The sequence below is a fragment of the Cerasicoccus frondis genome (genome assembly GCA_031296915.1).
Taxonomy (GTDB): domain Bacteria; phylum Verrucomicrobiota; class Verrucomicrobiia; order Opitutales; family Cerasicoccaceae; genus Cerasicoccus; species Cerasicoccus frondis.
Genome location: JAVDPC010000031.1, coordinates 1 through 57,671, shown reverse-complemented (window position 1 = coordinate 57,671; position 57,671 = coordinate 1). Strand labels below are relative to the sequence as shown.

The 57,671-nt window shown below is 55.8% G+C and carries 36 protein-coding genes and 1 pseudogene (1 of these 37 running past the window's edge); 18 read left to right on the top strand and 19 right to left on the bottom strand.

What is annotated here, in order from left to right; all coding sequences use genetic code 11:
* On the bottom strand, positions 1-1,001 hold the beginning of the coding sequence (locus tag RBB63_RS19400) for a Tex family protein (protein WP_309386766.1). The gene continues 1,336 nt to the left of window position 1, outside the view; the window shows 1,001 of its 2,337 coding nt (coding positions 1-1,001); its start codon is at positions 999-1,001; its stop codon lies off the left edge, out of view.
* A 152-nt stretch (positions 1,002-1,153) separates the two neighbouring features.
* Positions 1,154-1,921 carry a putative 4-mercaptohistidine N1-methyltransferase gene (locus RBB63_RS19395; RefSeq protein ID WP_309386765.1) on the bottom strand — a complete coding sequence of 256 codons (768 nt, stop codon included), beginning with the start codon at positions 1,919-1,921 and terminating at the stop codon, positions 1,154-1,156.
* Between the two features lie 131 nt (positions 1,922-2,052).
* Between RBB63_RS19395 and RBB63_RS19390 the strand changes: the two genes are divergently transcribed.
* Entirely contained in the window at positions 2,053-2,904 is an 852-nt protein-coding gene (locus RBB63_RS19390) for a PfkB family carbohydrate kinase (RefSeq protein ID WP_309386762.1), read from the top strand.
* Between the two features lie 70 nt (positions 2,905-2,974).
* Positions 2,975-4,858 (top strand): S1 family peptidase, encoded by a 1,884-nt coding sequence (locus tag RBB63_RS19385; protein ID WP_309386760.1) that lies wholly within the window; start codon positions 2,975-2,977, stop codon positions 4,856-4,858.
* A 9-nt stretch (positions 4,859-4,867) separates the two neighbouring features.
* On the opposite strand, the gene RBB63_RS19380 is transcribed toward RBB63_RS19385, so the two are convergent.
* Entirely contained in the window at positions 4,868-5,068 is a 201-nt protein-coding gene (locus tag RBB63_RS19380; RefSeq protein ID WP_309386759.1) for a SlyX family protein, read from the bottom strand.
* A gap of 166 nt (positions 5,069-5,234) precedes the next feature.
* Between RBB63_RS19380 and RBB63_RS19375 the strand changes: the two genes are divergently transcribed.
* Together RBB63_RS19375 and RBB63_RS19370 are read left to right on the top strand one after the other, a co-directional pair.
* Positions 5,235-5,477 carry a hypothetical protein gene (locus RBB63_RS19375; RefSeq protein ID WP_309386757.1) on the top strand — a complete coding sequence of 81 codons (243 nt, stop codon included), beginning with the start codon at positions 5,235-5,237 and terminating at the stop codon, positions 5,475-5,477.
* 4 nt (positions 5,478-5,481) lie between these two features.
* Positions 5,482-7,542, top strand: coding sequence for an alginate lyase family protein (locus tag RBB63_RS19370; protein WP_309386756.1), 2,061 nt, complete (start codon positions 5,482-5,484; stop codon positions 7,540-7,542).
* A 12-nt stretch (positions 7,543-7,554) separates the two neighbouring features.
* On the opposite strand, the gene RBB63_RS19365 is transcribed toward RBB63_RS19370, so the two are convergent.
* A complete protein-coding gene (locus RBB63_RS19365) occupies positions 7,555-9,156 on the bottom strand; it encodes a S1 family peptidase (RefSeq protein WP_309386754.1) in 1,602 nt (533 codons plus the stop codon).
* A gap of 44 nt (positions 9,157-9,200) precedes the next feature.
* Here RBB63_RS19365 and hrpB point away from each other — a divergent pair, with 44 nt between their 5' ends.
* Positions 9,201-11,774, top strand: coding sequence for an ATP-dependent helicase HrpB (gene hrpB / locus RBB63_RS19360; protein WP_309386752.1), 2,574 nt, complete (start codon positions 9,201-9,203; stop codon positions 11,772-11,774).
* Positions 11,775-11,798: 24 nt separating this feature from the next.
* Here hrpB and RBB63_RS19355 read toward each other — a convergent pair whose 3' ends face one another.
* On the bottom strand, positions 11,799-12,746 hold the full coding sequence (locus RBB63_RS19355) for a GDP-L-fucose synthase family protein (protein WP_309386751.1): 948 nt from the start codon (positions 12,744-12,746) through the stop codon (positions 11,799-11,801).
* A gap of 76 nt (positions 12,747-12,822) precedes the next feature.
* A complete protein-coding gene (gmd, locus tag RBB63_RS19350; RefSeq protein WP_309386750.1) occupies positions 12,823-13,854 on the bottom strand; it encodes a GDP-mannose 4,6-dehydratase in 1,032 nt (343 codons plus the stop codon).
* A 205-nt stretch (positions 13,855-14,059) separates the two neighbouring features.
* Here gmd and polX point away from each other — a divergent pair, with 205 nt between their 5' ends.
* Positions 14,060-15,802: a DNA polymerase/3'-5' exonuclease PolX gene (gene polX, locus RBB63_RS19345; RefSeq protein WP_309386749.1), complete on the top strand. Its 1,743-nt coding sequence runs from the start codon at positions 14,060-14,062 to the stop codon at positions 15,800-15,802.
* A gap of 7 nt (positions 15,803-15,809) precedes the next feature.
* On the opposite strand, the gene RBB63_RS19340 is transcribed toward polX, so the two are convergent.
* Positions 15,810-16,586: an AsmA family protein gene (locus tag RBB63_RS19340; RefSeq protein ID WP_309386748.1), complete on the bottom strand. Its 777-nt coding sequence runs from the start codon at positions 16,584-16,586 to the stop codon at positions 15,810-15,812.
* Between the two features lie 142 nt (positions 16,587-16,728).
* Positions 16,729-17,682 carry a type I phosphomannose isomerase catalytic subunit gene (locus tag RBB63_RS19335; RefSeq protein ID WP_309386747.1) on the bottom strand — a complete coding sequence of 318 codons (954 nt, stop codon included), beginning with the start codon at positions 17,680-17,682 and terminating at the stop codon, positions 16,729-16,731.
* Positions 17,683-17,956: 274 nt separating this feature from the next.
* On the opposite strand from RBB63_RS19335, the gene RBB63_RS19330 reads away from it, so the two are divergent.
* The 3 genes from RBB63_RS19330 to RBB63_RS19320 all read left to right on the top strand — a co-directional run bounded on the left by RBB63_RS19330 (position 17,957) and on the right by RBB63_RS19320 (position 22,560).
* Positions 17,957-20,707, top strand: a complete 2,751-nt coding sequence (locus RBB63_RS19330) for an FtsK/SpoIIIE family DNA translocase (RefSeq protein WP_309386746.1) — start codon at positions 17,957-17,959, stop codon at positions 20,705-20,707.
* A gap of 166 nt (positions 20,708-20,873) precedes the next feature.
* Positions 20,874-21,329: a transposase gene (locus RBB63_RS19325; RefSeq protein WP_309386745.1), complete on the top strand. Its 456-nt coding sequence runs from the start codon at positions 20,874-20,876 to the stop codon at positions 21,327-21,329.
* Between the two features lie 364 nt (positions 21,330-21,693).
* Entirely contained in the window at positions 21,694-22,560 is an 867-nt protein-coding gene (locus RBB63_RS19320) for a helix-turn-helix domain-containing protein (protein ID WP_309386744.1), read from the top strand.
* Positions 22,561-22,582: 22 nt separating this feature from the next.
* On the opposite strand, the gene RBB63_RS19315 is transcribed toward RBB63_RS19320, so the two are convergent.
* Complete coding sequence (locus RBB63_RS19315) at positions 22,583-23,158, bottom strand: hypothetical protein (RefSeq protein ID WP_309386743.1); 576 nt, start codon at positions 23,156-23,158, stop codon at positions 22,583-22,585.
* Between the two features lie 180 nt (positions 23,159-23,338).
* On the opposite strand from RBB63_RS19315, the gene RBB63_RS19310 reads away from it, so the two are divergent.
* The 3 genes from RBB63_RS19310 to RBB63_RS19300 all read left to right on the top strand — a co-directional run bounded on the left by RBB63_RS19310 (position 23,339) and on the right by RBB63_RS19300 (position 28,725).
* A complete protein-coding gene (locus RBB63_RS19310) occupies positions 23,339-23,791 on the top strand; it encodes an SRPBCC family protein (protein WP_343219138.1) in 453 nt (150 codons plus the stop codon).
* Between the two features lie 54 nt (positions 23,792-23,845).
* Positions 23,846-24,121: a hypothetical protein gene (locus RBB63_RS19305; protein WP_309386741.1), complete on the top strand. Its 276-nt coding sequence runs from the start codon at positions 23,846-23,848 to the stop codon at positions 24,119-24,121.
* Positions 24,122-24,366: 245 nt separating this feature from the next.
* Entirely contained in the window at positions 24,367-28,725 is a 4,359-nt protein-coding gene (locus RBB63_RS19300) for an AAA domain-containing protein (RefSeq protein ID WP_309386740.1), read from the top strand.
* Between the two features lie 98 nt (positions 28,726-28,823).
* Here the strand turns inward: RBB63_RS19300 and RBB63_RS19295 are convergent, their stop codons facing one another.
* The 10 genes and pseudogenes from RBB63_RS19295 to RBB63_RS19250 all read right to left on the bottom strand — a co-directional run bounded on the left by RBB63_RS19295 (position 28,824) and on the right by RBB63_RS19250 (position 41,575).
* Positions 28,824-29,465 carry a hypothetical protein gene (locus RBB63_RS19295; protein ID WP_309386738.1) on the bottom strand — a complete coding sequence of 214 codons (642 nt, stop codon included), beginning with the start codon at positions 29,463-29,465 and terminating at the stop codon, positions 28,824-28,826.
* 56 nt (positions 29,466-29,521) lie between these two features.
* On the bottom strand, positions 29,522-30,160 hold the full coding sequence (locus RBB63_RS19290; RefSeq protein WP_309386737.1) for a hypothetical protein: 639 nt from the start codon (positions 30,158-30,160) through the stop codon (positions 29,522-29,524).
* Positions 30,161-30,330: 170 nt separating this feature from the next.
* Positions 30,331-31,092, bottom strand: a complete 762-nt coding sequence (locus tag RBB63_RS19285; RefSeq protein ID WP_309386736.1) for an HNH endonuclease — start codon at positions 31,090-31,092, stop codon at positions 30,331-30,333.
* A 15-nt stretch (positions 31,093-31,107) separates the two neighbouring features.
* Complete coding sequence (locus RBB63_RS19280) at positions 31,108-35,592, bottom strand: NACHT domain-containing protein (RefSeq protein WP_309386734.1); 4,485 nt, start codon at positions 35,590-35,592, stop codon at positions 31,108-31,110.
* 743 nt (positions 35,593-36,335) lie between these two features.
* Positions 36,336-36,731, bottom strand: a complete 396-nt coding sequence (locus tag RBB63_RS19275) for a DUF4469 domain-containing protein (protein WP_309386785.1) — start codon at positions 36,729-36,731, stop codon at positions 36,336-36,338.
* Positions 36,705-37,019, bottom strand: a pseudogene (locus tag RBB63_RS19270) (DNA-binding domain-containing protein); the annotation flags it as partial. The gene RBB63_RS19275 and the pseudogene RBB63_RS19270, both read right to left, overlap by 27 nt.
* 758 nt (positions 37,020-37,777) lie before the next feature.
* The gene (locus RBB63_RS19265) at positions 37,778-38,482 is read right to left on the bottom strand and encodes a lipid-binding SYLF domain-containing protein (RefSeq protein ID WP_309386732.1); all 705 of its coding nucleotides are present in this window, start codon (positions 38,480-38,482) and stop codon (positions 37,778-37,780) included.
* 100 nt (positions 38,483-38,582) lie between these two features.
* Positions 38,583-39,257, bottom strand: coding sequence for a SanA/YdcF family protein (locus RBB63_RS19260; RefSeq protein WP_309386730.1), 675 nt, complete (start codon positions 39,255-39,257; stop codon positions 38,583-38,585).
* Positions 39,254-39,943, bottom strand: coding sequence for a lipid-binding SYLF domain-containing protein (locus tag RBB63_RS19255; RefSeq protein ID WP_309386728.1), 690 nt, complete (start codon positions 39,941-39,943; stop codon positions 39,254-39,256). Before RBB63_RS19255 ends, RBB63_RS19260 begins: the two co-directional genes overlap by 4 nt.
* Positions 39,944-40,030: 87 nt before the next feature.
* Positions 40,031-41,575, bottom strand: coding sequence for an NAD(P)H-binding protein (locus RBB63_RS19250; RefSeq protein ID WP_309386727.1), 1,545 nt, complete (start codon positions 41,573-41,575; stop codon positions 40,031-40,033).
* A gap of 707 nt (positions 41,576-42,282) precedes the next feature.
* On the opposite strand from RBB63_RS19250, the gene RBB63_RS19245 reads away from it, so the two are divergent.
* From RBB63_RS19245 to RBB63_RS19220, 6 genes are all read left to right on the top strand, one after another.
* A complete protein-coding gene (locus RBB63_RS19245; RefSeq protein WP_309386726.1) occupies positions 42,283-43,002 on the top strand; it encodes a PEP-CTERM sorting domain-containing protein in 720 nt (239 codons plus the stop codon).
* Positions 43,003-43,244: 242 nt separating this feature from the next.
* Positions 43,245-49,736, top strand: a complete 6,492-nt coding sequence (locus RBB63_RS19240; protein WP_309386724.1) for a GH92 family glycosyl hydrolase — start codon at positions 43,245-43,247, stop codon at positions 49,734-49,736.
* Positions 49,737-49,924: 188 nt separating this feature from the next.
* Positions 49,925-53,065 carry a hypothetical protein gene (locus RBB63_RS19235; protein ID WP_309386722.1) on the top strand — a complete coding sequence of 1,047 codons (3,141 nt, stop codon included), beginning with the start codon at positions 49,925-49,927 and terminating at the stop codon, positions 53,063-53,065.
* Positions 53,062-54,696, top strand: a complete 1,635-nt coding sequence (locus RBB63_RS19230) for an SWIM zinc finger family protein (protein ID WP_309386720.1) — start codon at positions 53,062-53,064, stop codon at positions 54,694-54,696. The genes RBB63_RS19235 and RBB63_RS19230 overlap by 4 nt, the downstream gene beginning before the upstream one ends.
* A gap of 255 nt (positions 54,697-54,951) precedes the next feature.
* Positions 54,952-56,544: a reverse transcriptase domain-containing protein gene (locus tag RBB63_RS19225; protein WP_309386718.1), complete on the top strand. Its 1,593-nt coding sequence runs from the start codon at positions 54,952-54,954 to the stop codon at positions 56,542-56,544.
* A gap of 683 nt (positions 56,545-57,227) precedes the next feature.
* Complete coding sequence (locus RBB63_RS19220; RefSeq protein ID WP_309386717.1) at positions 57,228-57,560, top strand: hypothetical protein; 333 nt, start codon at positions 57,228-57,230, stop codon at positions 57,558-57,560.
* Positions 57,561-57,671: the final 111 nt, after the last annotated feature.

Genomic DNA, 57,671 nt, shown 5'->3' with positions numbered 1-57,671 from the left:
TTGCAGCCGGTGCGGAAACCGGGGTCGACCGCCATGACGCGCTTTTGGCCGAGTGGGGAAGCAAGCAGCAGCTCGCGCAAGTTTTCGGCAAAGACCTTCGTGGCCTGCTCCTCGGCGCGTTTCTTGGAAGACAGGCGGGAGTCGGTCTCCATCGACGGCCCGAGCAGACGCTTGAAGGAGTCTTCAATGGCGAGCTCGACTTGTTTGGCGGCCTCGCCGTTGCCCGTCAGGAAGCGGCGCTTCATGAGGCCGGTTGCCTGCTCTTCGTCCACGACGATGCGGAAAAACAGGAAGCCTTCGTTCGCGCCGCGACGGATGGCCAGCATGCGGTGCGAAGGCACGGTTTTGAGCGATTCGCTGAAGTCAAAATAGTCCTGGTATTTCGCGCCTTCCTCCTCTTTGCCAAACATTACCTTGGATTCGAGGATAGCGTCGTTCTCATAAACTTTGCGCATCTCGACGCGCATCTCGGTGTCGTCGCTGAAGCGCTCGGCGAGGATGTCGCGCGCGCCCTTGAGCGCCTCTTCGGCGTCGGGCACGGATTTGTCTTCTTCCTCACTCTCGACGACGAACTTCGCAGCTTCGGCGTGGACGGCGGCACCCTGGTTTTCGAAGAGGAAATCCGCCAGCGGGGCGAGGCCCTTTTCTTGCGCGATCATGGCGCGGGTGCGGCGCTTGGGGCGGTAGGGCTGGTAAACGTCCTCCAGGCGGGCGACGGACTCGGCGGCGTCGATCTTGGCCTTGAGGTCGTCGGTCATCAGGTTGCGCTCTTCGAGGGACTTCACGATGGATGCGCGGCGGTCGTCGAGGGCCTTCATTTCGCCCAAGCGGTCGCGGATCGCGGTGATCTGCACTTCGTCCAGTTGCCCCGTGGCTTCCTTACGGTAGCGGGCGATAAAGGGCACGGTGGCGCCTTCGTCGAGCAGTTTGGCCGTCGCCGCCACTTGCATGACGGGGACGCTAATTTCCTGGGCAATGGAGATCACATGGGTTTCGTTCATAGCGCGAGAAAAAGTGGAGAACTGAAAAGATCGCGTTCGGTTTTGGCAAAGGAAATTAGCCGTAAAGAATGCTTTTTACAGATCGCTGGCAAAGGTGGGGCCCCGTCTCCAGATAAGGCGCCGTTGGAGTGGCATTTGCGCATTGCGCAAATCTATCGGTCCAGCGGGACGCTGGCTTTGCGCCGCCAACGTGTGCCTTGAACGACGGTCCACTGATACTTGCGAGCATGTTCCTTGATCAGCATGGGCATGTCCTGGGTGAGTTCGTGCTTGAAGTCCGCGCTAAGGGCGCTGCGCAGGCCGAGGAAGGAGTCGGATTTATCGGGGAGGCCGCCGAGCCAGTTTTCCCTGGGCGTGTAGTCTTCGAGCCAGCTGAAAGGCGTGGTGATGACCAACTGGCCACCGGGCTTGACGAGCTGCTTTGCGCGGTCGAGGAACTTCATCGGGTCGGGGAGGCGGCAGATCAAATTACACGCCATGAGGACATCGAATTGGCCTAGATCGGCAGGTAAGTTCATGGCGTCGCCCACGCGAAAGTCGATGCGGTGGCGGTCCACGCGGTCGGGGGCCACGGCGGTGGTGCGCAGGGTGATGTCGCCCTCGTGCGGGCGTTCGTAATCGAGCTGAGCTTTGTCCCGCAAAGTAAGCGCGGCGTTGACAAAGCTTTCCGAGAAATCGACGCCGATGACTTCCTCGCACACGCGGGCGAGCTCGAAGCTGGCGCGGCCAACCGAGCAGCCGACATCGAGTGCGCGGGCGCCGGGCGGCACATCAATGCGCGCCACGAGGTCTTCCACGCAGCGGCGGGGGAACTCCAATGCGCTTTGGGGGCCAAAGGCGTAGGGCAATACTTCGTTGGCGTCGCCATAGTGAAGCAGCAAATATTGGGCAAGCAGGGGCTCGGTCTCGTAGACACTCATACGCGCAACAGTAGGGAAATTTTTGCATCCGCCAAGAACGGAAGCGACAGTTTCTTTTGCCTTTTCGGACTGCCCGACTATAGTGGTAAAATCTACTGAAACCCGACTTAAACAACGACTGAATCTTTACTGTGTCTCAACCAAGTATTATTTGTTTTGGCGAAATTTTGTGGGACTGCCTGCCTCGTGGCTTGTTCCTGGGAGGCGCTCCGTTTAACGTAGCTTGCCATTTAGCGCAGCTTGGCGCGGATGCGCGCCTGGTGTCTACCGTCGGGCGCGATTTTCTGGCGGAAGAAGCCTTGCGCCGAGCCCAAGCGCGGGGTGTGAAGCTGGACTTTGTGCGACGCGATGACGAGCTGCCGACGGGCACGGTGATCGCCTCTCTGAGCGAGGCGGGCAACGCGAGCTATGAATTTCCCACGCCCGTGGCCTGGGATGCGCTTTGCGTGGGCCACGATGTCCTTTCCGCTGCGGCGCAGGCCAGCGCGGTGGTTTATGGAACGCTCGCCCTGCGGCTGAACCCCAACCGCGAACAGCTGGCGGCCTTGCTCAGTGTGGAGGGGCCGATGCGTTGTCTGGATGTTAATTTGCGCGAGCCTTACGATGACCTTGACCTGGCGCTCAAGCTCGCCGCTCAGTCTGACCTCGTGAAGCTGAACGAAATCGAGTTGGGCCGCCTGACGGATTCGCCCGCCGCTGAGACGGTGGAAGGCGTGGTCGAACAATGCGCGAAGCTCAAGGTGATCGCCGGCGCATCCAGAATTTGTGTGACCCGCGGCGCCGAAGGCGGCGTCTTCTGGGATGATGGTGAAGTTGTCACGGCCAAGTCGCCCCCGGTCGAAGTGAAGGACACCGTGGGCGCGGGCGATGCGTTTATGGCGGCGCTCGTCTACGGGCTGACCACGGGTAAATCGATCACGGATTCACTGAGCGCCGCCTGCGAACGCGGTGCGCAGATTGCCAGCCAGGACGGTGCGGTGTAGCGCTCTTTTGAATCTGATTGTTTTGTGTTGATCGAGACTCATATCTTCATGTAGTCGAGCACAAGGGTATATGAAGTTTTTATTTTGCGTGATTGTTTATCTTGCGGTATCGCTTGGGCTGAACGCTCAGGCGCCGGATGAAATTTTCACCGCTAGTGGAGAGCGCGTTGAAGGCGTCGCCACGCGGATGGAGAATGATTTGGTTTTCGTGACCAATAGCGAAGGGGTTGTCCGTAAGATCCCCTTTGCTGATTTAAGTGAGCACACGAGGATAAAGGTGTTACAGTGGGCAATGCCCCTTATTCTTGGTAATGAGTCGATGTTTGAAGTGTCGATGCGCGAGTCATCAATGACTAGCAGACTTGGCTACAGTCGCCCCGCCCTAGGTGTTACCTTGTTCAATCGCTCACCGGTTTCGCTCCCGGAGGGTCTGGAAGTTGCCTACAATTTGCATGTGATTGAATTTGACCCTGAGCGGATGAAAAACAACCCCGAGCTTTATCGTTATGTCGCCAAATTTAGGGCAACCGAGCGTTTTAAGGTGAAGTTTACTGGCATTGGCGCTGGCAACATCTTCGAATTCACCGCTGAAGGACAATCATTTACGAGAAACCCTCAACCCGACGTTCCCTGGAGCGACCTAGACGGGCGAACCTTTCGGCATGAGGGCAGCACGAATAGCTATCCTTCCTCAGTCTATCGTCAAGTGATGGAAATCCGCTTCAGTTATGCTTCCGAGCTTATCTACAGCTACATTACTCCTGCGGAGGGGGCTCCCTACGTAAAGGATGAATGGCGTGAGCCACGCCTCTTTATTCCAGAATATAAGCCGCGTGAAGAAATGATGTCGAATATGGCGGGGAGAAATTCCAATGACGGCGAATCAGCAAACGAGGAAGCAAAACCGGAAGAGCCGGAAGAAGAGCCCTTGTCGGCCGCAGCGCAGGAACTGGTGAATAACATTCCTTACCAGTCGATTGCGATTATTGACGTTGATGGAGGAACCGGCACGGGCTTTATCATGGAGGCAAAAGGCAAACGCTTCCTGGCCACGAACATACACGTGATTGCCGGCGCTAAAAACGTGCAGTGTACCAATCTGAGGGGGGAGGTCATTCGGCTTCCTTCGCAGTTTTTCATCGCCAAGGACCGTGACCTGGCGCTGCTTCAGATCGATTACGACAAAAGTGGCCTGAAGCCCTTGGACAACTTTATGGAGGCCGTGCGCATTGGGGACGGCGTGACCGTCATCGGCAATGAGTCCGGTGCTTCAGTGGCGACTGTATTGCACGGCAAGGTAAATGGAGTTGGTCCGAGCCGAGTGGAAATTGACGCGAAATTTGTGGAAGGTAATAGCGGCAGTCCCATCTTGCATCATGACACTGGAAGTGTGATTGGGCTGGCCACGTATTACATCGAGTATGAAGTTCCCGAGGCGGACAAGCCTGAAGAAAAGAAGCCTGAAAGGGATTACCGCACACCTCCTTCCTATCGTGAAAAGGAGGAGCCCGAGAAAGAGCCCGAGGTCAAGAAGCGTCGTCGTTTCGCCGAGCGGATCGATAACGTAACGGAGTGGGAGAGCGCGAGCTTTGAGTCTTTGAGGGAAGAGCAGGACAGCCTGGCCGAATACGAAATGTTTTTGCAAGGTGTGTTGGATGTCGCGATGGGAGTCATCCTTGAAAACCGCGTGATCGAGCCTCATGAAACAAACCGAGAAATACGGGACCTGCTGATCGATTTTCACGATAGCTATAATGGTCAGCGCGGCAGCGGATCGCTTACCAATGAGCGCGCAACGAAAGACTTCAAGCGTCGTGTGGTCCAGCGGCTAGACAGCGTTAGCGAGCGAGTGGAGCGTGAAATGCGCTCTGCATACTATCAGAGGGAATTTGCGCGCCTGAAAAAATTCGATGAAAAACTGCGCGAGTTCATGCGCACAATTTCCACCAACTGAGTTGCGCAATCAATAGTGCGGTGGGCGTTCGTTGGGGATGTCCTTGCTGTCGGCCATGTCTTGCATGCGCTCGCGGAGCTTCTTCGACTCCTGCACCAGTCGGTTGATGATCTCGCCTTGCCGGTAGATTTCCCGGTCCTGTTCTTCCACATGGCGTTGCAGGTGGGCGAGCTGGGATTCGAGTCGGACTATCGCGTCTTGGTCATCCATATGCGATCACACTAGGCTGGGGATGGGGCAGGAAAAAGGAAAAAGATTAAAGGAAAAAGGTGGGTGCTGTTATCAGTGTGCGGCTTTTTCATGCATCCTTTTGCTGACCCAAAAACTTTAATCTTTAATCTTTTTCCTTTAATCTCCGCCCACTATGGTGGCGGCTATGAACTCCACCACCGCCCACGCAATTCTCGGCGTCCGGTTATGCGCGCTGTTTTTGGGCGTGCTGGGTTTGTGGTTACTGGTTGCCAATCTCATCGAGGGCGCCAGTGATTTTAACCCGACTTATCTTGGCTATTTTGTGCTGACCCAGGTGGCGCGTCCGTTGAGCGCAATTGTGCTGGCGGCGTTGCTCTGGGCGCTGAGTAAACCGATTGGCCGTCTGCTGGGGCGCGGGCTTTCTTAGGGCAATGCGCGGGTTGATGCGCACAGGGTGGTTGGTTTGCGCGCTGGCGTTGTGTGGGTATGCGGCGCCGGTGGATGACCCCGCTACGCCGGAAGATGAAAGCGTCGCGCCTATTGTTGAGCAAGTGAAGGCCGCTGCGCAGAATTGGCGTCCAGCGGAGAAGGTTGATTGGGCGGACGTGAAGCTAGCGCCGGATGAACCTTTGCGCGAACCGGGCGTCCAGTTGGAGATAAGCGAGGTGCGGTTGCGTCGTTTGTTGCAGCAACTGAATCTCGACTACCCTGGTTTGGAAGCGGTCAAGGTGCTTTCTGAGCAGGGTGATTGGGATGCCGCGGGCTTGGCGCTGGTGGAGTATTACCGTCAGCGTGACTGGGCGGACATCCTGGCGGAAGATGTGTCCGGCATTGGCGCCAATTACGTGATGGCCGAGCTGGTCATGCAGGATGTTTACGAGCAGCATGGCAACTTTGGGCGACAGCCGCGTCGGGAAGACGGCCTGCTGGATTGGTATTACCGCGGCCCGCGTGACGACCCGGAGTGGGCGTGGTGGATCAACCGCATGGGCTACCTGATCCCGGTCACTGCGATGTGGGAGCAGACTGGCGACCGGCGTTATGCGGAGTTTGTCAGTAAAAACCTCGCGGACTGGGTGCGCGCCAATCCCTACCCGGGCAAGCGTTCTTTCTCCTCGGCCTGGCGTCCATTGGAGGTCGCGCGCCGCATCGACCGGTCGTGGTTGTATGCGTTTACCCGATTGCAGGACTCGCCGGATTTTTCACCCGAAGCGCGCCTGCTGCTGTTGTCGAGCGTGCCGGATCATGCGGACGCGCTGCTGAATTATCCCTCGCTGTGGGGCAATCATCTGCTGACGGAAAAGGTCATGCTCGGGCTTTTGGCGATTGCGTTTCCGGAGTTCAAAGACGCCGACGCCTGGCTGAGTGATTCGGTCGAAACGGTGTCCGGGCTGATGGAAAAGCAAGTTTACCCGGATGGCGCTTACGAGGAGCTGACGAATCATTATCAGTTCACGGCGCTGCTCAGTTTTCAGCGTTATTTGGAGATGCTGGAGGCTTCGGGCAAGCCGCACTACATCCAGCGTGTGAAGCCTGGCGTTGAGCAGATGTGGGACTACTTTGCCTACGTGATGCGTCCTAAAGGAAAAGGCCCGCTCAATAATGATTCGGACTTGATCCATAACCGTGTCGAGCTGCGCCGCGCCCTCAAATGGTTTGATCGGCCGGACTGGGAATACCTTGCTTCGTCGGGCCGCCGAGGCGTTGAGCCCGAGGGGGCGCTAACACGCTTTTTTCCTTGGGCGGGGCATGCGGTTATGCGCGATGGTTGGTTGGGCGATGCGCAATGGGCGTTCTTTGACATCGGCCCGTACGGGAGTGATCATCACCACAATGATCGCTTGCATTTGTCCGTGTCGTTTGGCGGCAAAGATTTCCTGGTCGACAGCGGGCGCTTCAACTACTCACCCGGCGCTGCGCGCGATTATTTTATCGGGCCCACTGGCCACAATACCGTGATGCTCGATGGGCAGGCGGCAATGCCAGGCCCAGCCAAAGTGGGCGCGCCCATGGAGGTGCTGGCGGAGATGGGGAGTGACCGTGATGTCTTTGGCGCCAGTGTTCAATACCCCGCCGATGCTTTGCGTGGCAAAGGTCCACGCACGCACCGCCGCGAGGTGACGTATCATCATGGCTTGGGTTGGGTCGTGCGCGATGAGGTGTTGGCTTTTGGCCCGACGAAGGTGGAATTTCGCTGGCTTTTCCACCCGGAGCGGGAGGTTAATTATGGCAAGGGCGTGCTGTTTACAGCGGACCCCGAAGGGGCGAATCTGCGAATGGAGCTGATTGCGGAAAAGGCATGCAGCGCCCTTCTGTTGCGGGGCCAAACTGAGCCCTTTGAGGCGGGCTGGTATAGCCCATCCTTCAATGTGCGTAAACCAGCGACACAGGCTATTTATGAAACGATGATTGCGGGTCCCTCGGAATTCGTCTGGCTAATCGCGCCTGCAGATGCCGATTGGGATACGCTGCGCGCCAAGGCTGAGCGCTGATCCGGGCGGAGTTTACCGCCTGGGCGCCATGGCGTTCAGGCGCTGCACGATGGTGTCGTTGATTTGATTCAGTGCCTGCATTTCGGCCAGCATGCGTTGGTTTTGCTCGCTCTGAAATTCTGTTCCCGGATAGTAGCGCATGGCGCGTATTTGCGCCTCCCGTGTTTTGCACAGGCGGGTAAAGCGCTCCAACTGGTCTTTGTAGAGGAGTAATAAATCGTTGGCGAATGCCTCGACGCCTTCCCGGGTTTGCTCGTATTGCAGGGCGCTGCGCTGGGATGTTTCGAGGCTGCGATTGTAGTAGCTGATCCAGCGCTTCAAGCCGACGTCGCTAATGTCGATGTCCATGAGCTGCGTGTAGGGATCTGCGGCGATGCGCAGCAAAATAACCAGACTTTGGTCGACGAATTGCCGGTGCTCTTGCTGTCGTCGGTTGGCGGAGTGCAGGCGCTTGAGCTCGGCAGGTATCCACTGAATGCGGTCGTCCAAGGCCTCGCTAACGCGGCGTGGCTTGGCAAACTGCGTGTCGCGCACGGTTAAGTCCGTTGGCTCGGCAATGTTTTCGATATAGCTGGCGAGTCCAATGGCGTAGCCGTCTTTTTCGGCGACCAGGGCGCTGCCGCTGTTGCCAGAGGTGAACTCCGCGTTGGTCTCGATCTCGTTGTTGCCGATGCCGGTTACCTTGCCCTTCAATTGGGTCACGCGGAAGCGCCCCTGCGAGTTGCCGTAAACGGTCAGCTTCTCGCCGATGTCGGCCTCACGAAAACCGGGCAACGCCTTGGGCTCATTGGCAATTAGCATGCGGGCCATGTCGCGATAGTTGGCGACCTCAAGCGTGAGCGGCGTGAGTTCATCGCCGTTCATTTTATAAATCTTCATGTTCTTCGCGCCATCGACGACATGAAACGCCGTGTAGCAATACACATTGTCGCCATCGCGGAGCAGGAAGCCAGTGCCGGAACCCGCATCACCGGCGATCAGGCAGACGTAATCTTCGGGCTTGGTGGCGGCGGTAATGTTTTCTTGCGCATGGAGTTTGCGCAACTCGTCCCAGCGCTCAGTCAGCGCCTCGCTGGATTCCTGGCCGGTGGGCGTGTCGTCGGCTTCATCCGTGATGGTCGCCGTGAGTTGAAAATACTTTTTCGGGAAGGAGCAACTGGCTACGGGGCTTTCCTCCGGGAGCTGCAGGGAGATTTTATCGTCGTTCTTTTCGAGCACCGGATAGGTCTGCTCCTTGCGCATGATGACATACTGCTGGCTGGCGTCGATGGTCAGCGGCTTGGCTGCGTTGAATACGTCGTCTTTCGCCTGGCCGCTGGGTTGCCCGTCGATTTCCTTGGGCGCCAGCACGTTGCGGCGTTCGCCATTGAGGATGATCGCGAGGTACCATTCACCTTCCTTTTCCCACACGATGGGGTAGTTCACGCCGGGCTGGAGGGTGACTTGAGTCGTGCCGACGGGGAAGCCGATTTTGAATGACTGCTTGGGTTGAGCTTGCCAGGAGATGTCTGCGTCGCAACAAAGCATGCTCAGCAGGAGTGCGCCAAAAATGATCCAGGCATTTAGGCTTCTCCCGGGGTAGCTTTGCGTTACATGCTGTTGTGCCTGTTTCATCCAGATTTCGTGATGCTGGTGTTTTTATTATGTTGTCCGATAACTTGCCCATACATTCCATTTCCGTCGAGTTGAAAAATGCCCTCAGCGGGCCTTTGCCGCGCGCCATTTTGCAGGCGCCAACCGGATCGGGCAAGTCGACCCAGGCGCCTCAGATTCTGCTGGATTCGGGCTTAGTGCCTGATCATCAAGAGATTGTCGTATTGCAACCTCGGCGTTTGGCCGCCCGTTTACTCGCCAAGCGCATTGCCTACGAGCGGGGTGGACGACTGGGGGACGAAGTGGGCTACCACATCCGCTTTGATCGCCAGTTTGGGCCGGATACGCGTATAAAATTGGTCACTGAAGGGATCTTGTTGCGGCAGATGTTGACGGCCCCCCAACTGCCCAAGGTGGGCGCTGTCGTTTTCGACGAATTTCACGAACGGCATCTCTACAGCGACCTCGGCATTGCGATGGTCAAGCAACTGCAGGAAACGTCGCGGCCGGACCTGAAGATCATCGTCATGTCGGCGACGCTGGACACGGAATCGCTGGCGGAATACCTGGCGCCCGCTGAAGTTCTCACCGTTGAGACGCGGACTTATCCGTTGACCATTGAATACTCTGCCGCCGCACAAAAAGTTGCGGGGGCCCCGGTGTGGGATCAGGCGGCGCATCACTTTGATCGCCTGGCGGGGGAGCACGAGGGCGATTGTCTGATTTTCATGCCCGGCGCATACGAGATTAAACGCACAGTCGAGGCGATCCAATGCACGAAAGCTGGCCGGGAGACGCTTGTGTTTCCGCTTTATGGCGAGCTGCGACCAGAAGAGCAGGACGCCGCCGTGGCGCAATACGATAAGCGCAAGGTGGTCGTCGCAACGAATGTCGCCGAGACATCGATCACCATCGATGGCGTGAGGCTGGTCATCGACAGTGGGCTCGTGCGTGTGGCGCGCTACGATCCGCATCGCGGCGTGAACACCTTGCTCATTGAGAAAACTAGCCGCGCCTCGGCGGACCAACGAGCGGGGCGCGCCGGTCGCACCGCGCCAGGCCATGCCTTGCGCCTGTGGAGCGAAAAGGAACATGAGCACCGGGACGAGCGTGAGCTGGCTGAGATCAAGCGCATTGATTTGAGTGAAACGCTGCTCTCACTGGGCAAGGCCGGCGTGACAGATTTTGCTGCATTTCCCTGGTTCGAGCGGCCCGAGGAGGCTTCGCTAAAGCGCGGCATCGAACTGCTGATGGATCTCGGAGCTTTGCGTCGCAAAGTTGATTTGCCACGCAAAGTGAAGGGCGAGCAATACGAGCTGACGGAGGTCGGACGCAAGCTCGCGGACTTCCCCTTGCACCCGCGCTGGGCCCGTTTGTTGCTGGCGGCGCATGATGAAGGATGCGTGTGGCATGCGGCGTTGCTGGCCGCATTTGCGCAAGGGCGGGACTTGCTCCTGCCGATCAATGATCGGCGTAAGCGCGAGGAGCGTGAAGCGATTCTGGGGGATTCGCCTTCGGACTTTTTTCAATGGCTTTCTGCGTGGGGCATGGCGCGCAAGCAGAACTACAACCATGGCTTTTGTCGGCAGTGGGGCATTCACGCCAATGCCAGTCGTGATGCGGATCGCGCGGCGGAGCAGTTTCGCCGCATTGCCGAATCACAGGGTCTGAATGCAGGCCCCGGACCACTGGACGAGGAGGCGCTGAGGCGCTGTCTGTTGCTCGCGTTTTCAGATCATTTGGCCAAGCGCGATGGGCGGGGGACGCTGCGCTGTTCCATCGTGCATGGGCGTCGTGGCGAGCTGAAGCGCGACAGTGCGGCGCGTGATGCAGAGCTGTTTGTCGCCGCTGAAATTGACGAGATCGAAACGCGCGGTGACGTGAATACAATTCTCTCGCTGGCCACCGAAATAGAAGAGGAGTGGTTGGAGGAATTTTTCCCGGATGACTTTGCAGTGCAAAGTGAAGTGGTTTACGATAAGGATATGCGGCGCGTGGTCCTGCGTGAAGAGCGCAAGTTCCGCGACCTGGTATTGTCTTCGACTGACCGAGGGGAGCCTACTAGCGATGCTGCGGCCGCTTTGCTGGCGGAAGAGATCATGGCTGGGAAGCTTGAGTTGAAGAAGTGGACCGGGCAGCGGGATGAGTGGATTAATCGCGTTAACTTTGCAGCGCAAAGCTTCCCGGAGTTGGAGATTGAAGTCATTGACACTGATGCGCGTAAAATGATCCTGGAGCAGTTCTGCTATGGCTGTGTGGGCTATAAGGAAATTCGCGACAAAGATCCCTGGCCTTTTCTTAAGGATTGGCTGACGGATGAGCAACTGGCCGCTCTGGACTATATGGCTCCGCTGGACTTCAATTTGCCTACCCGCCGCAAGCCTGCGCAAATTCGCTATGAGCCCGACGCCTCGGGCGGTCCGCGCGCCGTTATTTCAAGTAAATTGCAGGACTTCTACGACGTCGATCCGAAGCAGTTGATGATTGGTAATGGCCGCATTCCGCTGGTTGTCGAAATGCTAGCGCCCAATGGCCGCCCATGCCAAATAACCGAAGATCTCGCGAATTTTTGGAAGACTTCCTACGAAGGTGTGAAGAAGGAGCTCAAGGGGCGCTATCCCAAGCATGAATGGCGCTAGCGGTTTGCCAATTGTCGGGACGCTTTAGGCGCGGAGGGAGCCGTCGGCCATTTCGTCGAGGAAGCTCTGGTAGGTCAGCTTAACGCCGGTGCGAAGATCGATCTTGGGCTCCCAGCCGAGGCTGCGCATGATGGAGGAGTCCATCAGCTTGCGCGGGGTGCCGTCGGGGCGGTTCGTGTCCCAAACCATCTCGCCTTCGAAGCCCACGGTTTCGCAGACGATCTCTGAAAGTTCTTTGATGGTGACATCGCTGCCGTAGCCGACGTTGACGAGGTCGGGCGGCTCTTCGAGCTCCAGCAGGTAAACCAAGGCGGATGAAAGGTCGTCCACGTGGAGGAACTCGCGCATCGGCGAGCCGGTGCCCCAGAGGGTGATGCTCTCAGCGCCGGACTGCTTGGCTTCGTGGAAGCGGCGGAGCAGGGCGGGCAGCACGTGGGAGTTTTCGCCATGGTAATTATCACGCTGGCCGTAAAGATTAGTCGGCATGGCGGAATGATAAGTCACTCCGTATTGACGTCGGTAAAATTCGCAAAGCTTGAGGCCGGCAATCTTGGCGATGGCATAAGCTTCGTTGGTGGGCTCAAGCGGGCCGGTGAGCAGGGCGTCTTCACGCATGGGCTGCTCGGCGAGCTTCGGGTAAATGCAGGAGCTGCCCAGGAAGAGCACGCGTCCGACGCCGTGTTGATAGGCGCCATGGATCAGGTTTTGCTCAAGCGCGAGGTTATCGTAAATGAACTCAGCCGGGTAGGTGTTGTTGGCGTGGATGCCGCCCACCTTGGCTGCGGCGATCACGATCACGTCCGGTTTTTCGGTGGCGAAGAACTCATTGACGGCTGCTTGGTTCGTCAGGTCCAGCTCGCTGCGGGTGCGGGTGATGATGTTTTGGTAGCCCTTGGCCTGGAGCGCGCGAACCACGCCAGCGCCCACCATGCCGCGATGACCGGCCACGTAAATTTTCGAATCGGAGTTCATGGGATGCTAAACGTTTACGATAAAAAAGAAGCGGATTCCGGTCATTCCGCAATCCGCATTCTGAAATCCGCAATGGCTAGAAGCTCTTGGTTACGCCGGTTGCTTCCTTGTAGGCATGCTCTTGCTTGGCCAGTTCGAGGTCGGCTTCGGTCATGATTTTAACGAGCTCCTTGAACTTCACCTTGGGCTCCCAGCCGATTTGCTTCTTGAGCTTGGCGGGGTCGCCGATCAGCAGGTCGACTTCGGACGGGCGCTCATAGCGCTTGTCGTAGTCGACGTATTTTTCCCAATCGAGGTCGAGTAGGTTGAACGTTTCGATGACGAAGTCGCGGACGCTGTGGGTCTCGTTAGTTGCGCAAACGTAGTCGTCGGCCTTGTCCTGTTGGAGCATCAGCCACATGACTTCCACGTATTCCTTGGCGTAGCCCCAGTCGCGTTGGGCGTCGAGGTTGCCGAGGTAAAGTTTGTCCTGCAGGCCCATCTTGATGCGGGTTGCGGCGCGGGTGATCTTGCGGGTCACGAAGGTCTCGCCACGGCGCGGGGACTCGTGATTAAAGAGAATGCCGTTGCTGGCGTGCAAGTTGTAGGCTTCGCGGTAGTTGACCGTGAGCCAGAAGGCGAAGACCTTGGCGCAGCCGTAAGGCGAGCGTGGCCAGAAGGGCGTTTCCTCGGTCTGCGGCACGTGCTGCACCTTGCCAAACATTTCGGAAGAGCTGGCTTGGTAGTAGCGCACGTCCTGCGTCAGGCCGGCTTCGCGAATCGCTTCGAGCAGGCGGACGGTGGAGAGGCCGGTGACGTCGCCGGTGTATTCCGGGCTGTCGAAGGAGACGCGCACATGGCTCTGGGCGCCGAGGTTGTAAATTTCGTCGGGCCGCAGTTCGTAGAGCAGTTTGGTGATGCGGCTGCCGTCAGCGAGGTCGCCGTAGTGCAGGTGTAGCTTGGTGCCATTCACGTGCGGATCACGGTAAAGGTGATCGATGCGGTCGGTGTTGAAGGTGGATGCGCGGCGGATGATGCCATGCACTTCGTAACCTTTTTCCAGGAGCAATTCGGCAAGGTAGGAACCGTCCTGACCGGTGATTCCTGTGATAAGGGCTTTCTTAGGCATGTTGTTGGGTATAGTAATTAGGCGCGCTTTGGCTAGCTCAATTTATTCAATTTTCTTTGAACAATGGCTGAGGGTTTTGTTCCAGATAATGATTTTCCGAATTCGGTAGCCTAATTACTATACGGGGGTGGAATCAAAATAAAAGTGTCCCTTCGCTTTGCTGCTTTGATTTGCACTATGGACATTGCGCGTTCACGTTATGTGGATGGTCAAGAGTGATATTGTTGCTGTGCTGGAGGAAATCGCTGAACTGCTGGAGCTGAAGGGCGAAAATCCGTTCAAAGTCCGTGCTTACCAAAGCGGCGCCCGCGCGTTGGAATCCCTCGAAGAAGACCTCGGCGCGGTCATTGAAGACAAGCGCCTCGGCAAGATCAAGGGCATCGGCAAGGCGCTCGTGGAGAAAATTACTACCCTGCACGAAACGGGCGAGCTGGAGTATTACGACAAGCTGAAAGCGTCCGTTCCTGAAAGCATGATCGAGCTGCTGACCATTCCCAACCTGGGCCCGAAGAAAATCAAAAAACTTCACGACGAACTGGGCATCGACAGCATCGACTCGTTGAAGGCGGCTTGCGAGGCTGGCAAGGTGGCCGAGATTTCTGGCTTTGGCGCGAAAACCGAGGAAAAGCTCCTCTCGGGCATTGCGAATCGCGAGGCATACCAGGCGCGGCATCATTGGTGGGAGGCTGCTGCGGTCGCCGAGCCGATTGTGGAAGGGTTGCGCGAGTTGCCCGAAGTCGAGCGGGCGGAGTCTGCTGGCAGCCTGCGCCGCATGCGCGAAACCGTGGGCGATCTGGACTTCATCGTGGCTTCGACTGAGCCCAAGCCCGTGATGGATTGGTTTGTGGGGCTGGAGGAGGTTTTGGAAGTCACCGCTCATGGACACACAAAGTCCAGTGTGCGCTTTCAGGGGGGCTTACAGGCGGATTTGCGCGTGGTGCCACCGGAGCAATTTGCTTTTGCGCTGCTCCACTTTACAGGGAGCAAGGATCACAACGTGCGCATGCGTCAGCGGGCGCTGGAGCGTGGCTGGTCACTATCGGAATGGGGCTTGTTTGACAAGGATTCGAAGGCCGATGACCCGGACCGCAAGTCTGTTATTATCGCTGAAAACGAGCAGGAAATTTACGCGAAACTCGACATGAAATGGGTCCCGCCCGAACTGCGTGAAGACCGTGGGGAGATCGAGATCGGTGCGAAGGGTGATTTTCCGGAACTCGTTGAAATTGAGGATATAAGAGGCGTTTTTCATAACCACACCACTGCGAGTGATGGTCATAACACTTTGGAGGAAATGACCGCCGCCGCCGAGGCGCTTGGCTTTGAATACCTGGGCATCGCCGACCACTCCAAGGCGAGCTTTCAGGCGAGTGGATTAGACGAGGAGCGTCTTGCGGCGCAAGTGGAGAAAATCCATGCGCTCAATGCCAGCGGGAAGTTCAAGTGCCACGTGTTCGCAGGCAGTGAAGTGGACATTTTGAAAGATGGGTCACTGGACTTTGACAACGATGTCTTGGCGACGCTGGATTACGTGGTCGCTTCGGTTCATAATTCGTTGACTTTGACCGAGGACGAGATGACCAAGCGCATTATCAGAGCGATTGAGAATGAGCACGTCACTATGCTGGGACATTTGACCGGGCGCTTATTGTTGCGCCGTGAGCCTTACGCGGTGAATGTGGGCAAGGTGATCGATGCAGCTATTGCGAATAACACGATCATTGAGCTCAACGCGAACCCCTGGCGATTGGATATGGACTGGCGTCACTGGAAAAATGCGGCGGACAAAGGGCTGCTGTGCTCGATCAACCCCGATGCGCATGACACCGATGGGCTCGCTTTATTTGGGGCCGGGGTGAACGTGGCGCGCAAGGGTTGGCTGGAGCCCAAGCACATCCTGAATACTCGTCCGCTGGCCGAGGTGAAGCAGTATTTTGGTGTAGAGTAGGCGGAATTTACTCGGCAGTTTTCTGATACTGCTCGTCGAGGTGGTCTTGTAACAACTTGAGCGTCATGTTGTTATCCATGTCCTCTGTTGCCTCTTGCAGTGACTCGGCGACCTGCGGCAGGCCGCTGTTTTGCAAATCCTGGGCGATGGACTCAATGATGGGGCGCAGGGAATCGACATTTTCGAACGTTCTATCGTAGTTCAGGTCGATGGCGCGGTAGAGCGTTTCGTCGCCCACGGTGCTGGAAAGCTTAACACGACGGAGGCCGAAAACGAGCTCACCAATCACGATTTTCTCCGGAACGGATTGGCTCTTCTCAGCGGCGGTGGCGTGGATTTGCTGCACGAGGAGGTCCCAGTTTTCGTCGGCTACTTCGATAAACGCGTCGAGGTTGGACATATCGAAATTGCCTTGGCTGAAGGTGAGCTCATCGATGATCAGCTTGATCTGGCTCAGCGCCACTTGATTCTCATTCCAACTGCTGCGGTCCAGACCGACGGTTAATTCGGCAATGCGGAGAAAATCGCGGTCCGAAAAGTCCTCAGGGTTGTCGATGATGATGTCCGTGAGGGTGATGGACTGTTTGCGGAAGCTGATTGAGCCGTCCTGTATGCTGGTCGGAAAGCCCGTGGCTTCGGTGATGGCGGACTCGGCGATCTGCGGCGCCATTTCATCCGCCGCCCAAGCCAAGCCGATGACGAGGATGACGGCAAACACGACCAGCGCGCCAATGAGCGACAGAATGCAGCCAATCGGCTTGGTGACGATTTTAAACAGACCCATGCAGTGCTTGATTTGTGTGTATGGCGTGCTCGCAGGCCAGCTTATTCGTATCTAGATGAAAAGTGCTCTAGGTGTGCGCGGCCTGACTTCCGATTCAGTGTGGCTGGTGATTGCCTCGACCAACCACACTGAGTTGGAAAGATTAGCTGTCGGCAAAGGCGTCCGTGATGAGGACGATGCTGTCCTGAGCGGCGACGAACGTGAAGTCGGTATCGAAAGGCAGCAAGACATTGGCTCCGGTGGGAACCTTGGCTCCGTCTTTAAGGTCGCGAACGCTGCCCTGGACCACACTGAGCAGGCGTGGCTGTTCGTTGGCCGCGAATTCCAGGCGCTCCCCTGACTTGAGTTCATGCTTGGTCAGGTTAAAGATTTCGCTTTCCACCAGGGTTTGCGTTCCAGGCTGCGGCTTGATCGTCTCTGGTTCGAAGTCGTTGAAATTGATGCACTTCAGGGATTCGTCGATGTGTAGCTGGCGTGGTTTGCCATCCAGCCCGACCCGGCCCCAGTCGTAGACGCGGTAGGTGGTGTCGGAGTTTTGCTGAATTTCGAGGATGAGGTTGCCGCCGTCGATCGCGTGCATGCGGCCGCTGCGGACAAACATCGACTCGCCCGGGGTCACCGGCATGCGGTGGACGCATTCCTCCAGCGTGCCATTGTTCAGGCGCTCTTCGAATTCTTCGCGGGTCACGCCATTTTTCAGGCCGACGATCATGCCGGCGTCGCCATTGGTTTCGGCGACATACCAGTTTTCCGTTTTGGGTTCGCCGCCGAGGCTGGGGGCGATGTCGGCGGGGGGGTGAACCTGTAGGCTGAGGCGCTCCTGGCAATCCAGCCACTTGACGAGGATCGGAAACGGTGTGGAGGCGTCCCAACCTGGCCCCATGATCTGAGCGCCGCTCTTTTCCAGAGCCTGGCGGATGGTCAGGCCGTCAAGCTCGGCGCCGCGCAAGACGCTTTGGGCTTCGGGGCGGTCAACGACTTCCCAGGATTCGCCGTAGGGCTCGGCATCGGGTAGGGTGCGTCCGAGTTTGGCTTCGAGGCCGCGGCCGCCCCAAACGCGTTGTTGGTAAATGGGCTTAAAGGAGATGAATCGCATTGATTGGAACATTACTCGGCAGAATCCTGGGGTCAATAAGGCGTTTGGTTCGATCTTTGCTTGGAAGCGGGACTGATTTCCGCGATACGGGGTGTTTGCGATGTTTAATCAGGCGAGTCGGGTGGCTTAACTAGGCAGATTGGCTCAGGTGGTGGTGAAAAGTTGTGTTTTCTCTTTCGCAATTGCCTGACAATGAGTCCATAGTCTCATCCGCTCACTCCTTATAGCTTGTTTTCGCATCGGCTCTTCTTATTTTCATTTTCTCAACGTACTTATGGCCGCAACTGGCAAAAAAAAGAAATCCGCTCCGCAAAAGAAGTCCTTCGCGCCTCGAGAAAAGTCGCGCCCCTTGGTGGGCGTGGTCACCCTGCTGATAGGGCTCTTTCTTCTGGTGGCGATGATTGATTTCGAGCCGCTTCAGTCCGACCAGTTTGTGGTCGGCGACGTCGGCGCAGATACGAAAAACCTGGCTGGCGAAATTGGCGTCAAGACCAGCGCCATCATGCTGCGTATGTTTGGCGTGGTCTCCTGGCTGGCCCCAATTGCGTTTTTGTGGGTTTCGTTCCTGTTGATTTTCAAGCGCGCGCACCGCGTTCGCCTGCGCTTGTATTTGTCGATGACGGTCTTTTTCCTGTCATTGACCGGGATCGCCACGCTCTTCGACCAGTGGGGCGAACAGCCGCAGCTCACCGAAGGCGTGCAGATCGAAAAGGTTGTCGAGGCGCCAGAATCCAGCTCTTTCCCGCAGACATTGGGTGGCCTGATTGGGCAGGTGCTCTGCAATGACTACACGGTGCATTATCTGGGAGGCTTCGGCAATGCGCTGCTGCTCGCGGCGACCACTTTTTTTAGCGCCCTTTTCCTCTTTACGGATAATATCTCCGCCTACCTGCGTAATCGTCAGGAAAATGCGGCAGTGCGCGCGGAAGCGAAGGCCAAGCAGCAAGTTGCCATGGAAAAGCAAAAGGCCCGCGACGAATTAGAAGCCAAGCGAGTGGCCGAGCAGGAGGAAAAGCGCAGGGACCTGAAAAAACCGCCCTCAACGAAAAAGGCGATCCTGGCGGACGATGGGCCGAAAAATCCCCGCAAGCTTTTGCCGTCGGGGGAGTCGATTTTGGGTGATCCCGAGCCGGCGGTGGACGACTTCATCCCCGAGGCGGAGGAATTCAGCATCGAGACCGAGCAATATGAGGAGGAGATCGAGGAGGAAGCGCCAATGCCTCCCCCCCCTAAGCCGCCCAAGGCGCCCGACAAATCCAAGGAAACGCGCACGCCCTTTACGTTGCCGCCGCGAGGCAGCGCCACCACGCCGCCCTTTAAGCAAAAGGATGGCAGCACGACCGGCGCCCCCTTTGGCAAAAAGACCACGCCGCCATTCCGCAAAGTCTCGGATGCGGATGACGAGGGCAAGGTCGTCCGTCGAGTCGCAGGGATCACCATTGTTGAAAGCGAGAAGACGGAAAAAGCTGACAGCAATCGCCCCGACCGGCGCGGTGATTATATTTTCCCGCCGCTGAATCTGCTGGCCGATCCGCCATCCGATGCGCACGAAGATCCGCAGAATTACGAAGAAATGGCCAACCAGCTCGTCCAGACGCTGGAGGAGTTCAACGTGAAGGTGGCTCCAGCTGAGGTGCTGACCGGCCCGGTGATCACCCGTTACGAAGTGACGCCTGCGCCTGGCGTTCGTGTGGAAAAAATTCTCAACCTCGACAAAAACATTGCGCTCGGCCTCAAGGCTGACGCCGTCCGCATCATTGCGCCGGTGCCCGGCAAGGGCACGGTGGGGGTGGAGGTGCCAAACCGCTTCCCGAAGCCGGTTTGCATGAAGGAAATCGTCGAGTCCAAGTCCTGGGCCGATTCCAAGGCGGAGATCCCCGTCGTCCTCGGTAAGGACGTAACGGGTAAGGCGATCGTTGAAGACCTCACCAAGATGCCGCACATGCTCATCGCGGGTTCCACGGGCTCGGGTAAGACGGTTTGTATCAATGCGGTCATCGCCTCGCTCCTGTATCATGCGGGCCCCGAGGACCTGCGTTTCATCATGGTCGACCCGAAGGTGGTCGAAATGCAGGTTTACAACGATCTGCCGCACATGTTGATTCCGGTCGTGACGGACCCAAAGAAGGTCCCCGGCGCGCTGAAATACCTGATCAACGAGATGGAGCGCCGCTACCAGATTTTTGCCAAGGTGGGCGTCCGCAACATTGCTGGCTTTAATAAGAAGCTCGCCAAGGACAAGGAAGAACAGGCCAAGCTGGAGCAGCTCGAGCGCGAACAGGGCGGCGACATGACCCCCGAGGAACGCGCCGCGCAGGCCACGCTGGAAGTGCCGCGCGACGACGGCGTCTTCGAGATACCGGAAAAGAAACTCCCTTACATTGTCTGCATTATCGACGAGTTGGCCGACCTGATGATGGTTGCTCCGCAGGACATCGAAACCGGCGTCGCCCGCCTGGCGCAGCTTGCGCGCGCGGCTGGCATCCACTTGATCCTGGCGACGCAGCGTCCGTCGGTGAACGTCATTACCGGCGTGATCAAGGCGAACTTGCCCACGCGTATTTCGTTCAAAGTGGCGTCTAAAGTCGACAGCCGGACGATTCTCGACCAGCAGGGAGCGGATTCGCTGATCGGCAAGGGCGACATGCTCTTCATCCCTCCGGGCACCAGCAACCTCGTTCGCGCGCAGGGCGCCTTTGTATCCGACGACGAGATCAACAACATCGTGGACTACCTGAAGGAGCAAAACGGCGAGCCGGAGTATGCCGAGGAGGTCCAGCAGCAGATCGAGTCAGGCGACGGCGATGGCGGAGGCGGCCCCGATGGTGATTACGACGACGAACTCGTCCCTGAGGCCATCAATATTATCAAGACGCACCAGCGCGCTTCGACCAGTTTTCTGCAGCGCAAGCTCAAGATCGGCTATAACCGCGCCGCTCGCATCATGGAAATTCTCGAAGACGAAGGCATCGTGGGACCGGATAATGGCTCCAGTCCCCGCGAAATCCTGCAAGACGTTGATTAGGGATTTGGAGACTGATAAATCCTTTTTAATTACGTGCTTTTTGTCCCAAAGGGACTACGTAAACTAGCCCTGGGTTGAGCCGATCTCGTAACGCGAGAGAGGGGCTACCCGGGGTGTTTGATATAATTTACTTGGCTAACCCAACGGGTTTGCGCAAAACGTGGTCATGCCGCAATCGTTTGCCGCCAACTACGTCCATGTGGTCTTTTCGACGAAGCATCGTTATGCCTATATGGCTGATGAAACGTTACGAAAATGCATGTGGGCTGGGTTGGCGGAAATCTCAGGCAGGCTCGAATGCCCTGCGGAAATCGTCGGAGGTCATGCTGATCATGTGCATATTCTTGCGCGAGTGCATCGCACTGTAGCGCTTTCAGACTGGATTAAAGAATTGAAGAGAGTCTCCAGTGTATGGGCGAAGCAGTTGCAGGCTATGGAACGTTCGTTTGCCTGGCAAAATGGTTATGCTGCGTTCTCGGTTAGCGTGTCTAATTTAGTGGCAGTGCGCCAATACATTTTAAACCAAGAAGAGCATCATCAAAAAATATCCTTTCAGGATGAGTATAGGGCGATTTTGCAAAAGCATGGTGTTGATTGGGACGAGCGATATGTGTGGGATTGATCACCTTTTACGCAAACCCTTTGGGTTTGTCGCCCTAGTGTCGGGTTCCCCGGGTAGGACCTCTCTCGCGTTGCGAGTTCGGCTCAACCCGGGGCTAGATTACGTAGTCCCTTTGGGACAATATGAGGACGGCTCATGCGTCATTCGTGGCAACGCAAAGCATCAGTAGTTGCTTCGGATGCTGCCCAATTTTGTGTTTCGGTATCCTGTAAAACCGCCTATTTCCGTAATCTTAGAGACACAGTCAGGGCTTGAGAAATTGAGTATATTTTGACAATAAACGCCTTATGGAGCTACGATATTCATGAGTCTGATTAATTCCGTCTTGCGCCCTCGCAATATTTCCCAACAACTCTAGGGGTTAATGCCGAACATCGGGGACAGATTGGAGGAAGCGCGCAAGCGACAGGGGATATCGATCCGGGAGGCCTCAGAGGCCACCAAGATTCGTGGGGATCTCCTGTTGAGCTTGGAGAACAACAATTTCGACTTCGATTTGCCCGAGGTCTATAAGCGTGGCTTCCTCAAGCTTTACGCTCGCTTCCTCAAGCTCGACATCGAGAAGGTGATGACCGATTACGAGGCGCTCATGCTGGGCCGGAGCAAGGTCAAGCGTAGTGACTCCCGTGAATTTTTTGGCCGTATGGACTTGCCGGAGCGCACGACGCCGCTGGGCAGCAGCGAGTCCACGCCCCCCTTTGGCGAGCACGAGGAAAACCGCCCGGCCCGAGGCGAGGGCAAACCCGCCGAGCCGATGGAGCAGCAGTCGGACACGTCTTTATACTGGAAGGTCGGTGCGATCTTCGTGGCGGTGTTCATTATTTTTAGCCTGCTGACCTTGCTGGTGCAGTCGATTTTCTCCAGTGATCCGGATACGTTGGATGACGGTTCTGGCAACACGCCCAGCCAAATCGCAGATGGCGGCAGTGACGCGGGCGCCGACTCCACGACTAACGTCGCTCCCGCAACGCGCCTCAACGTAGTGCTCATTGGCCTGGGCGACACCAGCGTGGTGGTCAACACCGTGGCCAACAACGAGCGTATTCGTGAAGCGTCGGGCTCCCTGGAGTCTGGTGAGCAAGTGTCCTTTCAGGCGTCGGGTCCGATTATGATCGTGGCCTCGAACATCCAGAACATTGCAGTGCGCATCAATGGCCAGGAATACCGGGCCAACGGCATGAGTGGGCTGGGCCGCTGGTATTTCAACGAAGACGGCCCGTATAATCCGTAGTCAGTCTCTTTACGAGGCTGCTCTATTCGCCGATTTTAACGGGAGCGGATCCGCTGCCGCTGCTGGATTCCGGCTGGGGGGCAGGGGCGCTCTTTTTCCGATTGAGCTGAATCCCGGCTTCGACTTTTTCGATCTTCTCAGTGAGTGATTGCAGCTTCACGTCGCCGTTCTCCAGGGAAATGCTCAGTATCAACGCCTTGCTGGCCTTGATGGGCAGCCCCTGAACGCGGGCGTCTTCCTCGACATCCACAAATACTTTAGCGGACTGGGCGTCGTCGGCGATTTGCGCTTTCACGCCCTTGAACGTGTAAGCGTAGTATTCGGTGTTGGCGAAAGATTCCTTCAGGAACGGCACGTACTGGGGGAGGCGCATGGAGCGCGTGCCGCCGGGGCCTTCGACCACGGAGGAGATCAGCGTCACCGAGATGTCAGGCGCGGCTTGCTGGATGAGCACTGCCGGATCGCCAGACAGGTATGCGCTGCGGCGTGCATTCAGGAAGTCCACCACGACTTGCTTATCGATGGCGTCCACCGCCTGCGCTGTCAGGGCGGCGAGCATGACTGCGCCAAGGGCCAGAACTCGAAAAAGGGATTTCATGGCGTGAGCATCGAGGATGCGGCGCGAAATGACAAGGTTTTGCCGTCCGGATAGGGGGGGATGACGGAATACAGGCAACTTGGAGGTAACTTGAAAGTTGCCATGCAAAAGTTTGTCGCCTGCATTGCCAATGTTCAGGTATTGCTTGCTCGGCAAATGGCGGCTGTTAATTTATCCTGCATGGATTCCCAGTCTGTTTCGCTACACCGTGTTTACCGCGCGTCGCCGGAAAAGGTTTACCGCGCTTTCATTGATCCGGATGCCTTGACGCGCTGGATGGCGCCCTACGGCTTCCTCGCCAAGGTGCATCACCTGGACGCCACAGTCGGCGGCACGTTCCACATGTCATTTACGAATTTCTCCACTGGTGGCAGTCACAGCTTTGGCGGCGAATACCTGGAGCTCATACCCGGCGAAAAACTGCGCTACACCGACAAGTTCGATGACCCGAATCTACCGGACGAAATGATGGTCACCGTTCAATTTTCGCCGGTAATCTGCGGAACGGACGTGAAGATCGAACAAACCGGAATACCGGCAGTCATCCCGGCGGCAATGTGTTACCTGGGCTGGGAGGAATCGCTCGCACAACTCAAGCTCCTGGTGGAGACGGACATTCCGGATGAAGGTTGAGCTAGTGGGAATTAATTGTTGATGGTGGCGAATGCTTGGCCAGCATTCGTTGCCATGCGCCCACGCCAAAGAAGGAACAAGAGTAAGGAAAAGCTAATCGTTGGGCTGGCCTGTGGTCTACCAATCTTGATCTTATTTCCGTTCGTGGTGCTGATGGTTGGTCTTGGCTTTATACCTTCGATGTTCATCAGCATGGCGCCAGTGGTGGTGATTGCAGAACGCCTTCAGAAAAAGTACAAGCTAACCGCGCAAGAGCTCGCAGGCGCCGTGTCCTTAACGGTCGTGCTGGTCATCTTTGCAGCAATCCTATTTTTTATGCTGCTGCGTTAGCCAAGGAAAACTCGCTGCTCAAGGCGCCTGCTGGTATGTAGCTGCGCCATTAATCTAAAGGGCAGGTTGGAGTTAAATGAGTGAACTCGGTGAACACTCATAATCTAATGCTCATGTAGTATAACGAAATTTAGTGTGTGTGCGCTGGAATTGACAATTGGCATCATCTAAGACATGGTCCCAAGTTCGGCTAGCTAGTTTGGAATGACTCGTTCAGCTGTGGCTAATCAGACACCTTATTTCCTATGATTCTCAATGCCATGCTCCAACGGCTCTATGCGAGTCTGCAACGCGGGCCCTGTTTGAATGCCCGGCCTCATAACTCCCGCCAGCGCGTTGACGTTACGCAACTGAAGCAGCTCCAAGGCATTAGTGTGGATACGATTTTGCCGACGTTGCTGGGAGGGGCAAGGAAGGTGTCGATGCCAGCGCAGGTTTCGGCGTTCCGTAAGCCAGAATACCCGGAGAGCGAGTGGTCGGATGAGCAAAAACGGCACGCCAAGGATTACGAGCAGCAAACGCGCTTGCTCAAGAAACTGCACGATATAGCCAATGACGCGCAGGAGTATTTCAACGATCATGGGGAAAGCGCGCTCTTTGTCGGCTTCCCTATCGTTTCGCTGCCGCCTAAGTCGGGCGACGACACGTTTCGAAGTTCGCGGGTGCTGGCGCCGCTGGCGTTTGTGCCGGTCAATTTAGCGGTGCGCAAAGGCGCGAACGCCGGTGCAACACTGACTGTGGTGGGAGAGGGCGCTGACTTATTGATTCCGAATCCCGCGCTCTTGGCGTGGATTGAAAAAGAGACCGGACATGAGGTTCCGGATTTGTTCGATGACGAGACCGGTGATGTGCCGGAAAAAGAGTTTGCCGAGATCCTGGAGTTTGCGCGAAGGGCATTAGCGTTGGATGGCGCTGATTTTGAGTTCGCGACAGCGTTGCAATCGATTCCCAAGGTGGATGGTTTGCCGGAGAAGTCGGCTTTGGTCCCGGCGGCAATCCTTGGTTTGTTCCCTTTGGCCAATCCCGGTCTGATGCGCGATACAAAGTGGATGATGGCCAACGAGGCGATGCTTAGCGGTCCAATCACGCGCTACCTGCGACAAGACATTCTGGTGCAGACTCCCGAGGTGAATGATGCGGCAACGCCACCACCGTTGCCGGAGCAACATGCTGGAGAGCAAGGCAAGGCGTTCGACCAGGAATTCTTCATTGCGCCGATCGATCCGAGTCAGGCCGCCACGGCGGATGCTGCGCGCACCGCGAAGGCGCTGGTGATTCATGGTCCTCCCGGGACAGGTAAGAGCCAGACGATTACCAATATCATCGGCGACCATTTAGCGCGAGGCCAGCGCGTGCTCTTTGTCTGCGATAAGCGAACGGCGCTGGATGTGGTGATGCATCGCCTGAACCATTATGGGCTGGGTCATCTTTGTGGGATAATTCATGACCCATCACGCGACCGGCGTAATCTATACATGGGCTTGCGGGAGCGAATGGAAGCGCTCGTTGACAATGCGCCGCTGACCAATCCCGAGCGCCAATTACGCAAGACCAACCAGCGGCTGACCGAACTCAATGCCGAGCTGGCTCGGTACTTCGAGCTGTTGCATCATTACGATGAGGAACAGGAGCACAGCTTTCATGGTTTGGTCGGCGAATGGTTTGCTTACTCGCGTCGCGCGGCTGGCGATATCCCGGCCGAAATGGGAGGAGATGTTTCGCTGGAAGCCGTAGAAACGCATGTGACGGACGTGGGCGAGGTGATGCTGCGCGCCGTGGAGGCACACCTGTCTTCAAATCCATTTTTTGAGCATACGGTCTTAACGCTTGAGGGCTATTTCCAACTTGGGCATGGCGCGATTCTGGAAAAGATTACACCGCTCAAGCAGCTCGCAGATCGTGTCGATCATCAACATCAGGATGAACTGCCGACGTTGGATGAGCAATCTGCATTGCTTGATCAGGCGTCCCTTCGTGAGTCGATTCACGCTGCGCTCAATGCCATTGTGGTGGACGGGGACGTGGCTTTGGCCGCTACGTTGGGTGGGCTTTCCGCTGGGGTGATTCAAGCCACCGCTGATGAGTGGCAAACGCTGCAAGCGCTGGTCGAATGCGTGCACGATGACCTCAATCGAGAGTGGGTGTTGCTGCTATCTAATTCGATTCCGTCATTGGGCGATGCGATGCAGCGTCTTGCCGTGTTGGAGGAATATGCGGAGACGAAGGGCAGCTTTTTCCGCTTCCTCCAGTTCAAGAAAAAATCGGCTGCGGACGAAGTCCTCAAGCAATTGGGGGCGTCGATGAGTGACGACCATGTAGATGAAGCCATTGCCTTTTATCAAGGCGTGCGTGCGCGTTGGCGCCTAGTCGATCTGTATGGGCGCATCACCGAGAGCACGCTCTCCGCAAACGATGACAAGAGTCTGCGCCGAGCGCTCACGACTTTGGAGCAAACCTTCGCCATCTTTAAAGCCTGCGGCGGTTATGAAAACAGCGGCTTGTGGGCGCGCATCAGCGAGGGATTGCATGATGCCGAGGCAACTTCGAAGATGGCGGAGCTCTTTATCGTTTCCGCGAGACGCGCACGCGAGTTGGATGTATTCATCGAATCGATGAACGGTGTGGCGCTGTTTAAGGACGCCTACATTCAAGCGACCGACTGCGCAATGCGGCGCAATGAATCCGCTGGTCCAATCGTTGAGAATTGGGCTGAGCATGTTGATTTACTGGAAGAAGTTGTTCGCTTGGAGGACGCTCTTGGTCGGATGCCTAACTCGCTCAAGCCAGTGCTCCGTGAGCTCGCGCTACGGGAACTCGATACCGAGCAGGCGACGATCGAATTAAAGCAGTTGGCCTTCCAAAACGAGGTGAGGCGCTATGTGGAGCGCGATCCTGAGCTGCTGCGCATCGACTCAGCGCGCATCAATGCGGCCTTCGACGAGTATGGTCGCCGCATGGCCGAGAAGCAGGATTTGGTTCGCCAATTCATTGTGTATAGTTGGGACAAGCGTCAGCGTCAGCAACTGCTGGCTTCGACTGGTTCGCGCCTTAACTCCAATGGCGCCGCGTTGCGTAACCGCCTTTACGTGCGTGGCAAAAAGGCGTTGAAGCTGCGGCAGATGATTGCGACCGGTGAAGGGATCGAGGATGGTGATCCACTCTTTGACCTTTGCCCGGTGTGGATGGCTGGGCCGTCGACGGTTGCGCAGATTTTCCCGCGCCGTGAGCTGTTCGATGTGGTGGTGTTCGATGAAGCCAGCCAATGCCGACTGGAAGAAGCGATGCCGGTGTTGTTGCGAGGGGCGCGTGTGGTGGTCGCGGGTGACCCGAAGCAATTGCCGCCGACTCGCTTCTTTGAAAGCAATGTCGCGGAGTCGGATGACACTGATGCGGAGACGATTGAAGAGTTAGCCGAACAGCAAATGAGCGAGACTGAGGATTTGTTGTCGGCCTCGTTGAATCTCGACGTGGAAGAAGCGTTTCTCGACGTGCATTACCGTTCGCGGAACGAGGCGTTGATCGGTTTTTCCAATGAGGCGTTCTACGGTCGCCGGTTGCAGCCGATACCCGGGCACCCGCGTAATAAGGCGCTACAGGCGCCGCTGAAGTTGACTTCCGTCGATGGCGTTTACCAGGAGCGGACGAATCCTGCGGAAGCTATTGCCGCCGTTGATTTACTTGCCAAACTTTTAGACGACGATGCGCCGCCCAGCATTGGCATTGTCAGCTTCAACATCAACCAGCGCGACTTGATCATTGAAGTATTGGAAGAACGCGCTGAACAGGATAAACTTTTTGCCGAGCGGTTGGCTGCCGCTCAGGTGCGTCGGGGGCGGGATTCCTTTGAAGGCTTGTTTGTGCGGAACCTCGAAAGCGTCCAGGGTGATGAGCGCGACCACATCATTATCTCCACGACGTTTGGTCCCGATTCCGAAGGGAAGTTTCGCCGAAACTTTGGAGCCTTGTCGCGAGTCGGAGGTGATCGGCGTCTCAACGTGCTGGTCACACGCGCGCGATCAGCGATCCATGTGTTGACTTCGATTCCCCGCAGTGAATACCGCTCTGCGATTATGCCGGAACCGGGCCAGATTACTGGGCGCCATCAGCTTTATGCCTACTTGCGTTATGCGGAGTATGTTGAGGAACAGTTTGAAAACTACCAGGATTACCTCGAAACCATGAAGCACGATGCTCAGTCGGTGTGTAACGTCATTGAATCCGACTCACCTAGCAAACTGGCCATTGAAACGGGCTTGGCCTTGCGCGATGATTGCCGAATTGGCAGCACGGTGCACTGGGGCAATGACGGGTTTTGCGTCGATGTCGCCTTAACACACCCGGATCTGCCGGAGGATGTCACCTTAGGCTTGCTGATCGATTTCAACCGCTTCCGCAAGACGCCGGACCCCATTGCCTGGGAGTACTTCCGGACGGAAATTTTACGCGGCCAAGGCTGGAATCTTAAGCGCATCTGGAGTCCAATCCTCGCCCGCGAACCTGCGCATGCCTTGCAGCAGATCGCTGATGCGCACACTGACGCGACCACGAAAGACATGCTGGAAAAGGTGAGTGAGGAGCTTGAGCTCGAAGACGAAACGGAGTGACGTAACTTACTCTTGCTTGGCAAAATCACTGTGGCCTGATCGGTCAAGTTAGATGAAAAGTGGTCTAAATTTAAGTCATATCCATCAGTTGGAAAATGCTAATGCGCATTTGGAGGATTGTCTTTCAGCTTCCATGCCGCAAACTGCTCTAAGTTGCCTTCCGAGGTGAAGACCTCCAAATAGCTTTCAATTACGCCGCGGTCACTTTTCCTCGAGCTGGTCATTTCGCCGTACAGAACAACGCCTAAGTCAACAGACAGATACTTGGTGGAAGCATTCGTTTTAATAACATCACACCTCAGTCCGTTATAGAAATACTGTATGTCCTCAGCATGACTATCTATATGAGGCGTGATCAGCGAAAGAAAGGCTTCCTCAATGTTTTTAAAGTTCAGAGAAGACTTGAGCCTTTCAATCTGAGAAACTTCGCCATCGGAACCAAGCGACACTTTCAAGACGCTTACTCGATCACCCTCTGGTTGTTGGACATTATCCATATAGCTCTGCGCAAAACGAAAAGAGAGCAACATCTCGGAATCCTGTGCATGACTGACTTCCACTGAAAAATACTCATCACGTTTTTCGATGTTCCTTGCGATGAGCTTTGCTTCAGATGTTTTTACGTCATACTCATGGGTGGTTGAGTATGCACAGTTGTAAACGACAGACTGCCCCAGGGCGCTCTCGGAAAGCAAAGCAATCAATACTGATGACAGTATAAAATAGGTTATGTTTTTCATGCTGGTTAGCCTTGATTGAATCATTCAGTTGAGTCCAGCGCTGAACTGATGGCGTATTACGGACTGGATACTCGTTCGGACTGCTTTTTTTGCGACTTGCGGTATACTGCACTGATCCCCAGCAGCAAGACGATGCCGGCGGCCAACAGCAGATCTCGCCCATGCTCCTGAATGCTGCTACTCAAGTCACCTTCCTGCTCAATATCTTGCGTTGGCGCATCAATAATTCCTCGGGTTATCAGCACCCTATTTGCTGCAGCGGAGATCTCTTCGTCATCAGAGGATTCAAGTCTCTGCGCCAATTGAACGACTTGCGGATTATCAATATGGGCTACTGTGTGTGCGAGAAAAGATGACTTCATCAGCCTTGGATCTTTTTCGATCCGGGAAGTAATGACTGCAACCATCGCATCAACCTCGTCCTCGCTTAATTCCCCTCGGAACTGCTCAAGCTTTCTTGAGAGAATGTAGATAGCCTGCTTTGAGCGATAAAAATCATCCTGTCTTATTTGATCCAGGATATATGGGAGAGATTCGATACTTAAGGAATCGATCTCCGCATCAAAGTTTGGAGCTCCGGACTGCCCCGCGAGTCTATATACGACCATTTTCTCATCCTCAGCCCCAAACAAAGCTACACTAAGAGAAAAAAGCAAAATTACATTACAGAGGTTTTTTAAGCAGATCTGACTCATGGTATCGTTTCTCCTGTTCCAGGTTCAATCTCTTTGTAGAGCTTACGGTATTACTAGTGCTCGTGCCGTAGCCATACATCAAGTTGTGCAAATCAACGTAATCGTGATCAACTTCGCTAGACGACGCGCGCGACCCGTCCGATATCCGACAATGCCTGCGCAACAACGCTTCACGCCGCAAAGACCTGCTCCCGGTGATAGGCTAGAAACTGCGGATCAGGCGCGAAGCGCTGAGGGAGTCGGATGGTCTGCCCTTCGTAACGCTTAAAGTTATCCAGTATCGTTTGGACGGAAAAGTGGTCGGACAGGGTTTGGCTCAACACGATACGGTAATCTTCATCGAGGGTGATCAGGCCTTGGTCGAAGGCGGCGTCCTGCGTCTTGGCGAGGCACAAGCCGTTGCGCGGGTTCAGGCGATGCTCTTCAGCCGCCGCCCAAGGCCGAATGTGTGAGGCATTGAGCAAAGAACGAATCGGGTTACCTGTGATGCAGCATTGCGTGTCGTAAGCTGTCAACACGGCCCGCCGGAAGAACTGCTGACCGATGCGACGCTGAATCTCGCTCGTGACGGTTGTGCCGGTGAAATCCCTGTCCTCCTCACTCACCGCGTCGTCTGGACTATCGGCGTTCAACGCCGCAAAGGCTTCCTCAGACAGCAGGGCCATGGTCGTCCAATCCTGTTCAAACCGGGCCCACATCTCCCGGTCGCCCCGGCTGACATTGCCCAACCCACTGACGCCCCGCGCCTGATGCGCCGGATCGAGCGAGGCCAAATTGCACAGCTTCATAGCCAGCGCCCCCGGACTCCTCCCAATCAACGCTGCTACACGGATGATCTCCGGCTGTCTGTCGTGAAACAGCCCAAAGGGCAGTCGCGTATAGAGATTCATCGCGACTAGGAGTTGGGGCTCTGTCCAGATGTTGGTTGGCATGGGAAAATTTGTTGGCTATCGTTCTATTTCAGCCAAGTGCCCTTTCACACTGGAAAGCCCCTCTAGGCACATAGCGTCGATAATATCAAGAGCTCTCGTACGTTCAGGTTGACCATTTAACTGTGAGTATGCTTTAAATAGTATTTTACCGACTCTAGATTCATCCACTGCAATGGAAGTGCTTATGTCCCTTGCTTGCTCAGCGCATTGCAATACAAAGGCCTCGCATACGTCTAAAGAACAGATGGGCATTGTTTGTTGCGTTTCTTCTAGTGCATGAAGCAGAAATGAGGGATCAGTTGCTAATGCAGGACTTTGAATGAATCGCTGAATTAGTTGCTCAAATTTTCGAAGATCCAATTCCGGGTTTTTCCAGAGCTCACGAAAGCAGGCAGCTGCTTGTTGCCTGACTGTAGCAGCTTTATCGTGAAAAAGAGTAGATAATGTTGTTTCACACCAATTACGGCAATCCTGAGAGGTTACGTTGCTTGCTGCCACTTGAGCAGCGCCAAATCTGCAATGCTCATTACCGTTTATTGCTACTTGGGCTAGAGTGTCCATATCATCATGATGCAAGCGCGCCAGGCAGGCGAGTCTACCAGCAGCTTGGTTTACATCATCATTTGTTGTGGCAAGCATGCGCCTTATTATTGGTGAGAACGCTGATATGTGTTCGTCTAGTCCATATCTGATGAAGGTTTCAATCCGATGCCCCTTAAAGATTCTCTCATCCGTATTCAATAAATGTATGAATGAGTTAACGGCCCAGCTTTGGTCAGTTAGGGCTATTGCAAATAAGGTATCTAACGCCGCAATCCTCACGGCTAAATGTGAGTCATTTACACTGCTCGTAATCGTGGTTTCGAAATTTTGAAAGTGTGAATGATTGTTCCTGATTAAATATCCGATTGCTGAAAGTGCATGGCCACGGACGGAGTTGAGTGCCACGCTAGTTAAATTCTCCATACGGCTTTCGTCTGGATCGGAATGCTCTAGAGCCATGCCTGAAATAAATTCCTCTACATCATCTGGGAGGGGATATGTATTTAGTGTTCCTAAAAGGTCAAGTGCCGCCATGATACACGATGTTGATGAAAGCCCGAACACCAATCTGGCTACATCCATTTTCAATCCGTCCTCCACTTCAACCTCACGTAATGCATAAAGAATATCGCGATAATAGCACTGAGGCGTATTTTCCGAAAACCTCAAAGCAATTTGAGCAAAGCGTTGCGGCTCTTTCTTCGCGAATTCACGCATCTGGCCGGAAAAATCATATGCATCTACTTCATTTGAGTCATTCGTGAAGTATGGAACAGTCTCTTTGTTGTTTTTTGTTATGGATGCTAGCCATTCTTCGTCTGAGTATTGGCTTAGCAATTCATTCGTATAGGGAGATTTACGACTATGGACAGTTATAATTTCTGGTGGCTTTACTATGTGGCCGAACTTTTCCTTTAAGCCCTCAATTGCATTTCTGCCTCCTTCAGAGCAACGAGTTAAGTCTAAGGCTGTGCTGAGAGTGTGGGAAGCTCGACCTTTATAGCTTTCGGCATTGGCTTCACGCTCGTAATCTGGGAGATACTCCAAGAGTAGGGTTTCTAGCATTCGAAACTTATCTTCATCACAGTATGGAGAGCACCTTTCGATAACTGTTCGAGCGATCCAGTAAGGTGAGTTTCTATATCCACAGAAGAGTCTACGCGAATCATCAATGAGTGCTTGAACCGCCTCATCAGCAAAGTATTTAGGCAAGGCAGCATATGCAGTTAGAAGGAATCTATTAGCGACCTGGATTGGATGCTGTGCTAAATATTTGACTGCTTCCTTTAGCCTGCAGGGATTCTTTTCAGCGAGTGCCTGGATCGCATTTTCGCAACCAATGACCAAAGCGTCTCCAATCCTAGGGTGATCGAGCGGCCAGCGAACTGACCAAACCGTATCGCCATCCAAGCCATTGTCTGATGTTCGCCGTAAGGCTAATGACACTCTGATAATAGCGGGCACCAAGTGGTCGATTGCTGCTTCTGGGCAAAGACGGGCGGAATCTATTACGTCTTTTGCTCCATTCGCCCTATTCACATTAAAGCGTGTTGGATGACTGTTTGCTGTTTCTAGCGCAATGACTAATTGCCTGTCTAGCCATCGTGCTGCGGCTTCTAAATACCATTCAGGATTTACCTTCATTAGCCGATACAAGTTGTTCCAGAAGTTACTATTCGCACCATTATGCTTGCTGGATGAAATTAGCCTCAAGTAACACTCAAAAAGTGGGCGGCTAGAGCTGTCTGAAACCCAATACATTATATTGAGCAATCTATGGTCCCAGTTGCCGCTACGTTCAATATATGGACTTATCAAGCCTGCGATACGATCGCCATGCGATTTTGTTTGCCAGCTTAAATACCCTGCGACCGCGTCTAACACTTCATCACTGGTATCTGCGAGCCACCGCTCAAGCTTGCCCTCGTCATGTGCTACGGTGAATAGAGCTTTAGAGCCAGTAAACACGCCCCACGCGCGTGATTGAAGCTTATTGGGATTCACCTGTCTAAGCCGCTTCGACTCTAGCTCACCATTGATGTACGGGAGGAAAATGTTTAGCTCATCGCTAGTTGTATCTGCGAAGTTGCCAACTAGCTCGAGCGTTAGAATTTTTAGGTGTGGCCTAATTGCTTGATCGGCTAATAACTCCCTGACCTGTTTAAGATATCTGTCTGTGTCTTCCTCTCGAAGGTATGTTAAAATTTGGCGTAGCTGCGCTCTTCTAAAGAGCTCTTGTGTGCTAGACTTTAGTGTATCAATAAACTCTACGGAGTCGTTGACAGTGCTTCTCGCAAAGCAGTAATCAAAAAGGCTTTCATGTCGAAAGCTGTAACGGTTCTTTTCTTGCCGAATGACACCTTCGCTCTCTAGCGCGCCTACATAGCTAGGTGAAAACTCATCCAGTGCTGAACGTGGAACCGATAATTCCTCCCGTTGGCTCATGACGTTTGCAAGTCGGCTGATCACTTGCGTCCACTGGTCAAGGCTATTGTTTAGACGTGCCATGACGGCTACACGCTTTAGAGTCCAGTATTTATGATATAGCTGGGTTTGGGTATTAAATGTAGCTTCGTCGGTGCTGGTGCTGAGTCCAGCATCTATGTATGTCGCTAAGTTTTCAGCTGTCTGTAGTAGTGTTGCTTGTTTTGGAGATAGGCGTTTTGGGTCGCCTCCACTAGCGGCTATGGCCTGATTTACATCATCAGAAGAAAGTAATGGAATTTCGATTGGCGTTTGCCCGCTAGGTAGAAGTGATTTTATTCGGCTATCGTATGTGTAATCAAATTTCCGGCAGGCTAGGATTAGATGTATGCAGCGCCTGTGTTGCAACGCCTTTACTTCATTAGCTAGTGCTGCAAGCACCTCAAAAAATTGAGGGTGTCTTCCTGACACTGAGCTGACACAGTCGATTTGGTCTATTACGAGCGTAATATCTTGCTGTGGATAGCATTTATCTAAAACGAAAGCCGGGGATTCCGCTAATCCTAAAGATTGTCCTAAGGTAGTCGTTGAAGAACTTGGTTCGAGGTTGTCTAGCCTAAATGAAAGAACCGGCATCCCTCTGCTACGTAATTGTTCAACGATATCAAGCATCACAGCGCTCTTACCCTCACCGGCACTAGCGGCAATCATGACAGATTGAGCTACGCTGGCATTGGCAATCTGCTCGACTATATCACCGGCGAAGGATCGAGCTATTAAACTACCACCTATTAGTTTTGAACGCTGTCCGCTCACATAACTGTTGGTAAGGGCGTCGATCTGATCAATAACACTGGCTGAGATTTCGAGAGTGCGCAGTGAAATTCCATTCTCGGTCAAGTATGCAAGTATGGAGTTTAGATCGAGCACCTTGTGAGTGCTTTCTGAGTAAAGTTGATTTAGCAGCCTTAAGACTGTCTTTGGGTTGCCACTGAATTTTATACTCAACTGCCTGAGTAAATTATCTTCGATAAGTATTTCATCGCTAATTCGGACATACACGTTTTGAAGAAAGCCAAACGTAGCTTCTTCACGTTCATATGCGACTAGCTGGTGTAACATACGGAACTTTTGCTGGCGGGTAGACCCTTTCAGGAAATGTTCTTTAAATTCTAACCAACTAGCTGCAGCTCTGGCATCTTCGCTCCAACGCTTCAATTCTTGCGCAGAAGTAGAAGAGGCAAAAACGCATCTATTTCCTTTGGAGGCTTCAGCTTTAAAAAAATCTAGGATACCGCTGGATTTTAAAGCGCTGAGGGACCAATCGGTTGCGTTTAACTTCTGCCGCTTTGCTTGCCAGAATTCTTTGTATCCGGCGTATTGGACGTAAAACTCAGCCTTATCTATACCTGGTGGTTCAACTCTCATAGACTGAGCATTACCCCATAGAATCTCAACGATTGCGTGCACTCCCCATAGGTCTTCATAGCTGTTCCCTGCCTTGTCAGCAGGTCCTCCAGGTAAGTTGCTCATTTGGATTTGAGTAATGGTATAGCTCAAGATTTTCAAGCATTTATAAATACCATCGAAGTGTAGTTATGTTTTGCATAGTCGTGTGGTTCCTCCTGCTCAACGCAATAGTAATTTCGTTATATGAATTGGGCTATGAGGCAGGATGTAGAACGGCGTCTTGCCGCTTGCACGGCTGTTGAATGGACTGGAGGGCGATGGTCCATCATCGCCGCGATTGCCTCTCCGCATTCACCATCTAGACGTGCGGCGATGACGGAGCATTGCCCTCCACCAGCGAGACGTTTTAATTTGAGGCGTAAGTTTAGTGTAGGTTTGTCCCAGCCTATGGGCCCAGTGAAAAGTGACGATGTGCATGGCTGGAGGATGACTCGGCTTCGTGTCCTTCGTGGTTCATAAATACGTTGCCGCATGGAAGCACGGGGACTCCGGGCGCGACCGACCAGTGTTTTCCGCCGCAACCCACTGGTTGGTTGTGGCGGAACCCTTAGGTGTTTTTTGTTGGAAAACACTGGTTGGTTGTGTCGCAAAACACCAGGGCATTGCGGCAGAAAACACCAGTGGGTTTTGTCAGTTTGCCCCAGTGGATTTTGTTAAAAAACACCAGTGGGTTCTGTTGAAAAGCACCAGTGGGCTTGGGCGGAAAACACTGATGGGTTTCGATGCTTGGAATTGGCGCCAAAAAAACGCCCCCGCCGGTGAGGGCGGGGGCGTTGGGGGGAGCCTGACGGCTGTAGCGATTTGGCTTAGGCCGTGGCGAGCGTGGCTTCGAGGCGGCTGGCGCGGAGCGCGCCGTTTTCCGTGAAGCGCTTGCGCAGCTCGAGCGCAAAACTCGACGCGGCGGGCAGGTCGGCCGGGACGAGGAACAGGAGTTCCTTGGGCAGGTTGTGCGGGACTTGCTCGACGCGCGTCTCGCTTTGGTCCGCCAAGTTGATTAGGAACAGGCCTTCATCGTTGTTGCTGGGATTGTAGTTCAGCAGGCCGCCCTTGAGCGTAGCGGTATTGGCGGGCGACAGTTGGCTGTCGTAGAAGCCGGAGCCGTGGTCATAGAGCCGTTGGAGAATCGGCAGGATGTTGGGCTCGGTCAGCTTCTCGAGGTCGGTGACGCCGCTCAGTTCTTTCTTCAGGCTGCGGTCCGGCACGGCGTGGAGCACGAGCTCGTGGCGTGACGGATCGTAGGCGTCATCGGGCCCGGTGAACACGCCGCGAATGGACGGGAACAGCCGGACGAGGCCGCCGATGTTAACACGCTTGCCGGCGAGGACCTGGCGCTTGATCACGCGCAGGAACTCGATCAGCACGGCGCGGGTTTCGGACTCGGCGACGGTGGTGCCGCGTTCGTCCATGTCGGCAATGATGGACTCGAGGTCGAGCGCGTCGCCCAGGCTCATCGAAGCCGCGTAGTCATAGCCGCCGGTGAGGGCGTTAGGGAGGAGTTTGTATTGATGTTCATTATCGTAGTGATGGTGGTGGTTCGAAGGTTCGGATGTTGGAACGTTCGAAGGTTGTTCTTGGTTGTTGGTTTGAGTTGATGTCCTTGGGCGGGCGCCTTCGCCCGAGGAACACGCTTATATTATCAAGCAACTGGTGAGCTGACAATGGCTCAGTTGGCTCAGTTGCTTCAGTTGGCTCCATTGGCTCAGTTGGCTACTTTTTGAGGGTGGGAGAGGGGGCAAAGCGCCGTTTCGCTATTAGTGAAAGCCAGTGAGAGCTACTCACTAATACTGACTCGTGGTAGTGGGTGGTGAAATGGGCCTCGAAAGGGGGATTTTGGAGGGGCTGGGAAAACTTTTTTGAAAAAAGTTTGAGACGTGGGGGGAGGGTGAAGCCAGGGGGTGACGCAGGTGTGTGTGGGAGGGGCAGGTGGTGAATTTTAACCGCAGAGGACGCGGAGGACGCGGAGTTTATGAAAGGAGGAGGGGGAGTAGGGGCGGTGTGGAGGAGGGGTGGTGGTGGATGGGTTGGGTAGGGGAGTGAAGCTGCTCGGGATTTTGGTGGGCGTTTGAAGTAGCACGGGCGTCTCGCCTGTGTGCCGATATCCAACAAACTGTAACGCACAGGCGGGACGCCTATGCTACTGGTGGCTTTGGTGTGTCAGCTTGTGTGGAAATAAAAAAAGCGCCGTCCTGGTGGACGGCGCTTTGTGGTGCAAAGTTACTTTCTAATGCAGAGCGTCGTGTGCTGATGATTACTCAGCAGACTTCGGCGCTTGGTAGGAATACTCGCGCAGGAGGAGGGTCAACGGCTCGGCGGCGGCGGGCATGGGCACGCGGCTACCAAGGATCCAGGCCGTGTCGATGTCATCCTTGTCGTAAAGTTCGGCGTTGAACTTTTGATTTGGCTTCACGATGCCGCCGCTGAAAGCGACGCCGATGTCGAGTCCCTTGGTGGTTTCGTAGAGGAGGATGTCCGCCTTGGGCATGGTGGTGGCGCCGAGTGAGCCGCCGGTCGGGCCCGCAATGACTTCCAAGCCGACGCCCCAGTTGATTTTGGGATCGTCGAGGATGCCTTCGGCTTCGTGGTTCATGAGCACGGCGATCAGGTCCATCTGGCTGGCGCCGATTTGCAGGCCGAGGCTGCCGGAGGCCACGGTGTAAAATGCGGGTGGGCTCCAGTTTTCGATGTTGTTCTTGAAGGCGACGCCGGCGCCTTCGCTGGCGCCCAGGATGATGCCGCCGCGGGTGAGGCGGAAGATCATGATGGCGTCGGCTTCGGCCAGCACTTCATCGGGGATGCGCTTCTTGGGATTGGCCTGATTCTTTTCAAAAATCTTGGTGGCCTCGGTGATGAAGGTTTCCAGTTGTTCGTCAGTGGCGCTGGCAGTGTCGTCTGCTTGAGCGGCGTTTATTAGCAAGCTCGCGGCAAGCGCGGCGATGGTTAGCTTTATTTTCATAGCGTGTGTCTGTGTCGATTTAGTGAAATGTGCTCAATGTGAAATTTGCAGGCAAATAGTCGATGAGCAGCCTTTAATTTCACTCAAATTGTGCTGGTCGTCAATCAGCAGTTGCGAGGTAGATCTTTTTGCCCAAATACTTGGGTTCGGTGTTGAGCACGTGCAAGTCGAGCACGGCTTTGACGCGGGCGAGCTCCTCGCGCAGGTGTGTTTTTAAGCCGGTGGTGAAGCTCACGTCCCGGGCAGCGTAGCCCGTGGCGCTGAAGCCGTTTTCCTGCGCAATGTAGAGTGCGCGCTCAATGTGAAACTGCTGGGAGACGATCACCACGCTCTTGCAACTGAAGATAGCCTGGGCGCGGACTACGGAGTCAAGTGTGCGGAAGCCGGCGTAATCGCGGACAATGCGCTCGCCTGGCACGCCGCGCTTAATGAGCGCCAGCTTCATGGCGGTGCTCTCATCGTAAGTGGGCGTCGGGTTGGCGCCGCTGACGAGCAGATACTCGACTTTGCCGGCGTGGTAGAGCTCGGCTGCGGCATCCATACGGTGCTCGAAAAACAGGTTGGGGCGACCGTTGGATAGCTCGGGGCTCGTCCCCAGGACCAAGCCGACCTGGCTGGTGGGGACGGCGTCGAGATCGCTCGCAACACGCCCTTCTGCTGCTTGCTTGATGGCGCTGCGGGAGTAAGCAATGAGGCCAAGGGCGACAGCTACGCCGAAGGCGCCGATAATCAGCCCCCGACGGGCCCAGCGAATGAGTTTAGCGCGCTCGATCATTCTTCGCCTGCGGTGATGATGGCGTTGATCTGATTGTAGAGGCCTTCGGTGATGGGGGGCGCCGGGACTTCACCAGCGATGATTTGATTCACGGTGACGATGTTGCTGTAAACTTCGTTGTTCAAGTCGATGTCGAGCTTCACGTAGACGCCGCCTACGGTGGCGCCGGCAAAGGCGCCGTCACTGAGGGAATAGACGTAGATGTCTGACTTGGGCAGCTTATCATTGGCCGCAGCTGCGTGGTCTGGTCCGGCAGTGGCGCTGGCCTTGGCGTCGAGCTCCACCTTGTCGCCGGTAAAGGAGAGGATGGCCTCGTCGGTGTTCAGCACGAATACATAGCTTAGCGTTTCCACGCCGAGCTGTAGGCCAATGGAACCGCCGCCGGTGTCAAACGCTGAAGGCGCCGACCAACCATCGTCGGTTTTCACGATCACGATGCCTTCGCCCTTTTGTCCGCCAATGCCGATGCCGCCGCGCGTCACCGAGGCAATCGCCAACCCCTTGCAATCCTGAAGCACGATGGGGGGAATGGCGGTTTTCGATTGTTGCATCAGGCTAACCGCAGATTCGGCCTTCACGATCAGTTCATTCATGGCGTTGGGTTGGGGACCCTCCGGGCCTTCGGCAAATGCGGAGGAAAGCAGCGAGATGGCGAGAATGGTGGCAGTAATTGGTTTGGCTATCATGGGCTCAGTTTAGGGCGTCGTTGGTTGCAAGGTAAGCAAAAAACGGGGTATGCCTGAAAATTAATCCGGCCATGCGCGCGCTCGTTTTCAGTTGGGAGTTTCGACCTCCTCGGGTGCGGGCATGGACACGCCGGCTTTGGCCTGCTTCCACAGATAGCGGCCAAAGGCCTGCATGACGAAGTAGTGCACGACCGCCTGCGAACATTCATAAAACCACCAGGGCAGGCGCGGGGCAAAGCCGTGGATTGCCGCAATCAGACAGAAGTTCTCCGGGAAAATGCGAAACTCGAAGCGGCCTGGCGGGTCGACTTGTCGCGCGAGGAATCCACCCGAGATGTAGAACGCGCGCCGCCGTCCGCCGCCGCGGGTATAGGGCGTGGGCGTCAGCTCCAGCAGCTTCAATTTAACGCCCGGGAATTGCAGCATGAAGCGGATAGTGTTCGACTGATCGCGTTGCACATTGATCAGGTGAAATGAATTATCGGTCAGCCATTGGCCATAGACTTGAGCGATGTAAGGCGCGTCCCAGCCAGAGGGCAGGGGCATGCGTTGCACGGATCGCACGCGCCGCGCTTTTTTTATGAGTTTATCGTCGGTGGCCTGGGTGAGGCTGCGCGGGTTGGGCAGGGGGGCGCCATCCTTGTCTACGGCGCTGCGTAAGGAATCTTCGAAGGGAACGGTCGGCTGTATTGCCTCCAGCAGTGGGTTCTCCTGTGCGCGCAGGCTATGGCTCAGGCTTTCGAGGAGCGGATTAACGAGCTGCGAGGATACGCCACTGAGCGCGGACACCCATTGCCGCGAAATCGCAAACCAGTTGACCGGCACATCGACCGCCAGCGGTTTGCGCCCGAGGATCGTCGCCGTGCGCAGAATCATGTCCCGGTAAGTCATGGGCTGATGGCCACCGAGGTCGAAAGTGCCGTTCCAGAAGCCCCGTTTGTCCATGGCGATGTCGAATGCGCGAATGACGTCCCGGATATCCACCGACTGCGTCTCCGAATAGGTCCACTTAGGCATCAGCATGATAGGCAACCGACGCACGAGGTTGATCAAAATGCGCAGCGACGAGCCGCCTGGCCCGATGATCAAACCCGCCCGCAGCACGGTGACGGGCACGCCGCGACTGCGCAGCACATGCTCGACCTCCTGACGGCTCCGCAGATGCGGAGACAGATAATCGTCATCGGGAATTAGCCCGCCCAGATACAAAATATGCTTCACGCCGGCTGCTTCGGCGGCGCGGGCGAAGTTATCCGCCAGCAGCAAATCGAGGTCCTCAAACTTGGCTTGCACCAGCCGACTGGAAGGCAGCATGGAGTGGACGAGGTAGATGGCGTAGTCCGCGCCTTCCATGGCCTCCTCCACGCGGGGCAGTGAATAGAGGTCACACAGGCGCCACTCGGTGTTGTCGCGCGTTTCCTTGCGGTTCACGATGGCCTCGGAACGTGTCAAAGCCCGCCAGCGGTAGCGCTCGGACAAGGCGATGCGCAGGCTGGCGCCGACAAAGCCGCTGGCTCCGGCGAGCACCACCAGGGGTTGCTCATCCCGCTGGCGCGCAGGCGGCGTCTTCGCATCTGGGGCAAAGTCCTGCACGACGCTGCGCGCGTGCTCATTGGCAGTCGTGTCGCCCATTTGCCACCAAACTATTGCGCCGCAAGCGTTGGGTCAATGCAGCATCAGCATTTTTGTGTAGCCTGTCGTGGTGTGCTTTCGCTGGGATTTCTCCAACTGAGTCGTTCATGATTGTGTCGGTTTTGTTACTCAGATTAGCGGTACTGCTAAGTGTTTTAACTGATGTTGATGGGGTGTTTGTTGATTCTCTATTTGGGGTGTGTTGTTAGGGATTCTTGTTTTTAGTGTGTGGGATAACATTTGTGGTAAATGTGGGATTTAATTAGGTTTAACCATTGTTGGTAAGTGGTTGGGCTCAGGCTGGTTGTCGCGAGGTCTGTTTCAAGGAGACGTTGGAATTTCTTTGGGAGGTGATCGAAATGCCTGATGAATAGTAGATGTGTGCGGATTCCGCCAATTGATCGCTGGCGATGCTTGAAGCCTGATTTGCCGTGACGAACTCCAGGCGCACTCTCTGTTTTGTGCTATTTTAAACGGATGCGCTATTAGTATTATATAGATATAGCATTCAGTGAACTAATTGTTTCGGTCGTGTGTAGATTTAAGCATAACGCTGTGACGTTTGTGTCTGTTTGGTTGCTTGTGTCACGGCGGAGCAAAGAAATGAGGTTGGAAAAAGTTGTTAGTTGACCAAAGGGACTTCGGGGCGATTAAGGTCTGATTAATTTTTCACACATCCTCGATTCAACATAGCTATCAGTCCTGAAATGAAATTCCACGTTCAACTCCTTGCCACTGCGCTTGCAGCGACGATTACCAGCGTATCTCACGCGACTTCACTTGGCTTCGGCCAGATCGGAGGCAGTAATACTGGCATTCCGACCAACTTTGGTTCTAACGCGAGCGCCGACGGCAGCGGATTCGTTGTCTCGGGCGATGCCACGCCGAATGTTTCTCTGACTTGGGACTCCGAATGGGATGTCCACACCAGTTCATGGTTCAATGATTTGGAAAACAAGACTGTGGGCGGTGGCGACTGGGATAACGAAGGCGGCGCCAATCGCATTGCGCAGCTTGATTCGAGTTCTCACTCCATCACGTTTGATGTGGATAGCGGTTTTGCGCTGGTCCTGAACTCATTTGATTTTGGCCATACCGCTGAGAGTACGGGCGTGACGACTTGGGATGTGGCGCTCACTGATTCTGCGGATAATACCGTCTGGAGCCAATTCCTGACTCTGGATAATTCGAGCGTTGAGACCTCCATCCTGACGATCACTCCAGATTTCGTTGGTCTGCTTGGTGAGAGCTACACGCTGTCGTTCAATCTGCAATCGGAAAGCTACGGTTCCAATGGCCGCCATGGCATTGACAACTTGAACTTCAGTCAGACGAGTGTCATTCCCGAGCCCTCGACGGTAGCCGCGATCATGGGCTTGTGCGTTTTAGTCCCGCTTCTGCGCCGTCGTCAACAGCAGGCAAACTAACCTTTTTAGCAGCTTAGTATCGCTTAGTTAGTGAGCGCGCGGTGGCGGTTGGAGTCCGTCACCGCGAACTCTCTTCTGAGGTCATGGACCAGTCATAGTGATTGGCAGGGTGCGCCTTGTCTCACTCGAGTGAATTACGCTGATCTACAGAGCGTTTATTTAGGTTCCATGATGGCGGATCAGGCTGGCAATGGCTGTCAGGGCAGGTTGCTGGATTTTATCCTTTAGCGAATAATTTTGATATGAAACATTCTTCTCTACTTCTCGCCTTTGGCGTGCTCGCTGGCGCTGCTTCGATTGGCCATGCGACGATCATTGGCTTTGGTCAATTGGGGGGCAGCAACACCTCGATCCCGTCAAACCTCGCTTCCAACGCCACGGCGGATGGCAGCGGCTATGTCGTGACCAATGGCGTAACGCCCAACATCACCTTGCTCTGGGATGGGCAGTGGGACATTCACACGAGCTCCTGGTTCAACAACTTGGAAAACAAGACCGTGGGCGGCGGCGATTGGGATAATGAAGGCGGTAGCCCGAGGGTAGGGCAGCTTGATATCGATTTCCATACGATCACCTTTGAGGCCGACGCGGGTTACGCCGTCGTGCTGAATTCCTTTGATTTCGTTCACACGCAGGAATCGAGTGGCACGACGGTATGGAACCTGATGCTGACGAATTCCAAGGGCAGCGTGGTGTGGAGCGAAACGCTTAATATGAACAACGCCAGCACGAGCACTTCGGTGGTTACGGTTGAGCCGGAGTTCACCGGCGAGTTGGGCGAGAGCTACACATTAACCTTCGATCTGACTTCGCAAACTTATGGCTCCAACGGGCGCCATGCGATCGATAACCTCAGCTTTAACCAATATCCCGACCCTGCGGCTGAGGCGAGTTTGGCGCATTACTACCTCTTTGATGGCGACGCGACGGACGCTCTTGGTGTTGCGGATTTGACGGCCAACGGAGACGCCGTTGAGTTCATTGGCTCTGATGGCGCTGTGGGTGGCTACGTCAGCCTGGGTGGCTCGGATGACTTTTTATTGGCGGATTTAAGCCAAGGCAGCGAGCTGTCCATCCTGGGAGATTACAGTGTATTCCGTCCATTTAGTTTGGCGTTTTGGATTCGCCAAAATCCAGCCCAAGCGGCGGATGGAATCGATTCCGTTTGGGGAATGAGCACGGATTCGACAAGCCCAGATACCTTTGAGACCGGCTTTGAAGTTGCCTCTCGCCATGAGAGTGAGCGCGCCTTGTTTGCCTGGCAGCGCAATGGTGAAACGGTGGGCGAAATCGCGACTGGCCAAGATGTCGTCACGGGCGAATGGCGTCATGTGGTGGTGGTGTTTTTGGAAAATACCCGCTTTGTTTATCTTGATGGCGAGCTGGTCGGCAGTGATGATGCCGGGGTTGCAATTACCACTAATCCGCTGCGGTATTTTACGATTGGCGCGTTGCTGCAAAACGGCGCGATCCTGCATGACTTCCACGGAGATGTGGACGATTTCCAAGTCTACACGGGACGTATTGATGATACGCAGGCCCTGCAATTGTATCAAAACCCAGGGCGCACCCTGGATGAGGATTTGCCTGATCCGGTAGTGGACCCGAATACGGAATTAGCGGACTTGGTCGACGTCTGGATTGGGGCGATTGGGGCGGGCTCCTGCCCTCCGGGGGCGTGTTTGCCGCAGTCGTCTATTTACCCCAGCCCCAATACGGATGCGGCTGCTTCGTCGGGCTATGCAGCGGGCAGCTCGGTGGTCGGCTTTGCTCAGATACACGCGACCGGCGCAGGCTCCTCAACTCTCTCTTACGGGAACTTCCTTGTTTCGCCGCGCATTGGCCTGGACATCGATGAGGATGATCACGCTTCGGTGTTAGTCGATGCGGAGGCGCATCCCTATTCCTTTAAAGGAACGCTCAGTCGCTGGGGCATTGATTTTGCTCTCGCGCCGACAGCGAACACTGCCATTTACGAATTTGAATTCCCGGCCTCGACGGATGCGCGGATTAACTTCGACGTCGCCCGCAAATTGGGCAGCAGCAGCGGTATGCGCAGTGGCTCGCTGGAGATCGATTTGGAGAATGGAACCATCAGCGGCGGCGGAGAGTTTGATGGCAATTGGAACCCGGCCGCTTACAATCTATACTTTTACGCGAAGGTGGACCGTACGCCGACTTCCGGCGGGTCATGGATCGGGTCGAGCGCGAGTGAAGGCGTTTTAACGGCGTCCACCGCAACACGCCAACGTTTGGGTGGCTGGCTGACGTTTGATACGACCGAAGACGAGGTCGTGCGCTTGAAGATCGCCGTGTCGTTCGACTCGGTGGCCAAGGCCCAGCAATACCTTGAAAACGAAAATGCCGGTTGGGATTTCGATGCGGTTGAGGCTGCAGCAAAAGCAGCTTGGAATGACGCGTTGGGCACGGTTGCAACGCCGAACATTAGCCAGATTGAAGCGCGCCTGTTTTACACTGCGCTTTATCACAGCCTGATCCAGCCGCGTGACCGGACTGGCGATCCGGCAGGTTGGCCGGCGGATGCGCCATTTTGGGATGACCAATACACGCTCTGGGACACTTGGATCACGCTCTATCCGTTGCTCGCCATCGTGCGGCCAGAGTCAGTCGCCGCGAACGTAAATTCATTCGCCGAGCGTTTCGAGCGCAATGGCGTTGCCGAAACCGCGTTCATTCAAGGCAAGGATTATCAAGTTGGCCAAGGTGGCGACGAAGTGGATCGCGTGATCGCGGACGCATTCGTCAAGCAGATCGAAGGCATCGATTGGGAGAAGGTCTGGGACTTGCTCGAGTTTAACGCCTCGCGCCGCACGCCTGAATACCGCAACCTCGGCTATGTCGCAACCGATGGCAATGCCAATGGCTACGATTTCCGCCTCGCTTCCGCTTCGTCCACTCTTGGCTTTGCGCATGGAGATTGGTGCGCCTCGCTGATCGCTGAAAGCCTTGGCTATTCGACCGAAGCTGAGCTCTTGCGCGACCGTTCTGAAAACTGGCGTAACGTGTGGGATGAATCCGCCGCCAGCGATGGCTTCACGGGCTTCATCAAGGCCCGCAGCAGTAATGGAACGTTCGACTCTTCTGCGGCAACTTCATCGAGTGGCTTTTATCAGGGCACTAGCTGGAACTATTCGTTCAACGTGCCGCACCAGCGTGATGAGCTAGTCGAGTTGATGGGCGGGCGCGCGCGCTTCATTCAGCGTCTGGAGTTCGCTTTGGCGCAGGGCAATGGCAGCTACATCGACTACACGAATGAGCCTGGCTTCCAGACGACGTTCCTGTTCGGTTACGCGCACCGACCATACCTGACGTCGTATTGGGCGTCGCAGCTACGTCTGCGCTACGGCGACTATGGTTATCCGGGAGATGAAGATTCCGGCGCCATGTCGTCCTTGTATTTCTTCACCACGGCAGGCTTCTTCCCCATGGCGACGCAGGATGTCTACTATCTACATGGACCGCGCATCCCAGAAGTGTCATTCCATGCGTCTAATGGCAACGTCTTTACGATTCTGGCCGAGAATGCAGGGGGTGAAAACTACTACATTCAATCGGCTAAGCTCAATGATGAGACGCTGGATGAAGCAGTTGTCCACCATGCAGATTTCACTGATGGCTCAACGCTGGAGTTGGTCATGGGCGCTTACCCCAATGCTTGGGGAACGGGAGCAGACTTCCAGGCGCCGACCAACTACGATGACTCTTTTGCCGTGGAGGGTGAGTGGGCCAGCGCACTGGGATCAGCTCCGTTGACGGGCGCCGAAACGGACTCCCCATCCTGGGGCGGTTCAACGGACTCTGCTCGGAGTTCCGCTGTCTTTGCGCCGTTTGAAGAGGTGGTCTTAAACCAGGCGGGCGCAACGCTGACGCTGACTGCGCAGGTGAGCTTCAGCGGCTTGACTGGTGACAATGGTGGCTCTGCGGAAAATTTTGCCTGGGGGCTCTTTTCCGGTGCGGAAGGCTCGCACGTCTGGTCGGGATATCTCGCCGTAACGGATGGCGTTGATGATGCTGGGACATCCGCGCTCTTTAGCAAATCCTCGGCGAGTGGCCAGGCTTTCTATAATCGCACGGGCGCTTCGCAGCTCGCGACTTTCAGCTTGCCCAAGGCGCCGATTGAGGACGGCGACTACCGGCTGATCATGACGCTGTCCTGGTCGGAAAACTCCACGATGGATTACTATGCTGCCTTGATTCGCGAGAGTGATGGTGTGTTGCTGAGCGCCTTCACGGGATCGGATTCCAGCCCGAACGCATCGACCTTCAATCGCGTCGGTTTCCGCGTTGGAAACAATCTGGATGCGGATACGGTAACGATCAGCGATTGCACTATTTACACCAGTAACCTGGCAGAGCTGGCGCCAGTGCCGCAAAGCAACACGGTGACGGCCGAGGTCAACGCGAGTGCGCTGAGCGGCTATGCCGGCGATCTCAATGATTACGTGACTGACCCCGATGGCGATACGCTGTATTACACTAAAGTAAGCGGCCCGGATTGGCTGGTGGTCAATCCTGATGGTTCTCTGTCCGGTAAGCCTGACTTTGCGGATGTTGGCACGAGTGTGTTCGTGATCTCAGTCACCGATAATGAAGATGGCTCCGCTAGCTTTACGTTGAACATCGTTGTAGATGAGGCGATTGAGGTGCTGCGTGCGCCACTGCCTTCACTGGGCGATGCGCTGCGGTTTGGGGTGATTCCTGATACGCAAGGCACGACGAATGGCGTGCCGGTTGACGAAGCGAATGCCGTTGCGCTCAAGCTCATCGAGCTGGCCCCATCGTTCGTGATCGAAGTTGGTGATGTAACCGACGGCAACTCAAGTGGCGACTCCAAGCTTTCGCAGCTTGAGTTGCTTAAGACGCAAATGGTCACGCCACTGCGCAACAGCGGCATCGAGTATTATCCGGTGCGCGGTAACCACGATTCATTGGCCAGCTCTTTGACGAGTAGTTTGAGCTGGGTTTGGCAGGCGGCGTTCCCTTGGCTCTTCGAGGGCGCAGGCGCGGTGATCGATCCTACGGATGTGCCCGGCGGCAGTGTGGATACGCCGAACTACAAGAACTACTCCTACGTCTTTGATACAGGCGCCAACACCTTCATGATCGCGCTCGACGAATGGGATGGCGGCACGGACACGAACTACAGTGAATGGATCACCGCAAAACTGGCGGAGATTCGCAGCGAACATCCGGATGCGCATATCTTCCCATTCTCGCACACTGGCCTGTTCGCGATGGCTCTACACCCTGCCATGACGGAATACATTTCCACTGGTCCAGAGCCATTTATCGAAGCATGTGCAGAGTATCAAATCGATGGTTGGCTCGCGGGGCATAACCATATCTACGACCGCTCCATGGCGGTGGATTTGGACAACGACGCACGTTCGGAGTTCTTCTACATCACCTGCGGATCGGCATCGGAAAAGTTCTACAGCCTGTCCCGACTCCCGGCAGATGATCAACGCCTCAACCATCTGGTCGACAGCACGCACACTGAGGGCGAGCCGATTGCGTTTCAGATTATCGAGATCAATGGCGACTTTGTCACCATGCACAACTGGATGACGCCCGAGCATGACGACGGTTCTTTCACCGAATGGTCGATCTGGGATACTTATACGTATTCCCGTAATGGTGGGCAGTACAACGTTGCGGCGCAAGGCGCTTACAATGACGCGAACATCATCGACACCGCGCCGGACAAAGATGGCTTTGTCGGAACCAGTCTGCGAGTTGCTGATGGAACTAACAGTGATGCGACTTATTACACCGTGGACAGCGAAACGTTCGGTCTCTACCGCAACATTACCATTGGATGGGTAAAGCAATCACAGTGGTATGATGCGGAAGGGGTCGAGTTGGCGTCTGACATCGCCAGCATTCATGGCATGCGGAACGACCCGGTTCGCAACCGCTGTGACGCTTACACGCTGAGTCTCTCTTACGACGACAGTGAGCTGTCCGCCTCGCAAGAAGCTCAATTGAATCTAGTCGCATTCATCGATGCTGACGACGCGGACTCAGACCCGGGTGACTGGGTAAATGCAGCGAGCGTGACGTTGGGGCAACTCATTGCCGAGCCGGTATTCCGCAGCCCTAGCACCGATGACGCAGTGGGTGTTTGGGGTGTCGACGCCGCCAACAATGTTGTCTGGGCGCGCCTTGATTATCAGGGGGACTTCGCCATTGCCTCGAATGCAGTCGATTCGGATAGCGACGGCTTGGAAGATGCTTGGGAAATAGCTAACTTTGGTTCCCTCGTGTATGACGCCGATGACGATGTGGACGGCGATGGCCTGAACAACCTGGACGAACAGAAACTCCATACCAGCCCGACCTTGGCGGATAGCGATGGCGACTTATTTAATGATGGTGTGGAGTATCAGCTTGGGCTCGACCCAACCGTCAAGGATACGGACTTGCGGGATAGCTTGCTGGACGCCTTGCGCGACAACGTGGACTTGCAAACTGAGTTTGGACTCTTCAGCTCGTCCACCATTGTTGGCTTGGCGGGTGATCGTCCGGTGATTCAACTTGGCGACGAAGGCCAGATCCAACTCAAACTGCAGCTGCTCTATAGCCCTGATTTACACTCATGGGAAGCCATCGATATCATCGAAGTCGAGCCAGACGTCGATACCGACGGGGCAGGTTTCTTTATGTGGTCGCCGGACACTTCTGATGCGGTGCTCATGCAAAGCGCTGAATGATGCGTTCATTCGATCGTTAAACCTTCATGCCGCTCTTTCCTTCGGGAAGGAGCGGTTTGGTTTAGAGGGGGCGTTTTGTCCACAGACGAAACTTTTGGGCAATTGATATATCGATGCTTGACGATGCCTTCATGAGCAACAGCGTCGTCTGAGTGCGACTAATTGAACAAGCGACTCTCTATACCCAAATGGGGGGCGCTGTTCAGTTGTATCAGGTAGACCTGTGCGATAATGGTGACGGCGAGTACGTCGTTAACTATCGATGGGGTAAGCTGGGCTCGGTTTACAAGGAGAGCTCGCGCACGGTATTTCCGGTCGCGTTGCCCGAGGCGCAGCGGATCTTTCAAGCCCTGGTCGAGGAGAAGTTGGCGGCGGGCTATGCCACGAGTCAGGAAGCATTGCAGACGCCTGCGGACGGTGAGGAAAGCACTGCGGCAGACGAGCCTGTGGCAACGCCTATCGCTGAGCCGACGCCAAATATAAATGCAAATCCACGCGCGGACACGGTGCTGGCTCATTTGGCAGCTGCGGCAGACGGGCGCTCGCCGCGCACGTCGTGGAAGCTGTCGCGCATTATTTGGCGCGCAGGGGAATTAGACTTGGTTGAAGCGGTTCCTCACCTGTTGCGCATCGGGCTTAAGGGCGAACACTTCCACGATTATTCGCTGCTTTGGTCGCTTGCGCGTTTGGGTTCGGCGGACGCCATTCCCCTGCTTCGCGAGACGTTTGACGAAGCAAAGTTCCCCACCGACGATTTGCAACGCGTCGCCGCCGAGGGCCTGATGCGCTGTCTGCTGGCTGCCGAACAACGGGCCTTTGCGCAGCAGTTGGTCAAACGGCTGCCCGCGAAGCTCAAAGACGAAGCGCTAACCGCCACGGCTGAGCAATTGGCCATGCGATTGGCTGAGGTTTGCCAGCGCAGCCAGGAGGCCTGTGATTTCCTTTACATCGTTTCGCTGTTGGGAGAGGTCCACCCGCCGGTGCGCGCGGGCATGGCGCTCTTTTGTCAGCAGGCGCCTTTACGGAGTAATCTGTTCCGTGCGATTCGCTGGCTGTTCAAGGCGGCGGAATTGCGCCGCGACGCCCAGCTATTTGCGGTGCTCAGCTACCGCTTTGAGACGAGTTACCAGAACTACAATTCCCCGCTCTGGGGAGACACCGTTTACCAGGACGGGCAGGTGATTCGCAAGGTCAGCAAGGAGCTTAAAAAGCCGAACAGCCGTCTGGCTTATTCGGACAAAACACGGACGGCCTTTCGACGCCGCGCGGCGCGAAGCATCCACCGCCTGGGAGACGCCGGCAGCGCAGACTATGTTGCCATGGCCACGGCGCTGCTGCTCCAGTTCGATGACGACGTCGACGCCAAGCAGCCCTACAACACGACGAACTATGACTACAGTGGCGGCTGGCGCAATGTGGTGACGATACATACGCACTACGATGCCTATTCTGAGTTCCTGGCATTCAACCAGATCTTGCACGCCAACAGCCCGCGTTTCGAGCTGGCCAAGAATCGCCTCAAGTGGAAATGCCGCAGTGGCTATCGCCCCGGGCAGCCCCCGCCTGACCAGCGTGAGGAAGCCTTCCCAGAGCTGTGGGACGACGCGCCGGACGCGGTGATCCGCCTGCTCGCGCAGTCCCGCTGTGAGCGTGTTCATGAGTTTGCCGTGCGTGTTTTTCGCGCCAATTTGGAAGCCTTTGCGCCACGTGTGAAAGTGGCCGATCTGATTAGCTGGCTGGCGCGCTCCAGCGAGCAAACGCAGACGCTCGCGCTGGACATCGCCACGGTCCAATTCAACCCCGAGAAGCCGTCCTACGAGCTCGTCTTGGCCTTGCTGGATTGCGCACTTGGCCGCGCCCGCGAAACGGCATTGGGTTGGGTGCGCGCGCAGCCGCAAAAGTTTTTGCCCGAGAGTTTGTTTGCCGCCGCCTTGCTGACCTCTCCCTACGCGGATGTGCGTGCGACGGCATGCGAGCTCTTACAACCGGACTCGCTCAGCGAATCAGCATGGGACATCGCCCTGGCGCGGGTAGTCTCGATCCTGATTGATGCCGCGGCCGACGATGGCTTCGCCGAGCGCATCGACGCCGTGCGCGAAGCACTGGACGCCGTCGCGGGCCCGGCCATCGGGCGTCTGCCCTTCAGCGTGATCGAAGATCTGCTGCGCCAGCCGGACGCGGCCTACCATGGCCTGGCGGCATCGTTTTTAAAGGCGCGCCCGGGCGGCCCCTCGGAATATCCGTCGGGCACATTGACGCTGCTCATCGAGAGCGCATCGCCCGTTGCGCGGCGCATTGGCACGGAGCTGTTTGCGCGGTTCAGCGATGAAGAACTGGCCCAGCGCCAGGACGTCGTGGCCAGCCTTTGCCTTTCGTCGCATGCGGAAATTCGCGAGGCGGTGCAGGCAGTCGTGGCGCGCTTGGCGGCGCGCTTCCCGGACTTCGGGGGCGACTTGCTGGAGCGGTATTACCCACTGCTGTTGCGCCGCGAATCCACCCCCGGCCTGCACGACGATTTGCTGCGCCTGATTCAAGCGCACCTGACGCCATTCCTCGATCGCGTGCCGGGCGAGTATGCCTTGCGCATGCTCCGCTGTCCCTACCCGGCGGGCAAAGAGCTTGGCTGGGAAATCTTGCAGCGCCACGGCGGGCTCGACTCACTGACGATGCGCGAGCGCGTCGAGCTCGGTGGCAACGACATCCAGCGCGTCCGCGCGGCGGTCTGCGATTGGTATCGCGCCAATGCGGCGACGGTGTTCAACGAACTCGCCGAGGCCGTGCGCCTGGTCGATGTTCCCTGGGACGACACGCAGGCGTTCGCCATGGACTGGCTGCGCCAAAACGTGGCCGAGGCGCAGTGGACGCCGGAAATTCTGGTCAGTCTCTGCGACAGCAATACGCCCAAGGTGCAGGCTTACGGCAAAGAGCTGATCACGCGCACCTTTAAGAGTGAAGACGGCCCGCGCTACCTGCTGCGGCTCAGCCAGCACCCGGCGGCGAGCATGCAGATATTTGCGGTCAATTATCTGGAGAAATACGCGGCGGGCAATGCGCAGCGCCTGGCCGAGCTGGAAGACTTTTTTGTGACCGTGCTCGCGCTCATCGATCAGGGGCGCATCGCCAAGACGCGGGTATTCGCGTTCCTGCAAAAAGAGGGCGCGCAGTCGCGCGAGGCCGCAGCGATCGTGATGCGCATTCTGGGCCGCCACTCGGCGACGGTTTCCGTGCTCGATAAGGCGGCCTGCATCGAGGCGATGGCAACGCTGCAAGCCGCGCACGCCGGGTTGGAGTCGCCATTAACGCTCATTGAAACGGAGGCCGCCCGATGAATTTCGACTACCAATACCACGGCTCGTCGTCGGTCTCCAACAGCGCCTCAGGCACGGGCATGAACTTCGTGCCGGACGCCACGCGCGAGCCCACTTTTTTCCGGGGCGAGCTCTCGCACAAGCTGCCGTTTCGCGAAGCGATTTCCGCGCTGCACGATGTGGTCGTGTCCGACCTGCGCTGGAAGCCCAAAGACCGCGAGGACTACAAGGCGTGGGCCCTGGAGCAGGATGATATCTGGATCGCCGAAGCGGTTGCCGAGGGCCAGCAGGCGCAAGCGCGCATGGCCGAGGTGAACGACCGCTTGATCGAAATGCGCTCCCAGCGTGCGGTGGTGATGCAGCCGTTTTACGAAGCGCGGCAGAAGTATTTTAATCACCTCTACCAGGTGAATAAAGATTATTGGTTCGTGCTCGATCCGGTGATCACCGTGCACCCCGATTGCGTGTTCTTCGAGTGCTTCAGCCAGGACGAATCCACCTATGGCCGCCTGGCCTGCAAATACGACGTGTTCCAAAACGTGGGTGAGTTTGCCTGCGGCACGACGAACATCGACTACTCCGATTCGCTCTATCAGGAGTTCCAGAAAATTCGCGGCTATAAGACGACGCAGTTCGTGATCGATCCCAGCGGATTCGAGGCGAAGACCGAGGGTGAAGACGCCTACAAGGAAGTCAAAATCGACCTGCCCGACAGCTGGGTTCGTGGCTTCCTGCAGGTGAGCTCCGCCATGACGCTGCCTGCGGCCACGGTGGAGCTCCACCCGATGGACGTCCACAATATTTGCTTCATGCTGCGGCGGCATAAGGAAAAACTTGGGCCGCGATCGCTGCGTTTTATCCTGAAGCCGGGCCAGCCCGTCACCCTGCGCTTTGACCCGTGGAACTACGAGGTGCGCTGCCCGCGCTCGATCTATCATGGCAGCGAGGAGACCGAAGTGCGCATTTGGGGCAGGCGCCGTTTGTTGACCTTGCAGCGGCTTGTGCCGGTGGCCAAACGCTTCACCGTGCGTCTGCTCGGCTATGGCATGCCGTCGTTTTTCGAGGCCGACCTGGGCAACATGATTTACACGCTTGGCATCTCCGGGTGGACCGCCAACGACTGGTCGCGCATGGGTAACTTCGACCTCATGGCGCCGCGCCAGCAAGTCGATCAGCACACGGTCGATCAGGTTTACGCCGGGCTCAAAGCTACATGGTTTGCCGAGCCGGATCAGCTGGCGTCGCGCCTCGGACTGGACCGCAGCATTGTGCTCGGCGCCTTATCACTGCTCACGCAAGCCGGGCGGGTTATCTTCGATGCGCATGACGGCGTTTACCGGGTGCGCGAGCTTAGCCGCGAACCGCTCGCGCTGGATCAATATCGCTTTGCCAATGAACGCGAGGCGCTGGCCAACGAGTTGGTGGCTGCTGGCGCTGCTCAAGTTTGGGTGGAGGACCAGCAAGGCCGCAAGCAGATGAAGGGGCGCACGAACTTTAATGGCCGCGTCCACGAAACGAAGCTCACCATCGACGCCGATGAGCGGATCGTGGTGGGGCAATGTAACTGTAACTTTTTTCAACGAAACGCATTGCGCCAGGGGCCTTGCGAGCACATGCTCGCGCTCCGGATTGCGCATCAGCGAAAGTCCTGATTCTTTGAAAACACTTTTAACAGAGGGAAGGTCCGCGAGACTTTGCAATCCGAGCGGTGGATCGCCGTTCATGCATCCAGCCTTGCGACGCATCACTGGTCCAATCGCGACTGTGCCGCCCTGTCACCTATATCGCGTTTACTGTTCAAGCGCCATGCGCTTAAACAGCGATATAGGTGACGGGCGGCTTGAGTTGATCGGCCCAGTCCTGAGACTACGCGAAAGTCGCGGACCTTCCCCTGTTGCCTTTGCCGCATGATCTTTAACCGTCAGCCATCCAGCCGAGAGGAGCTCTACCAGCGTATCCGCGAGAGCTCGAAAGACGCGGTTATCCGCGAGGAAATGATCCGCCTCGGCTATTGGAAGCCCGATACTCCGGCGCCGCAGCTCGCCAATGACTGGATGGAGGAGCATGCCGCGCTAACCAAGGAACTGCAGGAGCTCTACCGCCGCACGGCGCGCATGCAAAACCGCGAGCAGCTGCTGGCCGATATCCGCAAAAAGCGGATGGCGGAATCCCGCGAAAAGCAAAAGCAGAACAAGCTGCGCCGCGAGGCCGAGCGCAAGGCCCGCGCCGAGCGTTGGGCGCAAACCCAAGCCAAGGATATAATCTATTTGGGCGAGGGCGTCTCGGGCGGCCTCAACGAACGCCAGACGCGGCCCGACTTACTCGCGCAAAACCAGCTGCCGGTTTACATGGATGCCGAGTCGCTGGCGGTCGCCATGGGCATCAGCGTCGGCCAGCTGCGGTTCTTGTCCTTTCACCGCAAGGTCGCGAAGACGAGTCACTACCGCCGCTTTCTGTTGCCGAAAAAGTCCGGTGGCATGCGTAAGATTTCCGCGCCAATGCCGCGCCTCAAGCGCCTGCAATATTGGATTCTGCACACGCTGCTTTACCAGCTCGACATCAGCGAGTACGCGCATGGTTTCGTGCCGGAGCGCTCGATCAAAAGCAACGCCCAGGCCCACGTTGGGCAGGACGTCGTCATCAACCTCGACTTCAAAGACTTCTTCCCGACGATCACCTATCCGCGCGTCAAAGGCCTGTTTGGCAAGCTCGGTTACTCTGAGCAGATCGCGACGATTCTCGCGCTGCTCTGCACGGAGCCGGAGATTCAGGAAGCGCAGATGGACGGCGAGTCGTGGTTTATACAACAGGGCGAGCGCAAGCTGCCGCAAGGCGCGCCCACGAGCCCGGCGATTACGAACATCATCTGCCGCCGCTTCGACCGACGCCTGCAGGGCGCCGCGCAAAAGCTCGGTTTTCAATTTACCCGCTACGCTGACGACTTGACGCTGTCCGCCTCGGGTGAGGCCGTGAAGGACCTCGGCCGCATGCTCTGGCAGACGCGCAAAATCATTGAGGAGGAGGGCTTCGTGCTCCACCCCGACAAGCTCCGCGTCATGCGCAAAGGCATGCGCCAGGAGGTGACGGGTATCGTGGTCAATGAAGGCCTCGGCGTCGAGCGGCGCAAGCTGCGCGCGTTCAAGGCGCTGCTGTTTCAGATCGAAAAAGACGGCCCCGCAGGCAAGTCCTGGCAGGGCCACACTGACAACCTGCTCGAGCGCATCACCGGCTATGCGGACTTTATTGCCATGGTCGATCCGGCCAAGGGCAAGGCGTTCCAGGCCCGCGTCGCCGCCATTTGCCAGAAGGAGCAATACCGTCGCCGCCCCAAGCCGGAGCCCAAGCCTAAGATTCCCCCGGCCCCGCAGCTTTCCAATCAGCCTCCACCATTACCAACGAAGTCAGGCAAGTCGTCACCGCCACCTTTGCCATCCAAGACCTCCGGCCCGCCAACCCCCAAGAAATCCTTCTGGGAAAAGCTGATGTTCTGGAAAAGCTGACCGCTCCCGTAGCGCGACGTTCCCTTGGCAAAGTCTTGGCGCCAGATTTGCGTGGCCATTTTACGCTTCACCTTGGCGATTACCAAATGGGGTAGGGACGGTTGCTCCGTGTCGTCTCAAGCGCGTAAAAGCACGCCAACCGAAGCAACTGACTCAAAAGAACGTTTCCTATACTGGTGTTTCCCAAAAGCCTACTGCTTCTTTTTCAAAAAGCCTTATGCTGTGTTTTGAAAAAGCCTTATGCTATGTTAGTGCAACAACCGGTGCTATGTTTACCCAACAACCCATGCTATGTTAGCGCAACAACCGAGGCGTTGTTCCGCCAACACCCGAGCGGTTGTTTTTGAAAAGGCTTATGAGGGGAATTTTGTGAGCATATTGCGTCTAGTTGGCGGCTGCCCAGTCGCTTTGTGTCAAAATGACGCCCAGCTCGTACTCCAATTGCGAGCCGCCTTGATCACGACCTGCTGATCCCCCCTTTCACCGAGTCAAAGATGTACGCGAACGTCAGGTGAAGTGATTTCATGTTTCGCACGATAATTCGCGTACTTAAAAATCACGAGTTCGGATAATCAAATATCCTAAGTCCTTGACTCATAGGCCTATTGAGCCAACATTATATCAAAACACAGATGAGTTTGTACATGATGGATTTCATGTATAACTTAAGTTCGCTGAATAGAATGAAATCACAATATGCAAAGATTCTAAGTCCATTTCCTGAAGAAGAAAAAAAGGAAATCCTGAAAGAATTCTACAGAGCACACCGAGACTTCAGGGATTCGGTTCAGGTCCCGTCAGTTGTTGCCACTCTGAGCGCGATTCTACTCCAAGCTGCAGCATTCACCTTCTGGACAGGATTAGTGGCTAGTTTAATTATTACCCCTCTTGTTTTTGCATATTATTTTGTAGTCGAAGCGGGACTCTCTCGCAGATTAAATGAAAAGAATGTGATTAAGATGAGACATTTTCTGGAAAATTGGAGCGAACCAGTCGCTACTGGACAACGTCGCTAACGCGCCGTGCCAGAGCTCGACATTCTGCGAAATAAATGACTGAAGCTCAGATATACTCTTGGATATTCTATGCTGCCTCTGCTGTCGGGGCTGAAAAAGGAGTGAAGCATC

Coding starts and splice junctions, on each gene's coding strand:
- RBB63_RS19370 (WP_309386756.1), top strand. CDS start 5,482: ATGCGCGGGTTGATGCGCACAGGGTGGTTGGTTTGCGCGCTGGCGTTG.
- RBB63_RS19325 (WP_309386745.1), top strand. CDS start 20,874: ATGCCGCAATCGTTTGCCGCCAACTACGTCCATGTGGTCTTTTCGACG.
- polX (WP_309386749.1), top strand. CDS start 14,060: ATGGTCAAGAGTGATATTGTTGCTGTGCTGGAGGAAATCGCTGAACTG.
- RBB63_RS19235 (WP_309386722.1), top strand. CDS start 49,925: ATGGGGGGCGCTGTTCAGTTGTATCAGGTAGACCTGTGCGATAATGGT.
- RBB63_RS19315 (WP_309386743.1), bottom strand. CDS start 23,158: ATGAAATCCCTTTTTCGAGTTCTGGCCCTTGGCGCAGTCATGCTCGCC.
- RBB63_RS19245 (WP_309386726.1), top strand. CDS start 42,283: ATGAAATTCCACGTTCAACTCCTTGCCACTGCGCTTGCAGCGACGATT.
- RBB63_RS19335 (WP_309386747.1), bottom strand. CDS start 17,682: ATGCGATTCATCTCCTTTAAGCCCATTTACCAACAACGCGTTTGGGGC.
- RBB63_RS19340 (WP_309386748.1), bottom strand. CDS start 16,586: ATGGGTCTGTTTAAAATCGTCACCAAGCCGATTGGCTGCATTCTGTCG.
- RBB63_RS19320 (WP_309386744.1), top strand. CDS start 21,694: ATGCCGAACATCGGGGACAGATTGGAGGAAGCGCGCAAGCGACAGGGG.
- RBB63_RS19385 (WP_309386760.1), top strand. CDS start 2,975: ATGAAGTTTTTATTTTGCGTGATTGTTTATCTTGCGGTATCGCTTGGG.
- RBB63_RS19395 (WP_309386765.1), bottom strand. CDS start 1,921: ATGAGTGTCTACGAGACCGAGCCCCTGCTTGCCCAATATTTGCTGCTT.
- RBB63_RS19255 (WP_309386728.1), bottom strand. CDS start 39,943: ATGATAGCCAAACCAATTACTGCCACCATTCTCGCCATCTCGCTGCTT.
- RBB63_RS19260 (WP_309386730.1), bottom strand. CDS start 39,257: ATGATCGAGCGCGCTAAACTCATTCGCTGGGCCCGTCGGGGGCTGATT.
- RBB63_RS19295 (WP_309386738.1), bottom strand. CDS start 29,465: ATGAAAAACATAACCTATTTTATACTGTCATCAGTATTGATTGCTTTG.
- RBB63_RS19230 (WP_309386720.1), top strand. CDS start 53,062: ATGAATTTCGACTACCAATACCACGGCTCGTCGTCGGTCTCCAACAGC.
- RBB63_RS19240 (WP_309386724.1), top strand. CDS start 43,245: ATGAAACATTCTTCTCTACTTCTCGCCTTTGGCGTGCTCGCTGGCGCT.
- RBB63_RS19330 (WP_309386746.1), top strand. CDS start 17,957: ATGGCCGCAACTGGCAAAAAAAAGAAATCCGCTCCGCAAAAGAAGTCC.
- gmd (WP_309386750.1), bottom strand. CDS start 13,854: ATGCCTAAGAAAGCCCTTATCACAGGAATCACCGGTCAGGACGGTTCC.
- RBB63_RS19300 (WP_309386740.1), top strand. CDS start 24,367: ATGATTCTCAATGCCATGCTCCAACGGCTCTATGCGAGTCTGCAACGC.
- RBB63_RS19280 (WP_309386734.1), bottom strand. CDS start 35,592: ATGAGCAACTTACCTGGAGGACCTGCTGACAAGGCAGGGAACAGCTAT.
- RBB63_RS19375 (WP_309386757.1), top strand. CDS start 5,235: ATGAACTCCACCACCGCCCACGCAATTCTCGGCGTCCGGTTATGCGCG.
- RBB63_RS19310 (WP_343219138.1), top strand. CDS start 23,339: ATGGATTCCCAGTCTGTTTCGCTACACCGTGTTTACCGCGCGTCGCCG.
- RBB63_RS19225 (WP_309386718.1), top strand. CDS start 54,952: ATGATCTTTAACCGTCAGCCATCCAGCCGAGAGGAGCTCTACCAGCGT.
- RBB63_RS19380 (WP_309386759.1), bottom strand. CDS start 5,068: ATGGATGACCAAGACGCGATAGTCCGACTCGAATCCCAGCTCGCCCAC.
- RBB63_RS19250 (WP_309386727.1), bottom strand. CDS start 41,575: ATGGGCGACACGACTGCCAATGAGCACGCGCGCAGCGTCGTGCAGGAC.
- RBB63_RS19305 (WP_309386741.1), top strand. CDS start 23,846: ATGCGCCCACGCCAAAGAAGGAACAAGAGTAAGGAAAAGCTAATCGTT.
- RBB63_RS19265 (WP_309386732.1), bottom strand. CDS start 38,482: ATGAAAATAAAGCTAACCATCGCCGCGCTTGCCGCGAGCTTGCTAATA.
- RBB63_RS19355 (WP_309386751.1), bottom strand. CDS start 12,746: ATGAACTCCGATTCGAAAATTTACGTGGCCGGTCATCGCGGCATGGTG.
- RBB63_RS19220 (WP_309386717.1), top strand. CDS start 57,228: ATGAAATCACAATATGCAAAGATTCTAAGTCCATTTCCTGAAGAAGAA.
- RBB63_RS19290 (WP_309386737.1), bottom strand. CDS start 30,160: ATGAGTCAGATCTGCTTAAAAAACCTCTGTAATGTAATTTTGCTTTTT.
- RBB63_RS19285 (WP_309386736.1), bottom strand. CDS start 31,092: ATGCCAACCAACATCTGGACAGAGCCCCAACTCCTAGTCGCGATGAAT.
- RBB63_RS19365 (WP_309386754.1), bottom strand. CDS start 9,156: ATGAAACAGGCACAACAGCATGTAACGCAAAGCTACCCCGGGAGAAGC.